Below are 57,027 nucleotides of genomic sequence, written 5' to 3' on the forward strand. Positions count from 1 at the left end.
CGTCGCGATCTTCACCGCGAACGCCTGGGCCGCCCGGCGAGCCCGCGCGCTCGTCGTCAGCATCGTCGTGACGGCCGTCATGTTCGTGTGGCTCGGCGTGTGGCTTCGCTCGGTCTCGGCGTCGGACGCCGCGGCGCCCGACCCCGTGACCCTGGCAACGATCGCCTACACCCTGGTCTCCAACGGCATCGTCCTCGTCACCGCCATCGCCTTCGGACGTGCGGCTCGCGTCTCCGCCATCAGGCTGCACGCCCTGGAGCGCACCGGTGTGGAGCTCCGTGCCGCACACGAGCTCGTCGCCGACCGGGCGATCAACGAAGAACGGACCCGCCTCGCCCGCGAACTGCACGACGTGGTCGCCCATCACGTCGCCGTCATCGGTATCCAGGCAGGGGCCGCCCGGCGAACGCTCGATCGGCCCGACATCGCGCGGGGTGCCCTCTCGGCCGTCGAGGGCACGGCTCGCACCACGATCGACGAACTCGACCGCCTGCTCTCCGTGTTGCGGTCGCGCGACGGCGAGACAGGTTCCGGCCCCTCGGGCCTCGACGCGCTCCCCGAGTTGATGACCGACACGCGCGCCCTCGGTCTCGAGGTCCGGTTCTCGGTGCACGGCGACATCCGGGACGTCCCCGAGAGCATCGGGGTGACTCTCTACCGCATCACCCAAGAGGCCCTGACCAACACCCTCAAACACGGCAACGCGTCGATCGCCGAGGTGCACCTCCGCTACGGCGACCGCACCGTCGAGGTCGAGGTCGTCGACGACGGCCGCGCCGGCCCGACGCCCTATCCCGGGGCGGTCGTCCCCTCGCCGACGGCCGGCCCGGGCGGTGGACTGGGTCAGCGGGGCATGCGCGAGCGGGTCGACCTGCACGGGGGCGAGCTGCACCTCGGCCCGCGACCGCGCGGGGGCTACCGCGTGCGCGCCGTGTTGCCGGTGGGCGCCTGCCGCGACGCCCACCCCCGCGACCACGTCACCACCGACCCCTCCGAGAGCGCATGACCGACACGACCGACCCCGTCACCGTCCTCCTCGTCGACGATCAAGACCTCGTCCGCACGGGCTTCCGCATCATCCTCGACACGGCACCCGAGGTCAGGGTGGTCGGCGAGGCCCGTGACGGGCTCGAGGCGGTGGACCTCGTCCGGCGGCTGCGCCCCGACGTCGTCGTCATGGACATCGAGATGCCCGTCCTCGACGGGCTCGAGGCCACGCGTCGCATCCTCGAGGAGTCTCCCGGGGGCTGCCCCGCGGTCCTCGTCCTGACCACCTTCGGCCGAGACGACTACGTCTTCCGGGCGCTGCAGGCCGGCGCGAGCGGATTCCTGCTCAAGACCGCCACGCCCGAAGAGCTCATCGAGGCGATCGCCGTGGTGCACCGGGGCGACGCCCTGCTCTCGCCCCAGCTCACCCGCACCGTCGTCGAGCGCGCCGTCGGCGATCCCACGGCGGCGAGGGTCGTCGTCCCGAGTCCGGCCCTCTCGACCCTGACCGAACGAGAACGCGAGGTGCTCGACCGACTCGCCTCCGGGGCATCGAACGCCGAGATCGCCCGACAGCTCTTCCTCGGCGAGGCCACGGTCAAGACGCACGTCTCGAACGTTCTCGGCAAGCTCGGCCTCCGAGACCGGACGGCGGCCGTCGTGTTCGCCTACGAGAACGGCGTCGCCGTCCCTGGCGAACTCCCGACCTGACCATCGCCGTCGATCCGGCCTGCGCGACCGGCCGCATCCGTCCCGCGTGACGACTGGGGTCAGGGGACCGGGGGGTACCGAGGGTCGTCCGGTCGGCCGTCCCCGCCCTTGCCGTCTCGTCGTCTGAGGTACCGCTCGAACTCCTGCGCGATGGCTTCGCCGCTCGCCTCGGGGCTGTCCACCGTGTCGCGGGCCTGCTCGAGCTGTTCGATGTAGCCCGCCATGTCCTCGTCGTCGGCCGCGAGGGCATCGATGCCGGACTCCCAGGCCGTCGACTCGGCGGCGAGCTCACCCCGGGGTATCGTCACGCCCGACAACTCGTCGAGCTTCTCGATGAGGGCGAGCGTCGCCTTGGGCGACGGGGCGTTGTGGACGTAGTGCGGCACGGAGGCCCAGATCGACAGGGTCGGCACGCCGGCGGCCTCGACCGCGTCGGCGAGGACCGACAGGATGCCCACCGGTCCCTCGTAGGTGCTCCGCTCGAGGGTGTACTCGTCGCGGACGGCTTCGTTCTCGCTGCTCACGAAGACCGAGATGGGACGAGTGTGCGGGACGTCCGCCAGCATCGCCCCGAGGAACACCACCCCCGTGACGTCGTGCACGTCGATCAGGTCGACGATCTCGGCGGCGAAACCCCGCCAGCTGCGGGAGGGCTCGGCACCCAAGAGAACGAGCACCTCGGTAGCGGCCGATGCCGGGTCGCGGGGGAGGCCGGTCGCGGCGTCGGCTGCCGCGTGCAGCTGGATGCGGGGCCACACCAGCGTCCGTTCGCCGTCGTCGTCCAGCCCGACCTGCGGTCGGTTGAACTGGTAGTCGATGTACCGTTCGCCGTCGAGCTCGGCCACCGGTTCGAGCGAGAGCGTCTCGACCAGGCTCCGCGCGACACCGCTGGCGGCCTCGCCGGCGTCGTTCCAGCCCTCGAAGGCCACCACCAGAAGGCGTCCCGCAGCGAAATCCGACGTGTTCGTCAACCTGAGTCCTCACCGTGCCGGAAGGGCGTCCAGCGCTTGACCCACCACGATAGTCCGTGACCTCGACCAGGAGGCGCGGGCCGGGAGGTCACGGGGGTCACGCCCGGTAGACTCGACCGCCGTGACCGAAACCCTGCCTGCCGCCGTCCTGTGGGACATGGACGGAACCCTCGTCGACACCGAGCCCTACTGGTTCCTCTGCCAGGTCGAACTGGTCGAGTCGTTCGGCGGCACCTGGAGCCGAGAAGACGGCGACGCCATGATCGGGAGCGGCCTGTGGCAGTCCGCACGGGTCCTGCAGTCCCACGGCGTCGACCTGTCCGAGGACGAGATCATCGATCGTCTGACCACCGGGGTCCTCGCGCGCGCCGCGCTCGAGATCCCCTGGCGTCCCGGCGCGAGAGAACTGTTGGCGGAGCTGAGACGTGAGGGCGTCCCGACGGCCCTCGTCACCATGTCGATCCGCCGCATGGCCCAGTTCATGGTCGACGCGATCGAGTTCGAGGCGTTCGACGTGATCGTCGCGGGCGACGACGTGGAGCACGCCAAGCCCCATCCCGAGGCCTACCTCCGTGGCGCCGATCTGTTGGGCGTCGACCCCGCGGACTGCATCGCCATCGAGGACAGCACGCCCGGCCTCGCCTCCGCTGTCGCGGCCGGCACCGTCGCGATCGGCGTCGAACACCACGCGCCGCTCGCCGACGACGGCCCCTTCATCCGTCGCGAGACCCTCGTCGGCACCACCGTCGACGACCTGCGAGAGCTGCACCGGACCGGTCGCGCCGTCCGCGACCGGGCGACCTCCGATTCCTGACCCCGGCGCGCACGACGCGCCTCCGGCACCCCTCGGGGTGCGATCCGATCGAAAGCAGCACCCCCGCATGACCGCGTTCCGCCGCCAGTCCGGTCCCTTCGTCGAAGGCGACAAGGTCCAGCTCACGGGCCCCAAAGGCAAGATGAACACCATCGTGCTGACGCCGGGCGCCGTGTTCCACACGCACCGCGGCATGATCGCGCACGACGACGTCGTCGGCCTCCCCGACGGGTCGGTCATCGCGAGCACGACGGGCGACGAGTACCTCGCGCTCCGTCCGCTCCTGAGCGACTTCGTCATGTCCATGCCCCGGGGGGCGGCCATCGTCTATCCGAAGGACGCCGCGCAGATCGTCGCCTTCGCCGACATCTTCCCCGGCGCAACCGTCGTCGAGGCGGGCGTGGGCTCGGGCGCGTTGTCCCTCTGGCTGCTCCGCGCCGTCGGGCCTGAGGGACGCCTGGCGTCTTTCGAGCGCCGTCAGGAGTTCGCGGACGTCGCCGAGGGCAACGTGGCGAGCTTCTTCGGTGCCGAGCCCGAGAACTGGACGGTCACGGTCGGCGACCTGGTCGACGAGCTCCCCTCGGTGATGCCCGACGGGACCGTCGACCGTGTCGTTCTCGACATGCTGGCCCCCTGGGAGAACGTCGACGTCACCGCCGATGCACTCACACCGGGCGGCCTCGTGATCTGCTACGTCGCCACGGCCACCCAGCTCTCCCGGACGGCCGAGGCCCTGCGCGCCTCCGGTGCCTTCACCGAGCCGGACGCATCCGAGACACTCGTCCGCGGTTGGCACGTCGAGGGTCTCGCGATCCGCCCCGACCACCGCATGATCGGCCACACCGGCTTCCTGATCACCGCCCGCCGACTCGCTCCCGGGTCGGTGATGCCGCAGGTGAAGAGGCGCCCCTCGAAATCGGATTACAGCGACGCCGACGTCGAGGCCTGGACCCCCGGGGCCCTCGGTGAGCGGTCCGCCAGCGACAAGAAACTCCGCAAGACCGCCCGACAGGCCCGAACGGCCGCCGACGCCGCCATCGCCGCGACCGAGGCCGTCGAGGGTGACTCGTCCACCGGCGAGTCGACCGGCACCGCCCCCGCCTGAGCACCGCGAGGGTGCCGATCGCCCCCGCTAAGCTGTCCCCGCATCCGCGCGACCCGACGGGTCGCCTCCACGAAATGAGTCCCCGTGCGCAAGATCCCCGCCCTCGTCGTGACGGTCGGCCTGCTCGCTTCGATGACCGCCTGCTCGACCACGGCCGGCCCTGGCTCGACCGGGTGCCCGCCCACGGGTGACGCTGCCTCGGTCGTCACGGCGACCGGTGACTTCGGTGCGAAGCCCGACGTCGACGTGCCGACACCGATCGTGACGAAGAAGACCGAGGTGTCGACGCTGATCGAGGGCGACGGCCAGCGTCTCGTCGACGGGACCCCGGTCGTCATCGACTACACGCTCTTCGACGGCACGACAGGGCAAGAACTCGAGGACAGCGGCTACGACGGTTCGACGAACGTCCCGTTGACCGTCGGTGGTCAGACCCTCGCCCCCCTCGTCGACGCGCTCGAGTGCTCTACCGTCGGATCGCGGGTCGCCGTCGCCGTCAAGGCGACCGATCTCTCCGCGTCGATCAACGGTGCCGCGTCGACGCCGAACGACGACCCCGACGCCGCGTACGTCGCGGTGGTGGACGTCAAACGAGCCTTCCTCGCGAAGGCCGACGGTGCCCTGCAGCTCGGGGCGGACGGCCTCCCGGCCGTGGTCACCGCCCCGAACGGTGCACCCGGCATCACGATCCCGGCGGGGGACGCGCCCACCGACGAGGTGGTGCACCTCGTCCGCAAGGGTCACGGCACGACCTTGACGGCCGACGACACGGCCGTGGTCCAGTTCACGGCGGTCACCTGGAGTCAGCCGTCCACGGTCGCGGGCTCCACCTGGACGAACGGCGGATCCGCGACGCCGGTCGATCTGGGTGACGCTCAGATCCCCGACGACATCCGCTCGGCCCTCGTCGGCCAGCAGGTCGGATCACAGGTCATGGTCGTGCTCCCTGCATCCGCCGAGAGCGGCGGCTCGGCCTACGTCTACGTCTTCGACGTGCTCGGGGCGACCCGATGACCCATCCCTGCTGAGACCGCCGCCGTGCCCTCTGCCCGTACCCCGCGTGTCCCCGTCGAAGAACGCCTCTTCAGCCTGGTCCTGGCCCTGCTCGCGACCGACACCGGGTTGAGCAAGACCGAGATCCTGTCGACCGTGCAGGGCTACCGGCAGAAGTACTCCCGTTCCGGTGACAACGCCGCGCTCGAGCGACAGTTCGAGCGCGACAAGGACGACATCCGCGAACTCGGCGTCCCTCTCGAGACGATCGACGACCCCTCGGCAGTCGGCAACAACCAGGCCCTGCGATACCGCATCCCCCGGGGCGCTTACGAATTGCCGGACGACATCGCCTTCTCCTCCGAAGAGACCGCGTTGCTCACGTTGGCCGCGATGGTCTGGCGCGAGGGTTCGTTGTCCCACGAGTCCCGGCGGGCGCTCCTGAAATTGAGGTCGCTCGGGGGCTCCGCCAGCGTCCCGGAACTCGAGTACGCCCCTCGACTCCGCTCGCGCGACGCGGCGTTCGAGCCGCTGCGGACGGCCCTCGACCGGGGTGTCGTCGTGCGGTTCGACTACCTGAAACCCGGTGACGAGTCAGCCCGACGGCGCGAGGTCGCACCGGCAGCCCTGGTCCAGCACCACGGTCGCTGGTTGGTGTCGGCGGTCGAGGTCGCCACCGGGGCCGTGAAGACGTTCCTCCTGTCGCGGGTGGTCGGTCCCGTCCAACTGACCTCGACCCCGTTCACGCGGCCGGACGACGCCACGGCCGAGCGTGCCCTGGCCGATCTCGAGCAGGTCTGGCACGACCGAACGGCGACCATCCGCGTCGAGCCGACGTCGGACGCCGAGACCCGTCTCGTCAAACGTCGCGGCACGACCCGCGTCGGCCCCGACGCCCTGACCGTCCACTGGACCGATGAACACCTGCTGGCCGACGAACTCGCCTCCTTCGGTCCCGAGGTGACCGTCCTCGAACCCGAGAGCCTCCGCGCCTTGGTTCGGACCCGGCTCGTGACCGTGCTCGACGCACACGCGCACACCGACCCACTCGTCGGAGGCGACCGTGGCTGATACCCGGGGCGGCCTGCACGCCGCCGACAAACTCGCCTTCCTGCTCTCGCTCGTCCCCTGGCTCATGGATCACGAGCGTGTCAGCGTCGCCGAGGCTGCCGCCCATTTCGGAGTGAGCGTGTCCGAGATCCGCCGCGCCGTCGAACTGATCGCGGTCTCGGGCGTTCCCGGTGAGACGACGCAGTACCAGCACGGCGACCTCTTCGACATCGCGTGGGACGACTTCGAGCAGAACGACGTCATCGTGCTCACCAACCTCGTCGCCATCGACGACTCGCCCCGATTCTCCGCCCGCGAGGCCGCCGCGCTGATCGCGGGTCTGCAGTATCTCTCGTCGCTGCCCGAGAACGCCGATCGCGCAGCCATCGCGACCCTGATGAGCAAGTTGTCTCGCGGGGCCTCCAGCGAGCCGAGCCAGGTGGCCGTGGACCAGTCCGACACGAACGAGGTGCTCGGGCTCGTGGGTAGGGCCGTCGAATCCGGTGTCCAGCTCGAGTTCGACTATCGAGGCACCCGCGGGGTGGCCGAGCGACGCCGCGTCGATCCGCTGCGGGTCGAGTCGGTGGACGCCGACTGGTACCTCCGTGCCTGGGACCACCTTCGCGAAGCCCCCCGCACGTTCCGGCTCGACCGGATCGCCGCCCCGGCGTTGACCACGACGCCGATCGCGCACCGGGCCGACGACGTCTCCCTGCCCGAGACCCTCTTCGAGGGATCTCCGGACGACCTCGTCGTGGTGCTCGACCTCGACGCGGCCGCAGCACCGCTCCTCGCGGACTACCAGCCCGACGAACCCGAGCTCCTCGACGACGCACGCGTGCGGCTGCGGCTCCGAGTCAACCGGCTCGGCACCCTCTGCCGGCTCGTGGCCGGGCTGCCGGGGCGCCCGGAGGTCGTCGCACCCGAGTCGGCCCGCTCCGCCGTCGCGGACTGGGCCCGCCGAGCGATCGAGCGATACGACCTCGACCCGAACCCCGCCTCCTAGGGATTCCGCCCCCGTCCGCCCTGTGCATCGCCTGCGCCGTGCTCGTCCGAGTGGCCCGGACGGTAGACTCGATCTCACCCTGCCCCGCAAGGAGACCCCATCATGTTCGGAAACGCGTTCACAGGCTGGCACCTGATCATCATCCTGGCGATCGTCCTGCTGCTCTTCGGTGCGCCGAAGCTCCCCGCCCTCGCGAAGAGCATCGCCCAGTCGATGCGCATCTTCAAGAACGAGGTCAACAGCGACAAGAAAGACGTCGTCGACGACGACCACGACGGGCGTACCGCCCGCCGCTCCGACGACTCGGGCGTCCGGTACACGGACGATTCGTCCGCTCGCCGTGGTGACGACTCCTACCCGTCGACGACTCGCGACGTCCCGCCGAAGTCCTGACGCGTGGCCACGACGACGACTCGTGGCGACAGCACCCGGGGGAGCGGCGCGGGTCGCAGCCGAGGGCGAGACGGCAAGATGTCGCTCGGGCAGCACCTGCTCGAGTTGCGCAAACGCCTCTTCATCTCCGCCCTGGCCCTCATCCTGGCCGCTGTCGCCGGTTGGTTCCTCGCGCCCTTCGTCCTCGACGCCCTGAGGTCGCCGGTCGAGGCCATCGCTGCGGCGCGGACCGGTGAGACGACCCTCAACTACTCGAACATCACGGGTGCGTTCGACCTCAAGCTGCAGATCGCGATCACCGTGGGTGTCGTCATCTCGAGTCCCGTGTGGCTCTACCAGGTCTGGGCGTTCATCGTCCCGGCCCTGGTTCGCAAAGAGAAGCTCTACGCCGTAGGTTTCATCGGCACCGCCATACCGCTGTTCCTCGGCGGCTGCCTGGCGGGGTGGTACGTCCTGCCCCACATCGTCGAGGTCATGACCAGCTTCGTCGACACCCAGGACGCCACGATCATCGAGTCGAAGGTGTACTACGACTTCGTCCTCAAGCTCGTCCTCGCGGTCGGCATCGCCTTCGTCATGCCGGTGTTCCTCGTGTTGCTGAACTTCGTCGGCGTCATCTCCGCGGCAGCCATCGTCAAGGGGTGGCGGGTGGCCATTCTGGTCATCGTGCTCTTCACCGCCATCGCGACTCCGTCCGCGGACATCTTCTCGATGTTCCTCCTGGCGATCCCCATGATCGTGCTGTTCTTCCTCGCGGCCGGCGTGGCCTGGTTGCACGATCGTCGGGTCGCGAAGCGTGCCGCCGCGCTCGACGCCGAACTGGCGTCGGAGTGACCCGATGAGCCGCGACCTCAGCCCGGCCGAACGCTTCGCGGCCGCCAAGACCCGCGTCCGGACGCCCAAGCTCGAGGCCTTCCGGTCCCGCCTGGGGTTCGCTCTCGACCCTTTCCAGGTGGCGGCGTGCGCTGCGCTCGAAGATGGTGACAGCGTCCTCGTCGCGGCGCCGACGGGTGCCGGCAAGACGCTCGTGGCCGAATACGCCATCCATCTCGCCATGCAAGACCCTCGGGCCAAGGTGTTCTACACCGCGCCCATGAAGGCCTTGAGCAACCAGAAGTTCCAAGAACTCGTGGCCGAGTACGGTGCGTCAGAGGTCGGGCTGCTCACCGGTGACACGAACGTGAACTCCCGGGCGCGCATCGTCGTGATGACGACCGAGGTCCTGCGCAACATGATCTACGCGGGGTCGGACATGCTGACCGACCTCCGCTACGTCGTCCTGGACGAGGTCCACTTCCTCGCGGACCGTTTCCGGGGCGCCGTCTGGGAAGAGGTGATCATCCACCTGCCCCTCGACGTCCGGCTCATCTCGCTCAGTGCCACGGTGTCGAACGCCGAGGAGTTCGGCGACTGGCTGCAGACCGTGCGGGGCAGCACCGAGGTCATCGTCTCCGAGGACCGCCCCGTGCCCCTCGACCAGCACGTCCTGGTCGGGGGCAAGTTCCTCGACCTGTTCGATTCGTCGGGACAGGCGGCGACCAACCGGGTGAATCCCGAGCTGCTCAGGGCTACCTCGCTCGGGCGGCGTGGCGGCCGCAGCGGCGGTCGACGCGACTCCTACGCCGCCGGCCGAACCGGCCCTCGAGGTCATGTGGTGCCCCCGACACAGGGCGGCCCCGGACGCCTCGACCGCTGGAAGATCGTCGAGATGCTCGACGACCAGAACCTCCTTCCCGCCATCTTCTTCGTCTTCAGCCGTGTCGGCTGCGACCAGGCGGTGTCCCAGGTGCTGCGGTCCGGCATCCGTCTGACGACCGCCGAACAGCGTCAAGAGATCCGCGAGATCGTCGAGGCCCGCTGCCGCACCCTTCGCGACGAAGACCTGGCCGTGCTCGGCTACTGGCGGTGGCTGGACGGGCTCGAACGGGGCGTGGCGGCCCACCACGCCGGCCTGCTGCCCGCGTTCAAAGAAGTCGTCGAAGAACTGTTCCAGAAGAAGCTCGTCAAGGTCGTGTTCGCGACCGAGACCCTGGCTCTCGGCATCAACATGCCTGCCCGCACCGTCGTGCTCGAGAAGCTCGAGAAGTTCAACGGCGAGGCCCGCGTGCCCATCACGCCCGGTGAATACACCCAGCTGACCGGCCGTGCCGGTCGTCGCGGCATCGACGTCGAGGGTCACTCGCTCATCCAGTGGCAACAGGGTCTCGATCCCCAGGCCGTCGCCTCGCTCGCCTCTCGGCGCACCTACCCGATGAACAGCAGCTTCCGACCGACGTACAACATGGCCGTGAACCTCATCGAGCAGTTCGGTCGATCGCGCACTCGCGAGGTGCTCGAGACGTCGTTCGCCCAGTTCCAGGCGGACCGCTCGGTCGTCGATCTCGCCAGGAAGGTCCGGTCCCAGCAGCAGTCGCTCGACGGCTACGCCGCGTCGATGGCCTGCCATCTGGGCGACTTCGGTGAGTACACGATGCTTCGTCGCGAGGTGGGCGACCTCGAGAAGCAAGGCGCGACCCGGGCCGACTCCCAGTCGCGGGCCGAGCGCGACAAACGTCAGCGCCGCATCGGCGAGCTCCGGCGGCAGGTCCGTCAGCACCCGTGCCACGCCTGCCCCGAGCGAGAGCAACACGCCCGCTGGTCCGAGCGGTGGTTCAAGCTCAAGAAACAGACCGATCAACTGTCGGCGCAGATCCGAAGTCGTACCGGTGCCGTCGCGAAGGTCTTCGACCGCGTCACCGACGTCCTGCTCGACCGTGGCTACCTCGTTCCGGCCGCGACGAGCACCGGAGGCGCGGGTCGCGTCCCGCGGGACGCCGAGGTCACCGTCGCCTCCGCCGGACGCACGTTGCGCCGCATCTACGGCGATCGCGACCTCCTGGTGGCCGAGAGCCTCCGCCTCGGCCTGTGGGACGAGCTCGACGTCCCGTCGATGGCCGCCATGGCCGCGACCCTGGTCTACGAGCCGCGCCGGGACGAAGGCCAACTCTCCGAACGGTTCCTGCCCCGGGGTGAGTTCCGTGCGGCCCTCGACGCGACCCAGCTGCTCTGGGCCGAGCTCGACGACCTCGAGCTCGAGCACCGTCTGCCCGGCAGCCAGCCACCGGCACCGGGCCTCGCCCTGGCGATGCACCGCTGGGCCCGAGGTGCCGCACTGGACTCGGTGCTCGACGACGCCGACCTCGCTGCCGGTGACTTCGTCCGCTGGACGAAGCAGACGATCGACCTGCTCGACCAGCTGTCGGTCGTGGCCGATCTGCCGGTCGGTCCGACGGCCCGGCAGGCGCTCGACGCCGTTCGTCGCGGCATCGTGGCCTACACCGCGGTCGGACCCTGAACCCTCTGCCAGCCGAGTCCCGACGGCTGCCGACGACGACCGGCTTCTCAGACGTCGCCACCTAGAATCACGGGGTGTCTTCCCGAGCATCCGACGTCCGACTGCCCCTCTGGCTAGCCTTGATCGTCGCACTCGGTGCCGGCGCGGTCCTCGACGGGGGATTCCCCGACGGTGACGTCTGGCCGTTGACGTTCGTCGGCATCGGGTTCGTCCTGCTGGCGCTCAGGGGTCGATCCGTCGGGGGTTCCTTCCTGGTCGGACTCGTGGCGGGTCTCTCGTTCTACTTGATCCACATCTCGTGGGCGACGCTCTTCCTCGGGGTCGTGCCCTGGGCTGCTCTGTCGACGCTCGAGGCACTCTTTTTCGCCGCTGGAGCCGTTCTCATCACCCTGGCGTACCGCTGGGTACCCCGCATCTGGCCCGGGGTTCTGGGTCGCACGGTCCTGCTTCCGGTCGTCGTCGGAGGACTCTGGACGCTCCGCGAGTTCATCGCCGGCACCTGGCCCTACGGCGGTTTCGCCTGGGGGAGGGTGGCGCTCAGCCAGTCCGAGAGCCCGTTCGCCGGTCTCGTCGCCTGGCTCGGTATCTCGGGCCTGTCGTTCTTGATGGTGGCGATCGTCGCCGCGCTGATACAGCTGGCCCTCCAGACGACCGTCCGGGGTTCGACCCGCGTGCTCGCGGGCGCCACCGTCGTGGTCGCTGCCCTCGCCGTCCCCTCCTGGCCGACGCACACCTCGGGCACGGCCACCATCGCCGCCGTCCAAGGTGACGGTGACGCGGGTTACTTCGCCGATCGACAGTACGGCGACCTGACCAACGCGCAGGTGCTCGCGATGAGCGACCTGCAGGCCCAGCTCGCGCAGCTGCCCGAAGACCAGCGATCCCTCGACATGATCGTCTGGCCCGAGGGGGGCAGCGATCGTGATCCCACTCGCGACGCCACGGGCCAGTACGTCTTCGACGCGATCTCCCGCGGCTACGACGCACCCCTCGTGTCGGGTGTCATCACCGAGAGCGACGACGGCGAGACCGTCTACAACTCGTCCCTCCTGTGGGCCGACGGCGGCGTGCGAGACCAGTACGACAAGAAGCACCCGGTCCCGTTCGGCGAGTACGTCCCCGACCGGGACTTCTGGCGACCGTTCGCCCCCGACCTGATCGACCTCATCGGGCGCGACTACACGCCGGGCACGCGGGACGAGGTCTTCGACCTCGGCGGCTTCCGAGCCGGCATCTCGATCTGCTTCGACATCGTCGACGACCAGCTCATCACGAACATGATGGACGAAGGCGCGCAGGTCATCATCGGCCAGACCAACAACGCGGACTTCGGCACCCGGCCCGGCCAGACCGATGAGAACGATCAGCAGCTCGCCATCGCCCGGCTCCGTGCGATCGAGACGGCACGACCGCTCGTCAACGTCTCGACCGTCGCCTCGACGCGCGCCATCGACGCCTCGGGCAGGACGACCGCCTCCATCCCCGACTACGAGCCCGGCACCATGGTCGCTGTCGTCGATCTGGGGACGGGCACGACACCCGCCGTCGTCGCCAGTCGCGCCATCGAGTTGCTCGTGTCGTTCTTCGGTCTCGCGATGCTGATCCTGTCCCGCCTGTTCGTCGGCACCCGCGGGTCGGCTCGTCGTCGACGACTCGACGAGGCGCCCGATCCGATCCTGCCCCGGTGGCGCGTCGTCGAGCGACGCCTTCCGGCCGAGTGAGACGACAGAAGGCCCGATCACCTCGCGGTGGTCGGGCCTTCTGATCCGATGTGGTGCCGAGCGGCCGTCAAGCGCCGATCTTGTGTTGACCCTTACGGGCCCGCAAGAAATCGAGTCGTTCTTGGAGAAGCTCCTCGAGCTCGTCACGGCTGCGTCGTTCGAGCAACATGTCCCAGTGGCTGCGGGGGACCTTGACGTCACCTGCGTCGATCTCGACCGGCTTGCCGTCGGCCGAGAGCAGGCGACCTTCCTGGCCGCTCTTGGGGGATTGCCAGATGTCCGGGATCTCGGCGTCCTCGGCGAACACCATGTCGAACGTCTGACCGTCGGTCGTCTGGTAAACGGCCTTCTTGCGGGGCGAGAACTCCACGCCCTCTTCGCTTTGCAGGCTCTGGCTGCCGAGCCTCATTCCGCGCAAACTGCGATCTGCCATTGTGTGGTCTCCTCTCGCGTTGCAATCACCCGTTGTAACCCGTTCTGGACCTCAGCCGTTCCGAGCCGCCCGATTTCACAGTCGCTTCACAGTGCCCGCGCAGCCCGTCGAGACATTCACCCGATGTGCCGACGCACCTCCTCGAGGGCCAGGTCGGCACGGTCCGTGACGATGCCGTGGACGCCCACGGCGAGCAGTCGCGCCATGTCCGTCGGGTCGTTGACCGTCCAGACATGGGTCTCGACCCCCAGGGCCGCCCACTCGGCGACACGTGCCGACGTGACGATGCGGACCGGACCCTTGCGCTCGGGTACCTGGACCGCGCCACAGCCCACCAGGGCACGCCGGACCAACGACCGTCTCAGCCTCGGGAAGGGGACGAGGCCCGCGGCCATCGCCGCGGCGATGCCCCGGGACGACGCCGACGTGGCGACTCCCGGTAGCGCCCGGACCGCCCGCCGGCGTCTCCGGTGGTCGAACGAGGTGATGAGGACGCGATCGGTCGCCCGGACGCGAGCGATGGCACGGACTGCGGGCGCCACGGCCTCGTCGGACTTGAGGTCGATGTTGAACCGGGTTTCGGGGAAGGCGTCGAGCGCCTCGTCGAGCGTGGGGATCTCGTGCTCACCGTCGAGACGGACCGCCCTGACGTCCGACAGGTCGAGGTCGAGGAGGCGCTGGTCCCGTCCCGTGAGACGCGTCAAGTCGGGATCGTGGCTGATGACCGCGATGCCGTCGCGTGTGGCGTGCACGTCCGTCTCGACGTACGTCGCCCCGGCCGACACGGCCAGCGCGAAGGCCGACATGGTGTTCTCCGGGGCCTCCACGGCCAGGCCCCGATGAGCGAGGACCCGGGGGCCGGCCGGGGCGAACCAGCCGGCCCGGACCGGGGGAGCTGACGGCACTACGAGGTCGCCGGGGGAGTGGTCGGCCCGGTGCCCTCGGCGCCCGTCTCGGGCGCCGAGCCGGCGGGGTCGACGGTGCCCGCGCCTCCGGCCCGGCCGCCGGGAGAAGTGGTTCCGGGTGTGGTGACCGTCGGGAACCCCAGGTCGGGTTCGGCCTCGAGGTCGACGGTCGACGCGAGGTCGGGTGTGACGTCCATCTCGGAGACCTTGGGCGCCTCGGTCGGGGTCCACCCGGGGGCGTTCGGGTCACGAGGTGCGAAGAAGCCCTGGCCGATGCCCTTGAGGGCCTCGGTGAGCTCGCTCGGGATGATCCACATGGTGTTGGCGGAACCGTCCGCGATCTTCGGAAGGGTCTGGAGGTACTGGTACGCCAGCAGCTTCGGGTCGGGGTCACCGGCGTGGATCGCGTTGAAGACCGTCGCGATGGCCTCGGCCTCGCCCTGGGCCCGCAGCACCTGGGCCTTGGCGTCGCCCTCGGCCTTGAGGATCGACGACTGACGCGAGCCCTCGGCCTCGAGGATCTGCGACTGCTTGGTGCCCTCCGCGGTGAGGATGGCCGCGCGACGACTCCGTTCGGCACGCATCTGCTGCTCCATGGAGTCCTGGATCGACAGGGGAGGGTCGATGGCCTTCAGTTCGACGCGGCCGACCCTGATGCCCCACTTGCCGGTCGCCTCGTCGAGCACGATGCGCAGCTGGCCGTTGATGTTGTCACGGCTGGTGAGTGCCTGTTCGAGGTTCAGCCCACCCACCACGTTGCGCAGTGTGGTGGTGGTGAGTTGCTCGACGGCCCCGAGGTAGTTGGCGATCTCGTAGGTCGCCGCCCGGGCGTCGGTCACCTGGAAGTAGACGACCGTGTCGATCGACACGACCAGGTTGTCCTCGGTGATCACGGGCTGAGGCGGGAACGAGACGACCTGCTCGCGCATGTCGATCAGCGGCCGCACTCTGTCGATGAACGGCACGAGCAGGTTCAGGCCGGGGGAGAGGGTCTTGTGATATCGCCCCAGGCGCTCGACCACTCCGGCGCTCGCCTGCGGGATGATGCGGACCGAGCGGAAGAGGATGACGAGGACGAGCACGACGACGATCGCGACGACCACGATGGTGACGACGGTGCCGGCACTGATGGTGTCCATGGCTTCAGGACCTCTCTGCGGAGGCGACGAAGGCCGTCGACCCCTCGATGGCTGTCACGACCACCGGGGACCCGGTGTCGAGTGCGATGTCGGCGCCCGCCGACGCCACGGGGGAGGACAGCACCCTCGCCGTCCAGGTCTCGCCGTTCGACAGCTTGACCTGGCCCGACCCGGCCCCGATCGGCACGACGACCGTCCCGCGCAGACCCAGGAGTGCCTCGACGTTGCTGGGGGTCGGATCGCCCCCGCGGCGCAGAGCCCGGAGCAGCGGTGGCCGCACGGTGAAGAGCAGCAACACCGCGAGCACGGCCGCGACGATCGCCTGCAACCACCACGGAGCGCCGAAGAGACCGGCCAGCAGACCGCCGACGCTACCGATGGCGAGCATCAGGAAGGTGAACTCGAGCGTCGTCACCTCGACGATGACGAACACCAGGATGAGCGCGATCCACGCGACCCATGCGTAATCGTTCAGGACGTCCACGTCGACCCTCTTTCGTTCCCCTGTTATGGAAACTACCACCCGCCACCTGTGCTGACGAGGGGGATTGGTAGGGTCGAGTCCGGCCCCCGGGCCGATCGATCCCCCCGCACAGTCTGGAGCACGTCTTGTCCAACCCCCTCGCCGCAGAGTCCCTCGCCGGAGCCCGAGTCCTGGTCACCGGGTCGTCCCGGGGGATCGGTGCCGACACCGTGCGCTACTTCGCCGAGGCCGGGGCCAAGGTCGTCGTGAACTACCGCAACAAAGAGAAGCGTGCGCTGCAACTCGTCGCGAAGATCGAGGAGGCCGGTGGTGAAGCGATCGCCGTCGGCGCCGATCTGACCGACGAGGACAGCCTGGCGACCATGTTCGCCACCGTGCGCGACGCCTGGGGCGGCCTCGACGTCCTCGTCATGAACGCCTCGGGCGGCATGGAGACGGGCATGGCAGAGGACTACGCGCTGAAGCTCAACCGCGACGCGCAGGTGGCCCTGCTCACGGCGGCCCTGCCGCTGCTCGCCCCGGGCTCGCGCGTCGTCTTCGTCACGAGCCACCAGGCACACTTCATCCGCACGACCGAGACGATGCCCGAGTACCTTCCCGTCGCCTTGAGCAAGCGTGCCGGCGAGGACGCCCTGCGCGAGATGCTGCCTCGACTCGAGGCGGCAGGCGTCGAGTTCGTCGTGGTCTCGGGCGACATGATCGAGGGCACCATCACGGCCACGCTTCTCGAACGGTCGAACCCTGGCGCCATCTCGTCGCGCAAAGAGAGCGCCGGCAAGCTCTACAACGTGGCCGAGTTCGCCGCCGAGGTCGCGTCCGCCGCCGTCGACCCCGTCCCGGCCGACCACACCCGGCTCGTGGGCGACGTCAGCGACTTCGCACCCATCGTCTGAGGCCACCCCTCGTGTCCGATCAGATCGTCCGTCCGACCTCCCGCCTCCTCGTCCTCGACGAGGACGACCGGTTGCTCCTGATGAAGACGGTCGCACCCGACTCGACCCGAGCCGCACGCTGGATCACGCCGGGGGGCGGAGTCGACCCGGGTGAGACGCACGTCGAAGCCGCCATCCGTGAACTCCGCGAGGAGACCGGCCAAGTCGTCACCGATGTCGGCGAGGTCGTGCGGGTGGACGACTTCGAGGTGACCTGGGACGACGCCGACCACACGCACGGGCACGCGGAGTTCTACGTCGTCCGTCTGCCGCATTTCGAGGTCTCCGACGACGGCTGGACCGACGAGGAGCGCACCGACATCCTCGAGTCGCGATGGTTCGGCCTGGACGACCTGACGACGACCGACGAGCCGGTCGAACCGGAAGACCTCGCCGATCTCGTGCGCCTGATCCTGTCCGACGCTTCCGCGTCCTGATCGTCGCTCAGAGGGGCACGATCCCGCCGAACGCTGGGCCACTTCTCGCCAGCAGCTGGGTCGCTGATAATGCACATTATGTCAAGAGACGAACGGAAGGGCCCGGGAAGCCCCCTTCGGTGATGCGCCCCCCGCCTCGGCGGAGTTTCCTGGGCGCATGACGACCGACACCCCGTCCCACACGCCACGCGACGACGCACACCGACGTCCTGACGGACTCGACGACGACACCGTCGCCGCGCTCGGTCAACTCTCGGCTGCACTCGAGATCGTCGAGCAGGCCCGGGGGTTCCTCTACGGCTTCCACCGGCTGACCGGCAAGGCCGACCTGGCCCTCGGTGACGCCGTCGACGCACTGCGGGACGCCGGCCACGCCGAGGTCGCCGACCTGGTCGAGCGCGACCTCGTCGGTCGCAACGTCATCGAGGGCCGGTGGACGTACCAAGTGGTCGAGGACTACGACGACGGGTACTACGCCACGTTCCGCCAACATGAACATAACATACGTCATTCTCTTGCCGGCGGCAAGAAGCACCTCTTCGAAGCCGAGATGAAGGAGGCGCGGCGCACGCACGGACGACGGCATCACGAGGCACTTCCCGGTGAGCCCCTGCCGGAGTCCGGTCCTGAGAGGAACGAGCCGGGAACCCCCGCGGCCTGAGAAGATGGCGTGATGACTCCCCCGCCGATCGACCGGGCCCGCATCGAGGCCGCCGTGCTCGAACTGCTCGCAGCCATCGGCGAGGACGTCGGGCGACCTGGGCTCGAGTCCACACCCCGACGGGTCGCGGACGCCTACTCCGAGTTCTTCTCGGGGCTGGGCGTCGACGCTGCAGATCTCGTCCGCCAGGCGACCGTCGCGGCAGAACCCCACCAACTCGGCGAGGTCGTGATCGTCCGCGACATCTCGTTCCGGTCGATGTGCGAACACCACCTGCTGCCCTTCGTCGGGGTCGCGCACGTGGCCTACGTGCCCGGCGAGACGATCGTCGGGTTGGGCGCACTCCCCCGGGTGGTCGACGCCTTGGCCTCGCGCCCACAATTGCAGGAGCGGCTGGGCGAGGAGATCGCGGACGCCGTCCAGGTGGGCGCCCGCCCCGACGGCGTGCTGGTGGTCCTCGACGCCGCGCACGGCTGCGTCACGACACGAGGCCCCCGTCAGACCGGCAGCACCACGGTGACGCTCGCGAGCCGCGGTGCCCTGTCCGAGCCGGCGGCCCGGGCAGAGGCCGTCGCCCTGATGGGCACCCTCCGTGTCTGAGTCGACGACCGAGCCCGGCAGGGTCGAGTCGACCGGGTTCGTCCTGCCGCCGTTGATCGCACCCCGACGGCGGATCGGGTCGCGGACCTTCGACTTCTCGCGCCAGGTCGCCGTGATGGCGATCGTCAACCGCACGCCCGACTCGTTCTTCGACCGGGGCGCGACCTTCGCGCTCGACCGCGCCGTGCAGGCCGCCGTCGACGCGGCCGAGGCGGGAGCCGACTGGGTCGACATCGGCGGCGTCCCCTTCGCCCCGGGGCCCGAGCTGTCCGCGGCCGACGAGCTCGATCGGGTCCTGCCTGTCGTGCAGGCCCTGGCGAGCCGGTCCGACGTCGTGATCTCGGTCGACACCTTCAGACCAGAGGTCGCCGAGCGCGCGATCGCCGCCGGGGCCCATGTCGTGAACGACACCACGGGCCTCCACGACCCGCGCCTGGCCGACGTGGTGGCCGACGGTGACGCCACGCTGGTCGTTACGCACAGCCTCGCGGCACCTCGACGGGCTCTTCCCCGCCCGCACTACGACGACGTCGTGACCGAGGTGGTGGAGTTTCTGGCCCGCCGGGTCGACGTCGCTCGCGCCCACGGTGTGCCCGACGATCGGCTCGTGGTCGACCCTGGGCACGATCTCAACAAGTCGACCCGGCATTCGCTCGAGCTCACCAGACGACTGTCCGAGGTGGCCGCCCTGGGGCACCCGACGCTCGCCGCGGTGTCCAACAAGGACTTCGTCGGCGAATCCCTCGGTCGCGACAAGCCCGACCGACTGGCCGGTTCACTGGCCGCGGCCACGGTCAGCGTGGTGCAGGGTGCCCGCATCGTCCGAATGCACGACGTCCGGGCCAGCGTCGACGCCGTCCGCATGGTCGAGGCGATCCTCGGTTGGCGCGACCCCGTGGTCGAACGGCACAACCTGACCGAAGGCCCGTCGTGAACGGCCCCGTGATCACCCGGCTGCACCCCGCCCCTCCGGTCGCCGGCACTCCGCTGACGATCGACGACCTCATCGAGCTGCACCGTCCCCGTGATCGGGCGACACCTCGCGTGCGGGCCAACTTCGTGGCGAGCGTGGACGGCTCGGCCACGGCTGCCGGGAGAACACGCGACCTGGGCGGACCGGCCGACCTCCTCGTCTTCGATCTGCTGCGCCGGCTCTGCGACGTCGTCGTCGTGGGAGCGGGCACGGTCCGCGACGAGGGGTACGGCTCGATGAGACTCGGCGACGACGCGGTCGCCTGGCGGCGCACGGCCGGCCTGCCCGACCATCCCGTCTTCGCCATCGTCTCGAGCGGCCTCGACCTCGACCCCTCGAGCGCGGTGTTCGCCGAGGCACCGGCCAGGCCTCTGGTCCTCACCCACGATTCAGCTCCGCGGGCGAGCCGCACCCGCCTCGACGAGGTCGCCGACGTCGTGTCGTGCGGTGGCGACCGGGTCGACCCGCGCCTCCTCGTCCGCGCTCTCGTCGAGCGGGGGCTCACGCAGATCCACACCGAAGGTGGACCGACCCTGTTCGGCGACCTGGTCGCTGCCGACGTCGTCGACGAGCTGTGTCTCACCGTCTCGCCGAACGTCGAGGGCGGGGCCGGTCCGCGCATCGTCGCGGCCCGTGAGGCCATGGCGCTTCGCGGCCTCGCCCTCGACCACGTCCTGCTGTCGGCGGACATGCTGCTGACGAAGTGGTCGCGACGGCGCTGACCTCGGCGGCTACCGACCCCGAGCTCAGGAGGCGCGGTGCAGGCGGGTGATCAGCTCGCCTTCTCGCCGAAACCGCCCTCGATCAGCGTGATGAGGTCGTCCACGGCGGCTGCGGCATCCGGGCCGGTCGCCATGACGGCCACCGTCGAGCCCTTGCCCACGTTCAATCCCATGATGCGCAGCAGGCTCTTGGCGTCCACCCCGTTGACCGTGACGTCGGCCTGGAACCGCGAGGCATGGGTGACGAGGTCGGCGGCCGGACGGGCGTGCAACCCCGAGGCGTTCACGAGGACGGCCGAACGTTCCACGGCGTCCCCGCCGCGCAGGTCGCGCTCGTCGGCGTGGGCGTCGGCGACGCCCGTGGCCGTGCGGGCCGAGGCGGCGACGGACTCGAGGTCTCCCCCGGTCTCGGCGGTGACGGCCGCGGCGACCGTGCCCTCCACCAATGGGGCGTCAGCGATCACGATGCGTTCCTTCTCGGCGTCGTCGAGGAAGTCGACCGCCGTCTCGCTCGTCAGGATGGCCGAGCCGAGGTCGCAGAGCACGACGGCGCCGCCACCCTTCGCCGCTTCGGCCAGCGCGGCGGAGATCTTGTCGAAGCTGGTGCCGATGGAACCGTCGTCGGCCCCTCCGGCGGCCACGATGGTCGTCGTGGGAGCCATCTGGCGGGCGAGGTCGACCACGCCCTCGGCGATCTTGACGCTGTGGGAGACGACGACGATTCCGATGGTGGGCATTCTCAGGACTCCTTGCTCGTGCCGTCGGCGGCGTCGGCCGCGGCGGCGATGATGAGGGACGACGACTGCGCGCCGGGATCGCGGTGACCCACGGCACGCTCGCCGAGGTAGCTGGCTCGACCCTTGCGGGCGACGAGGGGTTCGGTCGACGCGGCTCCGGCCGCCGCGGCGTCGGCTGCCGCGCGGAGGACCGCCGCGGGCGACGCCCCGTCGGCGGCGGCGGCGGTCGCCGCGTCGACGGCCGGCGTCCACGCGTCGATCATGGTCTTGTCGCCGACTTCGGCCTTGCCCCTGAGCACGACTCCGTCACGAGCCGCCGTCAGGAAGGCGACCAGCGCCTCCGCGTCCAACTCGGTGGCGTCGCCCAACGCGGCCGAGCCCTTGAGGTAGGCCGTGCCGAGCAGAGGGCCCGAGGCTCCCCCGACCGTCGAGATCAGGGTCGTGGCCACGAGCTTGAGAGCGGCTCCCGGCGTGGCGTCGGCGGGCAGGTCGGCGAGTCTGGCCCGGACGGCCGTGAAGCCCCGTGACAAATTCTCACCGTGGTCGCCGTCGCCGATCTGCCGGTCGAGCTCGCTGAGCGCCGTGTGCTCGACGGCGACGACGTCGGCCGTCCGGTCGATCCAGGCCCGGGTCCAGGTGCCGTCGAGTGTCATGCGGTGGTCGTTCCCTTCGTGATGCGATGGTGCGTTCCGGTGAGCGTGGGGCGAGTTCATCGTCCGCGGCGCAACGCCGCCGTCTCGACGGGCGCGTCCCAGAGTTCGGTCAGCTCGTCGTCCAGCCGGGTGAGCGTGATCGACATGCCCTGCATCTCGAGCGACGTGACGTACGAGCCGACGAGGCTCCTCGTCACCTCGATCCCCCGGCCCTCGAGGGCCTCGGCCGCTCGGCGATAGGCGATGTAGAGCTCGACGAGCGGCGTCCCTCCCATGCCGTTCACGAAGAGGAGCACCCGCTCACCGGAGGCAAGCCCGAGGTCGTCGGTGACGGCGTCGAGCAGGCGGTCCACGATGGCGTCGACCGGCTCGAGCGGGATGCGCTCGCGACCAGGCTCGCCGTGGATGCCGATGCCGATCTCGACCTCGTCGTCAGCCAGCGTGAAGCTCGGTTCTCCGACGTGGGGGACGGTCCCGGCGCTCAGTGCGACACCCATGGACCGGGTGGCCGCGTTCGTCCGTCGGGCGACCTCGGCCACGGCGTCGAGCGAGTCGCCCCGTTCGGCGGCGGCTCCTGCGGTCTTCTCGACGACGACCGTGCCGGCGACGCCTCGGCGGCCGGCGGTGTAGAGCGAGTCCTTGACCGCGACGTCGTCGTCGACGAGAACCGACCGCACCGTGATGCCCTCGGCTTCGGAGAGATCGGCAGCGGTCTCGAAATTCAACACGTCGCCCGTGTAGTTCTTGACGATGTAGAGGACGCCGGCACCCGCGTCCACCGCCTGGGTCGCGGCGACGATCGGATCCGGGGTGGGCGACGTGAAGACCGGGCCGGGCACGGCGGCGGACAACATGCCGAATCCGACGAACCCCGCGTGCAGTGGCTCGTGCCCGCTGCCGCCGCCGCTGACGATCGCGACCTTGCCCGGGACGGGGGCCCCGGCACGGCGAACGAAGGTCGGGTCGTGCGACACGACCACGAGGTCGGCGTGAGCCGCACCGAAGCCGGCGACGGACTCGTCGACGACGGCGGACGGATCGTTGATGAGCTTCTTCATCGAAGTACCTTTCTCGGCGCGGGAGACGGTGCTCGCGGGCACCAGGCTGCCGCTCAACCTACTCCCGGCGCGGACCGATGCACATATGTGCAAACACCTGATCTTTGCTTCTCATCTCGTGTGATCACAGCACTAAGGTGTTGACACACGCTCACCGCGGGTGCACTGTCGCCCCGCCGTACGACAAGGAAGGTCGACGTGAACCTGGGATTGATTTTTCTTTCAGAGACGGTGGGCACCGCATTGCTGCTCACCCTCGGTGGCGGCGTCGTCGCCAACGTCGCGCTGACGAAGACGAAGGGCTTCAACGGCGGGACGCTCATGGTCAACTTCGGCTGGGGCCTCGCGGTCTTCGTCGGAATCCTGGCCTCGTACTCGTCAGGGGCTCACCTGAACCCGGCCGTCAGCATCGCGCAGCTCATCCTCGGCAACATCACCTTCGCGGCGTTCCTCGTCTACGTGGCGGCGCAGATGGTCGGTGCGATCATCGGTGCCGTGGTCGTGTGGCTGGCCTACAAGCAGCACTTCGACGAAGAACCCGACCCGGCGACCAAGCTCGGCGTGTTCTCGACCGGTCCTGCGATCCGCAACTACGGCTGGAACCTCGTGACCGAGATCATCGGCACCTTCGTGCTGGTCTTCACGATCATCGCGATCACCAACGGCGCCTCCCCCAACGCCGCCAACCTCGGCCCGCTCGGCGGCCTGGCCGTCGCACTGCTCGTGGTCGGCATCGGCGCCTCGCTCGGTGGCCCCACCGGCTACGCCATCAACCCCGCCCGTGACCTCGGACCCCGCATCGCGCACGCGTTCCTGCCCATCAAGGGCAAGGGTGGCAGCGACTGGTCCTACGCCTGGGTGCCGGTCGTCGGCCCCCTCGTCGGTGGTGCCCTCGCGGCGCTGCTGTCCTTCCCCCTCCTCCCCCTCGCCGCCTGACTCGGCGACCCACTGATCGGTCGAGGACGGCTCCCCCGGGCCGCCCGACGCCGGTCGATCCACCCGCTCCCAGCAGAGGCTCGGGCCCGTCCGCTCGAATGGACCGACCCGAGCCTCCGTGCGAGCCGCATCCATCAACGACGAAGGAGTTCCACCCGTGAGCGACAACGACTACGTCCTGGCCATCGACCAGGGCACCACCAGCACCCGCGCCATCATCTTCGACCACTCGGGCTCGATCGTGGCCACCGGCCAGAAAGAGCACGAGCAGATCTTCCCCCGCGCCGGCTGGGTCGAGCACGACCCCGCCGAGATCTGGGAGAACACCCGTGAGGTCATCGGTCAGGCCCTCTCGCGTGCCGACATCACGCGCCACAACATCAAGGCCGTCGGAATCACCAACCAGCGTGAGACCGCCGTCGTCTGGGACAAGACCACCGGCAAGGCCGTCTACAACGCCATCGTCTGGCAGGACACCCGCACGCAGCCCATCGTCGACCGCCTGGCCGCCGACGGCGGCGTCGAGCGGTTCAAGCCCATCGTCGGCCTGCCGCTCGCGACCTACTTCTCGGGCACGAAGGTCGTCTGGATCCTCGAGAACGTCGAGGGCGCCCGCGAGAAGGCCGAGGCGGGCGACCTGCTGTTCGGCACGACGGACACCTGGGTCCTCTGGAACCTCACCGGCGGAACCGACGGCGGCGTCCACGTCACCGACGTCACGAACGCTTCGCGCACCCTCTTCATGGACCTCGAGACGCTGCAGTGGCGCGACGACATCCTCGAAGCATTCGACGTGCCCAAGTCGATGCTCCCCGAGATCAAGAGCTCGTCCGAGGTCTACGGCACGGTCGAGGCCTCGAGCCTGCTGCGCGAGGTGCCCATCGCGGGCATCCTCGGCGACCAGCAGGCCGCCACCTTCGGCCAGGCCGCGTTCGACCAGGGCGAGTCGAAGAACACGTACGGCACCGGTAACTTCCTGATCTTCAACACGGGTGAAGAGATCGTCCACTCGAAGAACGGGCTGCTCACGACGCTCGGCTACAAGCTCGGGGACGCCGCACCGCACTACGCCCTCGAGGGATCGATCGCCGTCACGGGCTCGCTGATCCAGTGGCTGCGCGACAACCTGGGCATGATCGGCTCGGCCCCCGAGGTCGAAGAGCTGGCCAAGACCGTCGAGGACAACGGCGGGGTCTACTTCGTCCCCGCGTTCTCGGGCCTGTTCGCGCCCTACTGGCGTTCGGACGCGCGAGGTGCCCTCGTGGGGCTCACCCGCTACGTCAACAAGGGCCACATCGCCCGTGCCGCCCTCGAGGCGACCGCGTTCCAGACCCGCGAGGTGCTCGACGCGGTCAACGCCGACTCCGGCGTCGACCTGACCGAGCTGAAGGTCGACGGCGGCATGACCGCCAACGACGCGCTCATGCAGTTCCAGGCCGACATCCTCGACGTCCCGGTGGTCCGCCCCGTGGTCGCCGAGACCACCGCGCTCGGGGCGGCCTACGCGGCCGGTCTCGCGGTCGGCTTCTGGGAGACCCTCGACGACCTTCGCGCCAACTGGCAGGAAGACAAGCGCTGGACCCCGAACATCGACGCCGACGAGCGTGACCGCACGCTGCGCCTCTGGAAGAAGGCCGTCACGAAGACCTTCGACTGGGTCGACGACGACGTCAACTGATCACCCGTGCGAAGGGCCCGTCCGACCGGACGGGCCCTTCGTCGTCCGCCCCCTCGGGACGAGGAGGCGCGGCGCGGCTCAGGAGGCGCGGGTGGCCGCCACCCACTGGTCCAGTTTCGCGATGGCCGCGCCCGTGTCGACGGCCCGGGCCGCGACGTCCAGCTGCTCGCGGAAACGGGTGAGAAGGGGCCGTTCGCGCTGGCCCGGGTCGGCCGCCAGCCCGTAGGACACCAGTCCGGCCGCGGCGTTGAGCAGAACGATGTCGCGGACGGGACCGCGCTCCCCCGCCAGGACCTCACGGGCGATGCCCGCGTTGTGCTCCGCGTCCCCGCCGACGAGGTCCGAGATGCGTGCGCGGGGGATGCCCAACTCGAGCGGATCGAGGTCGTGCTCGGTCACCGACCCCCCGGTGACCTCCCAGATGTGGCTGTGACCCGTCGTGGTCAATTCGTCGAGACCGTCGTCGCCACGGAAAACGAGGGCGGTCGCACCGCGCGTCTGGAACACACCGACGATCAGCGGCACCTTGTCGAGCGACGCGACGCCGACCGCGCTCGCCTCGGGTCGTGCCGGGTTCACGAGGGGACCCAGGAAGTTGAAGACCGTGGGCACCCCGATCTCGCGACGGACGGCGGCCGCGTTGCCGAAGCCCGGGTGGAAGGCAGCGGCGAAAGCGAAGGTCAGCCCCGCCTCTCTCAGGACCTCCGCGACGCGCTCCGCCCCGATGCTCAGGTCGATCCCCAGGGCCGCGAGGACGTCCGACGAACCCGACGACGAACTCGCTGCTCGGTTGCCGTGCTTGATCACCGGGACACCGGTCGCGGCCACGACGACCGAAGCCATGGTGGAGACGTTGACGGTACCGAAACGGTCACCGCCCGTCCCGACGATGTCGACCGCCATCGTGTCGACGGGAAGGGCGACGGCATGGGCGAGCACGGCGTCGCGGAAGCCCACGATCTCGTCGACGGTCTCCCCCTTCGCCCGCAGGGCGACGAGGAAGGCCGCGAGCTGCGCCGGGGTGACGTCACCCGTCATCACCTGTTCCATCGACCACGTGGCCTCACTGATCGAGAGGTCGCGACCGGCGAGGAGCGCGTCGATGATCAAGGGCCAGGTGAGCTCGGAGGTCATGGGCTCAGGCTACCGGCGGCACGGGTGCGCTCCGATGTCTCGGCGTCAAGGGAAATTCCCGACCCGGGGTTTTGAGCGCAAACCCAGGGCGACTTACCAGGCATAATGGACCTCGTGACAAGTACCTCTCTCTCGAGACCTTCTGGCGGCCCCGTCGTCAATCGACCCAGCACGGTTGCCGTGGGCACCATCGTGTGGCTCGGCAGCGAGGTCATGTTCTTCGCCGGCCTCTTCGCGATCTACTTCACGCTCCGCTCGACGTCTCCCGGCCTGTGGGCCGACCAGACGGCCCTGCACAACGTGCCGTTCGCTCTCACCAACACGATCACCCTGGTGCTCTCGTCGGTCGCCTGCCAGTTCGGCGTCTTCGCCGCCGAGCGCATGCAGCCGCACCGCACCGGTCGCCTCTTCCAGGTCGGCCGCTGGGGCATGGTCGAGTGGTTCTTCCTCACCTACGCGATGGGCGCGGTCTTCGTCTGCGGTCAGGTGTACGAGTACGCGACCCTCATCTCCGAGCACGTCACCCTCAGCTCGAGCGCCTACGGCTCTGCGTTCTACATGACGACCGGCTTCCACGGAGCCCACGTCATCGGCGGTCTCATCGCCTTCCTCCTCACCATCGGCCGTGCCTACGCCGTGAAGAACTTCGGGCACAAAGAGGCCACCACGGCCATCGTGGTGTCGTACTACTGGCACTTCGTCGACGTGGTCTGGATCGGCCTCTTCATCGTCATCTACCTCCTCAAATAGGCATTGGATCGTCTGCACAGCATGTTCTCCAGAACCTCGTCAACCCGACGCACCAAGAAGGCCGGCCGTCGCGGCCCCGTCGCCACAGCTTCCCTTCTCCTCGTCGGTCTGCTCACCACGGGTGGTGCCTACGCACTCTTCTCCTCGACGGCCTCGGCGGACGAGAGCAGCGCGACCGCGACCTCGCAGCAGAGCATCGACGAAGGCCAGAAGCTCTTCGCCTCGAACTGCGCGACCTGCCACGGGCTGAGCGCGGCGGGCACCGACAGCGGGCCCAGCCTGATCGGCGTCGGCGCCGCCTCCGTGGACTTCCAGGTCGGCACCGGTCGCATGCCCATGGCCGTCAACGGCCCGCAGGCCGAGCAGAAACCCACGCAGTTCTCCGACGAGCAGGTCGCTGCCATGGCTGCCTACGTCGCATCGCTGGCCCCCGGTCCCGCGATCCCCGACGAGTCACTGCTCCAGGCCGACGGAGACACGACCAACGGTGCCGAACTGTTCCGCATCAACTGCGCCATGTGCCACAACGTGGCTGGTGCAGGTGGCGCCTTGACGCAGGGCAAGTTCGCCCCTGCACTCGACGGCGTCACCGCCCACCACATCTACGAGGCGATGCAGACCGGCCCGCAGAACATGCCGGTCTTCAACGACCTCAACCTGTCGCCCCAAGACAAGGCCGACATCATCACGTACCTCAAGTACGTCGAGAACAACCCGTCGCCGGGTGGATTCGAGCTCGGGAGCCTCGGCCCCGTCGCCGAAGGTCTCTTCATCTGGATCTTCGGGCTCGGTGCGATCGTCGCGATCACCATCTGGCTGACCGCCCGGTCGAACTGACCCGCGTTCTCTCCGTACTTCACGAAAGGCAGAATCAATGGCAGAGCACGACGACGAGGCCCCCACGGCGGGCTCGGCTGTCGAGAAGCGCGAGCCTCGACAGGTCTCGGCCGGCACGGCGGTCGTGACTTCCGACGTGTTCCAGAACCCGGGCGAGCCGCCGCACCGCGATCGGGTCACCGACATCGACCCCAAGGTCGAGAAACGTGCCGAACGTCAGGTCAGCCTGTTCTTCTTCCTGTCAATCGTGGGCAGCATCGCCGCCATCGGCGCATACGTCGCCTTCCCGATCACCTCCGGCGATTCGGGATCCGTCCGTCTGAACAACCTGTTCCTCGGTCTCGGTATCGCCCTCGGCCTCCTGTCCGTCGGCATCGGTGCCGTGCATTGGTCCAAGACCCTCATGCCGGCTCGCGAGATCACCGAGATGCGCCACGACACGCGTGGCTCCGAGCCGACGCGAGAGAAGGCCGTCGAGGTCTTCGCACTGGGCAACCACGAGAGCGGCTTCGGTCGTCGATCGCTGATCCGCAACAGCTTGATCGGGGCCCTCGTCGCGACGCCGTTGCCGGCTGTCGTCCTCTTCCGCGACCTCGCACCGGCCGAAGACCCCAACGCGGTCCTCCGCCACACGCTGTGGGAAGAAGGCATGCACCTCGCCGCCGACCCCTCCGGCACCCGGATCAAGGCATCGGACGTCACCCTCGGCTCGGTGTTCCACGTCATCCCCGAGAACCTCAACGAATCAGAACACCTCCTCGAAGAGAAAGCCAAAGCGGCCGTCCTTCTCATGCGCCTCAAGCCGGAAGATCTGAACCCGGCCGAGGGACGCGAAGACTGGCAGTACGACGGAATCGTCGCCTACTCCAAGATCTGCACGCACGTCGGGTGCCCCGTGGCCCTGTACGAGCAGCAGACACACCACCTGCTCTGCCCCTGCCACCAGTCCACGTTCGACGTGACGAACAACTGCGAAGTCATCTTCGGGCCCGCCAAGCGCCCCCTGCCGCAGCTGCCCATCACCGTTGACGCCGACGGGTACCTCGTCGCGCAGAGCGACTTCCACGAACCTGTGGGCCCGAGCTTCTGGGAGCGCGAAAAGTGATCACCACCACCCCGGCACAGGGTGCCGAACCGACCACGTCCGACAACATCGGCAAGGCCCCCGCCTTCGCCCCGACGAAGACCAACAAGTTCCTCGGCGCCACGGCGAACTACATCGACGAGCGCACGAGCATGTCCGGTCTGGTCAAAGAGGTGGGTCGCAAGATCTTCCCCGATCACTGGTCGTTCATGTTGGGCGAGGTCGCGCTGTACTCGTTCGTCGTCATCCTGCTCTCGGGTACGTTCCTCACCTTCTTCTTCCAGCCGTCCATGGCCGAGGTCAACTACAACGGTTCTTACGTTCCTCTCAAGGGCCTCAACATGTCGGCCGCCATGGCGTCGACGCTCGACATCTCGTTCGACATCCGCGGTGGTCTGCTGTTCCGCCAGATCCACCACTGGGCCGCCCTGCTGTTCGTCGCGGCCATCATGCTGCACATGCTGCGTGTCTACTTCACCGGCGCATTCCGCAAGCCCCGAGAGATCAACTGGGTCGTCGGCTTCACGCTGTGGATCCTCGCCATGGCCGAAGGCTTCACCGGTTACTCGCTTCCCGACGACCTGCTCTCGGGTAACGGAGCTCGAATCATCGACGGCATGATCAAGGGCATCCCCGTCATCGGCGTCTGGATCTCGTACCTGGTGTTCGGTGGGGAGTTCCCCGGCACCGACATGGTCGGGCGTTTCTACTCCCTGCACATCATGTTGCTGCCGGCTCTGCTGATCGCCCTGCTGGGTGTTCACCTGCTGCTGTTGATCATCAACAAGCACACGCAGTTCGCGGGTCCGGGCAAGACCAACCAGAACGTGGTCGGTGTTCCCGTGATGCCGGTGTTCGCTGCCAAGGCCGGTGGCTTCTTCTTCATCGTCTTCGGTGTGATCGTGCTGATCGCGTCCTTGTTCACGATCAACCCCATCTGGAACTACGGACCGTACGACCCCTCCCCCGTGTCCGCGGGTACGCAGCCCGACTGGTACATCGGCTTCGCCGACGGCGCCCTGCGACTCGTCCCGCCGGGCTGGGAGTTCGTGGCCTTCGGCTACACGGTCTCGATGAACATCCTGGTGCCCATCACCGTCCTCGGTCTCTTCATCGTCGTGGTCCTGCTGTATCCGTTCTTCGAAGCCTGGGTGACCGGTGACAAGCGAGAGCACCACATCCTCGACCGACCCCGGAACGCCCCGACGCGCACCGCGATCGGTGCCGCGGGCATCGTGTTCTACGCCAGCCTCTGGGCGGCGGCGAGCTCGGACATCATGGCGACACACTTCCACCTGTCGTTGAACTACGTGATCCACGCTTGCCAGGCAGCGTTGATCCTCGGCCCGTTCATCGCCTTCTGGGTGACCAAGCGTGTCTGTCTCGCCCTGCAGAAGAAGGATCGCGAGATCGCCCTGCACGGGTACGAGTCCGGTCGCATCGTTCGCCTGCCGGGTGGCGAGTACATCGAGGTGCACGAGCAGCTCGACGAGTACGAGCGTTGGCGCCTGCTGGACTTCAATGAGTACGAGCCCCTGATGGTCCGTCCGAATGCCAACGGCAAGATCACGGTCCTGCAGCGCGCCCGTGCATCTGCATCGTCGTTCTTCTTCGAGGACCGCATCGCTCCCGTCAAGCGTTCCGAGATCGAGTCGTCGCATCACGACGAAGGTCACTGACCTTCACGACTCCCTGGGCCCGGTCGCACACCATGTGCGGCCGGGCCTTCGGCGTGTGGGCGGAGCCACTCCCAGAGCCTCGCTCAGGGACGCGATCGGTGCCGACTCGGCGACTCGACCGTCGGCCACAGCAGGGCCAAGGGCCGGACCCGTCGTGGTTCAGCGCTTCACCTGCGAACCCGTTCTCACCTGCCCCGGTCAGCGATCCCCGTGACGACGCTCGTGTCCGTATCGACACGGACATGGCCTGGGTGCGGCTGCAGGAGGCTCACGGGGAAGATGGCGCAGGCACGACCTCCGCCACTCAGGTGCCTGAGGCGAGGCGATGAGGACCCCAGCGCGCATGTCCGCTGGGCGCTTTTCATCAGCGATGCGTACGGCCCCTACGAGCATTGTGGGTTGAGGAGCACAGGGGCCAACGGCCGACGTTCGCCCAGCGACAGGACTCCCCGTCCACGCCACGCAGGCGCCCATGGCGCAACAGTCATCCCGTCTTCGCTCACACCACGCTCGCATCACGCCCCCAGGGCAACTCACCTCGGCCGCCCGGGCGATTGTGTGCCCGGGTTTGCGACGAGCGTGGGCGAAGCGATGAGAGCGGCTGCCCGTGTCGATGACGGTACCGCTGGACGTTCTCTTCCCTCTGGTCGAGGACCTGGACAACCAGATCAGAGCCTCGAGGGTCGATCTTCCTGTAGCCGAGCTCACGGCTGGCCAGGAGGCCGTCGCGGCCATACCCCCGACGAGCACAGGAGTGGTGCCGGCCCCGGGGTGCCCGCGTAGGCTGAAGTGTCGCCCTTCCCGCAACCACCGCGCACTCGCTCCCATGTTGATGGCGCGGATCATCGACAGTTCGTCGGAGCCTCCGGCTGGCGAGCTTGATGACCGCGTGCACGGGTGGTGGCCTGTGCCAACCGACGGCGAGGACCAGCGAGATCCCACGGGGTGGCTCACGAAGGGCAAGCCCGGCTCGCCCCCAGCCGAGACACCACAGGGCGCCGGTCCGAAGACCGACGCCCTGTCCGCTCGAGAGAGCAGTGGCTCTAGTGCGCGAAGTTACCGCGGTAGTACTCGTAGACCCAACCGACCAGTGCCACGGCCGTCAGGGCGGCACCGATGTAGATGATCCACATGCCGACGGCCAGCGCCAGGAAGATCAGGCTGCAGCCGGCGGCCAGGATGATGGGCCACCACGACCACGGGCTGAAGAAGCCCATCTCGGGGTCGCCGTCGTCGATGTTGGCGTCGAGGCGGTCCTCGGGGAGTTCGCCGCCTTGCGTAGCGTGGGAGCGGCCCATGTAGAAGGCCAAGAAGGCCCCCAACATGCCCGCCAAGCCGATGCCGAGTGTGCCGGCCCATTCGACGCGACCGGTGTCGAGCAGGCTCCACAGCACGTACACGGCGCACATCAGGAAGAAGAAGATCGCGAGGATCCAGAACAACGTCGCGTTGGTCTTCATCGGGACTACTTCACTTTCTCGCTGGACGCGTCGTACGTCGGGGCATCCGGGGCATCCTTCACCGGACCGATCCCGACGGGCAGACCCGCCTCGGGGTGGTTCAGGTCGAAGGCCGGCGACTCGGAACGGATTCGCGGGATCGACGTGAAGTTGTGTCGCGGCGGCGGGCAGGACGTGGCCCACTCGAGCGATCGTGAGTAACCCCACGGGTCGTTGACCTCGACCTTGGGAGCACGACGAGCCGTGATGTAGACGTTGTAGAGGAACGGCAGGATCGAGACGCCCAGGAGCATCGCCCCGATGGTCGACAGCTGGTTCATCCACGTGAAGTGGTCTTCGGGCTGGTACGTGGCGTAGCGGCGGGGCATGCCCATGACACCGAGCCAGTGCTGCACGAGGAAGGTCGTGTGGAAGCCGATGAAGAGCATCCAGAAGTGGATCTTGCCGAGACGCTCGTTGAGCATCTTGCCCGTCCACTTCGGCCACCAGAAGTAGAAGCCGGAGAACATGGCGAACACGACCGTGCCGAAGACGACGTAGTGGAAGTGCGCCACCACGAAGTAGGTGTCCGAGACGTGGAAGTCGAGAGGAGGGGACGCCAGGATGACGCCCGTCAGGCCACCGAACGTGAAGGTGATCAAGAAGCCGATGGCCCACAGCATGGGCGTCTCGAACGTGACCGATCCACGCCACATGGTGCCGATCCAGTTGAAGATCTTTACCCCGGTGGGGACGGCGATCAGCATGGTCATCAGCGAGAAGAACGGCAGCAGGACGGAACCGGTGACGTACATGTGGTGCGCCCACACCGTGACCGAGAGTGCCGCGATCGAGATGGTCGCGTAGACCAGCGTCTTGTAGCCGAAGATCGGCTTGCGGCTGAACACCGGGAACACTTCGGACACGATGCCGAAGAACGGCAGGGCGATGATGTACACCTCGGGGTGACCGAAGAACCAGAAGAGGTGCTGCCAGAGGATGGCACCTCCGTTGGCCGGGTTGAAGACCTGGGCGTCGAAGACGCGGTCGAAACCGAGACCGAACAGGGCAGCTGCGAGCACCGGGAACGCCATGATCACGAGGATCGAGGTGATCAAGGTGTTCCAGGTGAAGATCGGCATCCGCCACATGGTCATGCCCGGGGCGCGCATCGAGACGATCGTGGTGATGAAGTTCACGGAACCCAGGATCGTGCTGAATCCGGTGAGCCCCAGACCGAAGACCCACAGGTTGCCGCCGAGCCCTGGTGAGAAGGTCGTGTCACTGAGCGGCGCGTAGGCGAACCACCCGAACGAGGCCGCGCCCTGCGGGGTCAAGAAGCCAGCGACGGCGATGATCGACCCGAACGAGTAGAGCCAGAACGCGAAGCCGTTGAGGCGGGGGAACGCGACGTCCGGCGCGCCGATCTGGAGCGGCATGAGCACGTTCGCGAAGCCCGAGAAGAGAGGGGTGGCGAACATGAGCAGCATGATCGTGCCGTGCATGGTGAAGAGCTGGTTGTACTGCTCTTTCGTCGCGACGATCTCGAGGCCCGGCGCGAAGAGCTGGGCGCGGATGATCAACGCCATGACGCCGCCGAGGCAGAAGAAGAGGAACGACGTGATCAGGTACATGTACCCGATCGTCTTGTGGTCGGTCGACGTGATCCAGTTGACGACGACGTTGCCCTTGCGGCCGACCTTCGAGGCGCCGAAGTCCTGGCCGGACGAGGTCCCACCGGTGGTGGGACGGGTGGCGGTGGCTGAGCTCATCGAACCGTGCCTTACTTCTCGGAGTCTTCGGTGCCGGCGGCGTTGGCGGGTGCCTCGGTGCCGGGCTGGTTGGTGTTGGTGTTGTACTGGTCGCCCAGCAGGCCCGTGTTGCCTTCGGCGTCGAGCGTCTGAAGGTAACGGTCGTACTCGGACTGCGAGACGACCTTGACGTTGAAGAGCATCAGCGAGTGGTACTCACCGCACAGCTCGGCGCACTTTCCGCTGAACGTTCCCTCTTTCTCAGGGGTGAAGTACATCGAGTTCGTCTTGCCGGGGATCGTGTCCTTCTTGTACAGGAAGTCGATGATCCAGAAGGAGTGCGCCACGTCACGCGACTTGAGGTCGATCTGCACCGTCTTGCCCACCGGCAGGTAGAGCTCGGGGAGCTGGCTCTCGTCGATCGTGCCGTCACCCAGCTCTTGGGCCTGGATGCCCTGGTAGTAGACGCTCTCGTCTTCATTCTGCTGGTCGATGTAGTTGAAGTCCCAGGCCCAACGCTTGGCGTAGACGTCGATCTTCACGTCAGGGCTCGCGGTGGGCGCCTCGATGGCGGCTTGGTCGCGCGCCGTGAAGGCGAAGAACCCCAGGACGAGAATGAGCGGAACGACCGTGTAGAAGATCTCGATCGGCATGTTGTAGCGCAGCTGGACGGGCAGTCCGGTCTGGCCCTTGCGGCGACGGTAGGCCACGCAGACCCAGATGATCAGGCCCCACACGATGACACCGACGATCAGGAGCACGATCCACGAGGTGACCCAGAGGCCGATGACGCGGTCCACGTGGTTGGTCGTGCCTGCGGTGGTGGGCAACCACCCCTGGAGCTGGTCGGTGGTGCACCCCGCTAGCACGAGAGCCAGGACGACTGCCATGGGGGCGGCAGCCCAACGAAGACGGCGGTTAGAGCGCACTGTTACCTCTCGGATGACACGACAGTGGGGGTGTTCCCAGTGTTCACGGGGACCTGCCTAGCTTACTCGCAGGTTTGACCACCCAACGCACGTCACGCGCCGAAACCTTCTCGACGTCGAGTGAGAACGGCCTTGGAGACACGAGAAGGGGCCACCCGACGGGGTGGCCCCTTCTCGACGGCGAGCCGTCGCCTGCGTGTCGGCCCGGCGCCTGCCGGTCAGTGGAAGCTGTCGCCGCAGGCGCAGCTTCCCTGCGCGTTGGGGTTGTCGATCGTGAAGCCCTGCTTCTGGATGGTGTCCTCGAAGTCGATCGCCGCACCGTCGAGATACGGGACGCTCATCTTGTCGACGATGACTTCGACACCGTCGAAGTCGACCGTCGCGTCTCCGTCCAGCATGCGCTCGTCGAAGTAGAGCTGGTAGATGAGCCCCGAGCAGCCACCGGGCTGGACGGCCACGCGCAGGCGCAGGTCGTCTCGACCCTCTTGCGTGAGCAGGCTCTTCACCTTGTCCGCAGCGGTGGACGTGATCGTCACGCCGTGTGCCTTCGCGTCGACGGGAGCGGTTGCGATGTCGGTCATGGTGCCTCCTTCGGGCCGGGTCGAGTGCGGGGCACTCGTCGTCGACCAGTGTAAGCAGCCGAGCGCCGGTTTTGTTCCGGAACCGCGCCTCCTCGGAGCGTGGACGCGGCCGAGGAGGTGCGACCCACGCGGGTCAGCCCCTCGCGTCGAGGCGCGCGATCAGGATGGCCTCGCTGAGGATCGCCCGGTGCAACACCCCCAGGTGCTGGGACTCGTTGGGGCTGTGGGCTCGCGTGTCGGGGTCCTCGACGCCGGTCACGAGGATCTGGGCCTCGGGGAAGGTCCTGACGAGGTCCGCGATGAATGGGATCGACCCGCCGATGCCCGTCTGCACGGGGGCCTCACCCCAGCCCTCCGTCATGGCGACGGTGGCATCCGCGATCGCGGTCCCCGTCGTGTCGACCAGGAAGGGGTCGCCCCGGTCGACGTCGTCGATCCGCACGTGCGCTCCGAAGGGTGCGTGCTCGTGCAGGTGCGCGTCGAGGGCGGCATACGCGGCCTCTGCGGTCTGCCCGGGAGCGATGCGCGCACTGATGCGGACGGACACCTCGGGGCTCAGCGTGTTGGAGGCGTTGGCGACCGACGGGGCGTCGATGCCGGTCACGGTGATCGACGGCTGCGACCACACCCGGCTGAGGATCGGCCCCCGTCCGATGGGTGTCACACCCTCGAGCAGACCGCTGTCGTCACGCAACTGCTGCTCGCTCTGCTCGGGGTGGTCGGCCTCGCGGCTCGTCAACCCGACCACGGCCACGCTGCCGTCGTCGTCGTGCAGCGTCGCCAGCAGCTTGACCATGGCCATCATCGCGTCGGGGACGGCGCCGCCGAGCATGCCGGAATGGGAAGCGTGGGCCAACGTCCGGACGGTCAGGCGGAAGGTCACGTTGCCCCGCAGGCCGACGGTGATCGCGGGAACGGTCGTGCTCCAGTTGTCCGAGTCGGCCACGACGATCACGTCCGCACGCAGCTCGTCCTCATGCTGCACCAAGAAGTCGGCGAAGGACCGCGAACCGAACTCCTCTTCTCCCTCGATGAACAACGAGACGCCCACGCCGAGGTCGTCACCGAGGACCTCGTGCACTGCACGCAGGGCCGCCACGTGGGTCATCACTCCCGCCTTGTCGTCGGACGCGCCACGTCCGTACAGCCGATCGCCCTTGACCGTCGGCTCGAACGGAGGGGTGTCCCAGTCGGCGTCGTCGCCCTGAGGCTGCACGTCGTGGTGGGCGTACAGGAGGATGGTCGGCTTGCCGTCCCGGGCCGCGCGCCGCGCGAGCACGGCGGGCTGGCCGAGGATGCCGCTGTCACCGATGGGTGCACGGCTCACGGTCACCCGATCGAAGAGTCCCGTGCCGTCGACCAGTGACGCGACCGCCTCGGCGCTCCGGCGTACGTGCTCGGGGTCGAAGGCCTCCCACGAGACGGAGGGGATGCGCACGAGAGCCCCCAGATCGGCGATCGTCGCGGGTAGACCCGCGTGCACGGCCTCCGCGAGTTCGCTGACAGTACGGGGGTCGGTCGGTCGGACAGGATGCTGCGAGTCGCTCATGCAGGTAATCTTAGGAACTCGGACAACCCTGAGGATCTCCCGTGGCCAAGCCAGACAGCAAAACGACCGAGACGACCGCCGTCGCCGAACCCGAGTCGACCGCGGTCGGCAAGGGTCGCCCGACGCCCACGCGACGCGAGCGCGAGGCCGCCAACCAGCGCCCGCTCGTCGCCTCCGGCAAAGAAGCGCAGAAGGCGCAGCGGGCTCGTCTCGCCGAACAGCGTGATCGCGCCCGCGTCGGCCTGGCGAACGGTGAGGAGCGATTCCTGCCCGATCGCGACAAGGGGCCTCAGCGTCGGTTCATCCGTGACCACGTCGATGCACGGTTCAGCGTCGGTGAGGCCATGATCCCGATCATGGTCGTCGTCATCGCGATGACGCTCGTCCAGTCAGCGGCCATCCAGTCGATCACACTCCTCGTGCTCTGGGGTTTCTTCGCCCTGGCCGTGGTGGACTGCCTGATCGTCGGCCGCAGCGTGAACCGCAAGCTCGCCGCCAAGTACGGCGCCGAGAACGTGCGCAAGGGCAACCGCTGGTACGCGGCTATGCGTGCGATGCAACTCAAGCCCATGCGTCTCCCGAAACCCCAGGTCAAGCGCGGGGAGTACCCCACGGCCTAGTCGAGAGGCAGCGCCCGACGGCGAACGGCGTCATCCTTCACGGGTGACGCCGTTCGTCGTTCTCGATCGGGACGACCGAGGACGACGTCACGCAGCCATTCGTCGGCGCCGGAGGACGACGAGCCCACGGTTGACCTGGCGCGCCCACAGCGGCCCGCGGTAGAGGAACGCCGTGTAGCCCTGGACCAAGGTGGCTCCGGCCCGGAGTCGTTCGTCGACGTCCGCGGCGCTCGAGACCCCGCCGACCGAGATGACACACGTCTCGGCCGGGACGGACTCGCGAACGAGCTTGAGCACCTCGATCGATCGCGCGGCGAGCGGCGCGCCCGACAGGCCGCCGGCGCCGGCGGCATCGACGACGGATGCCTCGCTGGCGAGACCCTCTCTCGACAGCGTCGTGTTGGTCGCGATCACGCCGGCCAGGCCGAGCTCGGTCACGAGGGCACCGATCCGTCGCACGCCCTCGTCGTCGAGGTCGGGCGCGATCTTGACCAGGACGGGTGTGTGCCCTGCGGCATCACGGACGGCCTCGAGCAAAGGTGCGAGCTTGTCGAGCTCTTGCAGCCCACGCAGCCCCGGAGTGTTGGGGGAGCTGACGTTCACGGCCAGGTAGTCGGCGAGAGGAGCCAAGAGACGCGTACTGGCCAGGTAGTCGTCGATCGCGTCGTCGACGTCGACGGCGCGACTCTTGCCGATGTTCACGCCGATGACGGGCCGCGAGGGGGCCGAGCGGGCACGGCTGAGCTCGAGGGCAGCTGCGTGGGCACCAAAGTTGTTGAATCCCATGCGGTTGACCACGGCGAGGTCGGGCACGAGTCGGAAGAGCCGTGGGCGCTCGTTGCCGGGCTGCGACCGGGCCGTGATCGTCCCCACCTCGACGTGGCCGAAGCCGAGGGCGCCGAGGCCCGCGACGCCCTTGGCGTCTTTGTCGAAACCGGCTGCGACGCCGAAGGGCGAGCTGAAACGGAGCCCGAGGGCGTCGACGGCGAGGGACGGGGCCGGAGCCGTGAGTCGACCCACGATCCCGGCCAGTCGGAGCTTCGGGAGGGCCGTGATCACCCGGAAGGCGAGGTGGTGGGCGTCCTCGGGGTCCATCTTGGCGAAGACGGTGTCGAACAGGACGCGGTACGGAGCCCTCATTCGTCGACCGACCGGGTGGGACGAGGACGCGACGTGTGTTCCTCGCGCAACTGGCCGATGGAGGCTTCGAAGTCCTCGAGGGAGTCGAAGGCCTGGTAGACGCTGGCGAAGCGCAGGTAGGCCACCTCGTCGAGGTCGCGGAGTGGAGGCAGGATGGCGAGGCCGATGTCGTTCGCCTCGATCTGCGAGGCTCCGCTCGCGCGGACGGCCTCCTCGACCTTCTGGGCCAACACCGCGAGGTCACCGTCGGTCACCGGGCGGCCCTGGCAGGCCTTGCGAACCCCCGAGATGATCTTGTCGCGACTGAACGGCTCGAGGACTCCGTTTCGCTTCACCACGTTGAGGCTGGCGGTCTCGGTCGTGCTGAACCGACGACCGCAGTTCGGGCACTGCCGACGACGGCGGATCGAGGTGCCGTCGTCACTGGTACGGGAGTCGACGACTCGGGAGTCGGGGTGGCGGCAGAAGGGGCAGAACATGGTGCAGCCAGATTATCGGACCCGGGGCTCGACGACGCACGCTCGGCGGGCGACGGACCGCAGCCCTGTCCGCCGGAGCGGGTCAGGGGCGCGAGAGCCGCGCTGCGACGGCCTCGCCGTGGGCGGGCAACAGCTCGGCATTCGACAGCGCGACGAGCCGCTCGGCGACGGCTTCCAAGGCCTCGGCGTCGTACCGGACGATCTGCTGCGGCCGGAGGAACGTGAACGCCCCGAGCCCCGACGAGAACCGCGACTGCCCACTCGTGGGCAGGACGTGGTTCGAACCAGCGAGGTAGTCGCCCAAGCTGACAGGTGTGTCGGGGCCGACGAAGATCGCACCCGCGTCCGTGATGTCGGCCAACACCGCGTCGTCGTCACGCGTCTGCACCTCGAGGTGCTCGGGCCCGTAGGCATTGCTGAACGCCGCGGCCTGGCGCAGGTCGTCGACCAGGACCACCGCGGACTGACGCCCCGAGAGGGCCGTCCGGACCCGGGCGGCGCTGAGGGTGCGCGGTACGAGGCGGGTCAGTTCGGCGACGACCGCCTCACCGAACGGGGCCGAGTCCGTCACGAGCACGGCCGAGGCCTCCTCGTCGTGCTCGGCCTGGCTGATCAGGTCGACGGCGACCAGCGTGGCGTCGGCCGAGTCGTCGGCGATCACCAGGATCTCGGTCGCCCCGGCCACGGAGTCGATGCCCACACGACCGCGCACGAGCTGTTTGGCAGCCGCGACGAAGTTGTTGCCGGGACCGGTGATGACCTGGACCGGCTCGAGCTCGAGCTCGGGTACGCCGTACGCGAGTGCTCCGATCGCCCCGGCACCGCCTATCGCGTAGACCTCGTCGATGCCGAGCAACCCGGCGGCGCCCAGGATCACGGGGTGGACTCCCCCACCGTGGTCTCGCTGCGCCGGCGACACGAGGGCGATCGAGGACACGCCCGCCACCTGAGCCGGGACGACGTTCATCACCACGCTCGAGGGGTACACGGCCTTGCCTCCCGGCACGTACACGCCGGCGCGTGTCACAGGCTGCCAGCGCTGCTCGATGATGGCGCCCGGAGCGGGACGGGTGACCGTGGGGGCCGGCACCTGCGCTCGACTGGCCTCGGTGACCCGCGCGATCGACTCCACCAGCGCCTCCTTGACCAGGGGGTCGAGGGCCGCGACGGCATCGTCGATGGTCTGCGTCGCGACGCGCAGTGCGTCGGGACGCACGCCGTCGAATCGAGCCGCCTGGTCACGCAGGGCGGCGGCACCCCGTTCGCGGACGTCGTCGACGAGGCGTCGAGCCGCGTCCGTCGCGGCTCCCACGTCGGCGTGGGACCTGGGGACGAGGTCGAGTAGCTGGGCGTGCGTGGGCGCGAGACCGCGCAGATCTGTGGTCTGGATCATGGCCTGCTCAGCCTAGTCAGTAGGGTCGAGAGCATGACGGACGACAACGCGACGACCTCGCGGCCCGACCACTCTCTCGAGGTGTTCAAGGAAGCGTTCCGCCGGCACGCCGCCGGTGTCGCCATCGTGACGGCCCGTGACGCCCAGGGCGACCCGGTCGGTTTCACCGCGACGTCACTGGCGTCGCTGGCCGCCGTTCCGCCACTCGCGACCTTCAACATGGCGCGGACCGCGAGCTCGTGGGCCGCCCTCTCGGAGACCGACCAGGTCATCGTGCACCTGCTCGGCCTGCGCAACCGGGATCTCGCCCGTCGCATGGCGGGCCCCGCCGCCGAGCGCTTCACGGGCGACCACTGGAGCGACGGACCGAACGGGGTGCCGCTGCTGTCCGGGGTGACCGCATGGATGACGGGGACCGTCGTCGAGCGGGTACCCGTCCACGGCAACGCCGTGGTCGTCGTACGCATCGGAACGGGCGGTGTCGGCGAGGACGACGACGCCTTGCTCTACCACGACCGTCGTTACCTCAGGCCCGTCCACCTCGAGGACTGAGGTCGGTCGGCCGCACCGCTCGGGTCGCACCAAGCGGATCGCACCGGGGCACGGCCCCGGGCTCCGGCCACCTCAGACGAGGCAGCCGGGGCCCAGCAGGCTCTTGAGTTCGCCGAAGAGATCAGCCGTGACATCGACCGGCATGGGGATCTCGAACACCCGGGCCGCCTCGCCCTTGACGAGACGGAGACGGACCTCGGTGCCACCGGCATGTCGGCCGAGGACCGCAGCGAGCTCGGTGACCGTGTCGTGGGTCGCCCGGTGCTCGGGCATCTGCAGCAGCAGGGGCCCGTGATTGACGCCGACGCCGAGATCGGGCATGAACATGCTCGCGGCGTGCATGTTCATGCCGTCGTCGCGGACGCTGACCCGCCCCTTCAGGACGATGATCGAGTCGCCGACCAGCGACGGACCGAACTCTTGGTACGTCTTGCCCAGGAACATCGCCGAGATCTCTCCCCCGAAGTCCTCGACGGTGATGATGCCGTAGGGGTTGCCGGAGTTGCGTGCGACACGGTGCTGCACACTGGTGATCAGGCCGGCGATCGTGACCGTCTCGCCGTCGATCGTGGCCGGGTCGCTCGCCAGGATGTCGGTGACCGTCGTCTGGGCGTGCTTGGCCAGGGGCAGCTCGAGGCCGGCGAGCGGATGATCGGAGACGTAGAGGCCCAGCATGTCGCGTTCGAAGGCCAGCTTGTCGCGCTTGGACCACTCCGGTCGCTCGGGCACGTGCTGAACGTCCTGGGGCTCGTCCCACAGAGAGTCGAAGTCGAAGCCGACCTGGCCGTTCGCCTCGGCACGTTTCTCGCTGACCGCGGCCTCGACGGCCGACTCGTGGATCTCGACCAGCGCTCGCCTGGTCGACCCGAGCGAGTCGAACGCCCCCGCCTTGACGAGGGACTCGACGGTGCGCTTGTTCGCCACCGGAAGCGGCACCTTGCGCAGGAAATCGTGGAACGACGTGAAGGCGCCCTCTTTCTTGCGCGCGGCGATGACATGGTCGACCACGTTGAAGCCCACGTTGCGGACGGCGCCCATGCCGAAGCGGATGTCGTCGCCGACGGCCGCGAAGAACCCGATGGACTCGTTGACGTCCGGCGGCAGCACCTTGATGCCCATGCGACGGCACTCGTTGAGATAGAGGCCCAGCTTGTCGCGGGAGTCGCCCGTGCTGGTCAGCAGGGCGGCCATGTACTCGGCCGGGTAGTGCGCCTTGAGGTAGGCCGTCCAGTACGAGACCACGCCGTACGCCGCGGAGTGAGCCTTGTTGAACGCGTAGTCGGAGAAGGGAAGCAGGATGTCCCAGAGCATCTTGACGGCGTCGGGCGAGAAGCCGTTGTCGAACATGCCCTGCTCGAACCCGGCGTACTGCTTGTCGAGCTCGGATTTCTTCTTCTTGCCCATGGCACGTCGGAGGATGTCGGCCTGACCGAGTGAGAAGCCCGCGACCTTCTGAGCGATCGCCATGACCTGCTCTTGGTAGATGATCAGACCGTAGCTGGTCGACAGGATCTCTTTCAGCGGCTCTTCGAGCTCGGGGTGGATGGGGGTGATCTCTTGCGCACCGTTCTTGCGCAGGGCGTAGTTCGTGTGCGAATTGGCGCCCATGGGCCCCGGCCGGTAGAGCGCGATGACGGCGGAGATGTCCTCGAAGTTGTCGGGCTTCATCAGGCGCAGGAGCCCCCGCATGGGCCCGCCGTCGAGTTGGAACACCCCGAGGGTGTCGCCGCGACCCAGCAACTCGTAGGCCCCACGGTCGTCCAGCTCGAGATCTTCGAGAACCAGGTCGAAGCCACGGTTCGTCTTGATGTTGTCGAGGGCGTCGTTGATGATCGTGAGGTTGCGCAGCCCCAGGAAGTCCATCTTGATCAGGCCGAGCGACTCGCACGCCGGGTAGTCGAATTGCGTGACGATCTGACCGTCTTGCTCTCGCTTCATGATCGGGATGATGTCGATGAGCGGGTCGCTCGACATGATGACGCCTGCCGCATGCACGCCCCATTGCCGCTTCAGGCCCTCGAGTCCGAGCGCCGTGTCGAAGACGGTCTTGGCCTCGGGGTCGGACTCGACCACGGTGCGGATGTCACCGGCCTCTTTGTACCGGTCGTGCTGCTTGTCGAAGATGCCGGTGAGTGGGATGTCCTTGCCCATCACGGCGGGGGGCATGGCCTTGGTCAGCTTCTCCCCCATGCCGAAGGGGAACCCGAGCACGCGTGAGCTGTCTTTCAGGGCTTGTTTCGCCTTGATCGTGCCGTACGTGACGATCTGGGCGACGCGTTCGTCACCGTACTTCTCGGTGACGTACTGGATCACCTCACCACGGCGGCGGTCGTCGAAGTCGACGTCGAAGTCGGGCATCGAGACGCGGTCGGGGTTGAGGAACCGCTCGAAGATCAGACCGTGACGCAGCGGATCGAGATCGGTGATGCGCATGGCGTAGGCAGCCATCGAACCGGCCCCCGAGCCACGGCCGGGACCGACCCGGATGCCGTTCTCCTTGGACCAGTTGATGAAGTCGGCGACCACGAGGAAGTACCCGGGGAACCCCATGCCCGTGATGACACCGATCTCGTACTCGGCCTGTTTCCGCACGTCGTCGGGGATTCCCGCCGGGTAGCGGTACACGAGCCCCTTCTCGACCTCTTTGATGAACCAGGTCTCTTCGGTCTCGCCCTCGGGCACCGGGTATCGCGGCATGTAGTTGGCCGAGGTGTTGAACTGGACGTCACACCGCTCGGCGATGAGCAGTGTGTTGTCGCAGGCCTCGGGGTGGTCACGGAAGAGGTGCCGCATCTGCTGGGCGGACTTGAGGTAGAACTCGTCCGCGTCGAACTTGAAGCGGTTCGGATCGTTCAGCGTCGAGCCCGACTGCACGCAGAGGAGGGCCGCGTGACTCGTCGCGTCGTGCTCGTGCGTGTAGTGCAGGTCGTTCGTCGCGACGAGCGGCAGATCGAGGTCTTTGGCCAGGCGCAGGAGATCGCCCATGATCTGGCGTTCGATGCCGAGCCCGTGGTCCATGATCTCGGCAAAGTAGTTCTCTCGGCCGAAGATGTCACGGAAGTCGGACGCCGCCTTGAGCGCCTCGTCGTACTGGCCGAGCCGAAGACGTGTCTGCACCTCGCCGCTCGGGCACCCGGTCGTCGCGATCAGCCCCTCGGAGTACTGCGAGAGCAGCTCGCGGTCCATGCGCGGCTTGAAGTAGTACCCCTCGAGCGAAGCACGCGATGACAGCCGGAACAGGTTGTGCATTCCTGTGGTGCTCTCGGACAGGAGGGTCATGTGCGTGTAGGCACCGGAGCCGGACACGTCGTCCCGCCCGCCGTCGCCCCACCGCACACGCGTCTTGTCACCCCGGTGCGTGCCCGGGGTGATGTAGGCCTCGGTACCGATGATGGGCTTGACGCCTGCCTCGGTCGCGGTCTTCCAGAAGTCGTAGGCGCCGAACACGTTGCCGTGGTCGGTGACCGCGACCGCGGGCATCCCCTGCGCCGCGGCCTCGGCGACCAGCGGTGTGACCCGGGCCGCCCCGTCGAGCATCGAGTACTCGCTGTGCACGTGCAGATGGACGAATGAGTCTTTGCTCGAGGCCACGGGGCTCCTCGTCTGGTGGTGGATCTGGCGGCTAGGGGAACAGCCTAACTCCGCCGGAGGACATCGAGAGCGTGCTGCAGATCGGCGGGGTAGGTCGACCGGTACACGACCGGTTCGCCCGTGCCGGGGTGTCGGAATCCGAGCTGCACGGCGTGGAGCCACTGGCGTGTCAGGCCGAGGGTCGCCGACAACGTGGGATCGGCGCCGTAGGTCGCGTCGCCGACGCACGGGTGTCGCTGCGCCGCCATGTGGACCCGGATCTGGTGCGTCCGCCCCGTCTCGAGATGAATCTCGAGCAACGACGCCGACGGGAACGCCTCGACCGTCTCGTAGTGGGTGACCGAGGGCTTGCCGTCCACGACGACCGCGAACTTCCAGTCGGACGAGGGGTGTCGCCCGATGGGCGCGTCGATCGTTCCCGTCAGCGGGTCGGGGTGACCCTGGACGACGGCGTTGTAGATCTTCTCGACCGTCCGCTCACGGAACGCCTGCTTGAGCAGTGTGTAGGCGCGCTCCGTCTTGGCGACGACCATCAGGCCGCTGGTGCCCACGTCGAGTCGGTGCACGATGCCGGCACGCTCGGACGCGCCCGACGTCGAGACGGTGAACCCCGCCGCAGCGAGCCCACCGAGCACCGTCGGGCCCGTCCAACCCACGGACGGGTGGGCGGCGACGCCGACCGGCTTGTCGACGACGACGATCTCGTCGTCGTCGTGGACGACGGCCATGCCGGGAACCTCGACAGGGACGACCGCGGGCGCCTCGCGCGGCGACCACGTGACGTCGAGCCACGCGCCGGGCTCGAGCCGGTCCGACTTGCCGACGGTACGGCCGTCGACCGTGACCCCACCCGATGCCGCGACCTCGGCCGCGAAGGTGCGGCTGAAGCCGAGAAGCTTGGCCAGGGCGGCGTCGACCCGCTCGCCGGCAAGCCCGTCGGGCACCGGAAGGGCACGCGACTCGCTCACGAGGCGCCCTGGTGGTCCGCAGGAGGCGCGGTGTCCGCAGTCGGGGCCGGGCGACCGTCGTCCGCTCGGGAGTCCGCCCGGGGAGGAGGCATGGGATCGTCCTCTTCTGTGGTCCGGGTCTTCTTCGCACTCGGTGTGCGGGTGCCGTCGAGACCGATGCCCAGGAGCGTCAAGAGCAGGAGCAGCCCCATGCTCGACACGATGAACACGTCCGCCACGTTGAAGATGGCCGGCAGCAGGGACGGGAAGTAGATGAAATCGACGACGTGTCCTTGCCCGAAAGAGGGCTCGCGGAGCAGGCGGTCGGTCAGGTTGCCGAGGGTGCCACCGAGCAGCATGCCCAGCATGATCGCCCAGGCGCGTGACCTGATGCGTCGAGACACGACCACGATCGCGACGGCGACTCCCGTTGCGGCGATCGAGAAGATCCATGTCGCCCCACTCGCGAACGAGAAGGCGGCCCCGGGGTTCTTGACGAAGTGCAGCTGGAAGAACTCGCCGAGGACGTCCACGGAGTCGCCTTCGACGAGCGTCCGGGTGACCAGCAGTTTGGTGCCCTGGTCGAGGCAGTAGGCCACGACCGCGACGAAGGCCAGCGTCGCGAGAACGCGGACGCTGGCCTTCGAGGTGGGCTTGTCGCTCGACAAGACCTTAGTTCGAGCCGAAGCCCTGGGCGCTGGCGGGGGTGGGCCGGGCGGCCTCACCCGTGCCTTCGCCGTCGAGCTCGTGCAGCTGACCCTCGATGTAGCTCTTGAGCTTGGAACGGTAGTCACGCTCGAACGAGCGCAGGTCGTCGATGCGACGCTCGACGCCCGACCGCTCGGTGTTGAGGCGGTCCAGGATTTCACGCTGCTGGGTCTCGGCGGCGCCGACGATGTCACGCGACTTCGTCTCGGCCTCGGCGACGACCTCGCGCTGGCGCGCCTCGGCCTCGGACACGAGACGGGCGGCGGTCGTGTGACCCTCGGCGATGAGTGCGTCGCGCTTCTCGACACCCTCTCGGACGTGCTCCTCGTGGAGGCGGCGCGCGAGCTGCAGCAGGCTGTTGGTGCTGCTGGTCTCGTCGTCCTCGGACACTGCCGGAGCGGCGTAGGCGGGAGCGGACGCGACCGCTGCGGGGGCCGCGACGGGCTCGGGCTCGACGACCGGCTCGGATTCGACGGCCTCGGGAGCCGACGCGGGCGCCGGCGCAGACGCAGGAGCCGGAGCACTGGCCACCGGGGCCGATGCGGGGGCGACCTGTGCCGCGGGGGCGGAATCACCGGACGAGAGGCGCTGACGCAGCTCGTCGTTCTCTTGGTTGAGACGTCTCAGCTCGGCGACGACCTCGTCGAGGAAGTCATCGACCTCGTCCTGGTCGTATCCCTCGCGGAACTTCGTCGGCTGGAACCGTTTGTTGACTACGTCTTCCGGCGTCAAAGCCATTGCCGTCACCTCGTGCATCTGTTGGATCGTGTGATCGTGGTCTGGGTCGTTCTTCTACACCGTAGAGGAGCGAGGCCCGGTCGGGCCGGGATCGTGCCGTTCGGGCGCTGCAGTGAGCCTACCCTGTCGCTCGCGGGAGGCGTGGTCAGCCGAAGGTGCGCAGCCCGGAGGCCACGCTCATCAGGATGATGACGGCCAGCATGATGATGCTCCAGCCGAAGTCGAGTGCCACCGACCCGAGCCGCACGGGCGGAAGGATCTTCCGCACACGCCGGATGGGCGGATCGGTCACGGTGTACGCCACCTCGGCCAGCACGAGCACGGGCCCCTTGGGCCGCCAGCCGCGACTGAACGATTGAGCGAGGTCGAGCACGAACCGCGCCCACATCAAGAGGAAGAAGATCAGCAGCACGTAGTACGCGATCGTGGCGATCAGGTAAGTGATCATCGGGGTCTCATCAGCTCACACGAGTCGGCGCGAGGGGGCTCGCGGTCGGGCAGGTCGTCACGCCGACGCGGCAACGCCACGACGGCGCACGCGTCACGACTGGGCGAAGAACGACGCTTCGATGTCGGACTCCACCTCGGCCTGCTCGCCGCTCACCGCGATGTGCGCCGGCGACAGCAAGAAGACCTTGTTGGTGACACGCTCGATCTTGCCGTACAGCCCCTGGGAGAGCCCGCTGGCGAAGTCGACCAGACGGCGGGCGTCCGCCTCGGTCATCTGCGACAGGTTGATGATGACCGGGATGCCGTCTCGGAAGCTCTCGGCGATCGCCTGGGCGTCCTTGTACTCGCGGGGGTGGACCGTCAGGATCTCGTTCATGTCGTGGGGCACCGTATTCTTCGAGGGCGAGGAGCGACGCAGAGGCGTCACGGGGGCGCGCGTGGGCGCGGGAGCCGCGGCGGGCGCCGCGTGGACCGGAGCGACGGGCGCGGGGGCCTGGGCGGCCGCCTGCGGCCGCGACGACTGCTGGGGCTGCGCTCGCTCGTGGGGCTGCTCGTCGTACTCGAGCTCTTCGTCGGCGAGGCCCAGGTAGACCATCGTCTTGCGCAGCGGGTTGGCCATGGTGTTCCTCCGAGTCAGTGGATCGTCAGGACCGACATTAACGAGCATCGGGGCGAGAACCCGTGATTGCCGTGCCGATCCGTAGGTGTGTCGCGCCCTCGGCGATCGCGTCGGCGAAGTCGTACGACATGCCGGCCGACACGGCGTCGGCCGTCGGCGAGAGGGACCGCACCCGGTCGGAGACCGCCAGGAGGCGCGCGAAAGCAGGTCGCGCCTCCTCGTCAAGGGGCGCGACCGCCATGACACCCCGCAGCCGGAGGCCCGGGGTCGAGAGCACCCTCTCGGCGAGCCGTTCGACGTCGCCCTCGGGGACTCCCCCACGGCCGGGGTCGTCGGTCAGGTTGACCTGGACGAAGCCGTCGAGCACGGATCCGGAGTCGTCGGCCAAGGCGTCGACGACGGAGTCACGGTCGAGCGAGTGGACCGCGTGCGCGTACCGTCGTGCCTGCCGAGCCTTCTTCGACTGCAGTTGCCCGACGAAGTGCCATCGAAGCCCCTCGAGATTACCGAGCTCGGCGGTCTTGGCCTGTGCCTCTTGGTGCCGGTTCTCTCCGACGTCCCGGACGCCCAGGGCGTACAACGCCCTGATCAGCCCGACCGGATGGAACTTCGTCACGACGATCGTCGTGATCTCGGCCGGGGAGCGACCGGCCGCGGCACATGCGGCGTCCACGGCCGCGGCGACCCGGGCGAGACGCTCGCCCGGATCGCCGTCGACGGTCGTCGGATCGGTCACGCGTCGTTACTTGAGGAAGTCCGGGACGTCGAGGTCGTCGTCACCGTCGTCGAAGGCGGGGTCGACGGCCTGCGTCGCAGGCTCTTCGGGACGCTTCCAGGCGGCGGGCTCGTGCGTCGCACCGCTGTCGGCGATGGCCGAGACACCGGCGACCGAGGTCGCCGTGGGCCCCTCGGAGTCGACGAAGCTCGACCGGCGGTCCTTCACCTTGGTCGACGGCTCGCCGCCGTCGAAACCGGCCGCGATGACGGTGACGCGCACCTCGTCGCCGAGGGTGTCGTCGATCACGGCGCCGAAGATGATGTTGGCCTCGGCGTGGACGGCCTCTTGCACGAGACGTGCTGCGTCGTTGATCTCGAAGATGCCGAGGTTCGAACCACCCTGGATCGACAGCAGCACCCCGTGCGCACCGTCGATGCTCGCCTCGAGCAGCGGCGAGGCGACGGCCAGTTCGGCCGCCTTGATCGCACGATCGGCGCCCCGCGACGAACCGATGCCCATGAGGGCCGAACCAGCGCCCTGCATGACCGACTTGACGTCGGCGAAGTCGAGGTTGATCAGACCGGGCGTCGTGATGAGGTCGGTGATGCCCTGGACACCGGCGAGGAGCACCTGGTCGGCCGTTCCGAACGCCTCGACCATGCTGATGCCGCGCTCGCTGATCTCGAGCAGACGGTCGTTGGGGACCACGATGAGGGTGTCGACCTCGTCTTTCAGGGCGGCGACGCCCGCCTCGGCCTGGGCCTGGCGGCGCTTGCCCTCGAAACCGAAGGGCTTCGTGACGACACCGATGGTCAGGGCGCCGATCGACTTGGCGATGCGGGCGACGACCGGGGCTCCGCCGGTGCCGGTGCCGCCCCCCTCGCCCGCCGTGACGAAGACCATGTCGGCACCCGCGAGGGCTTCTTCGATCTCTTCGGCGTGGTCTTCCGCTGCGCGGCGTCCGACCTCGGGGTCGGCGCCCGCGCCGAGGCCGCGGGTCAACTCGCGACCGACGTCGAGCTTGACGTCGGCGTCGCTCAGCAGCAGCGCCTGGGCGTCGGTGTTGATGGCGATGAACTCCACCCCGCGGAGCCCGAGTTCGATCATGCGGTTGACGGCATTGACGCCACCGCCGCCGACACCGACGACCTTGATCACGGCTAGGTAGTTATGGTTCGTTGTCACGTCCGGGCCTCCGCTTGAACCTTAACTCTGCAGTTGAAGGTTAAAGTTGTACATGGTATGCAAGTTCTGCAGTCACAAGGTATGGGTGCGCTGCACACGCTGTCGCCAGGGTGGCCAGCGTGTCGCGAACACACCCTCTCATCTCGTCCTGATGATCCCGTTGTCGGGCGCGGACACGTCGTACTCGACACTCGCCCCGGGGTCGCGCCGTGCCTGGTCCGCGATCAGCCCCGCGAGCACCTGCGCCTTCTTCGCCGATTCGTCGGCGCTGCCCCAGACGACCCGCTCACCCGAGGTGAGCTGCAGGGTGACGTCGTCGGCCGTCGACGCCGTCACGGTGTCGACGGTGGAGCGCAGGGTCACCGGCAGCGCCAGCAACACCTCGGCGACCGAGCGGTAAGCGGGTCCGTCCAGGGCGGCTCCCCCGACGTCGACGAGGGGCACCCCCTCTTGCCGCGCGTCGAGCGACTGCACGACGACCCCGGCCGGATCGACGAGCTCGAAGCCGTCCCCTGCAGCGACCGTGGCGACGGGCTGCCGCTCCTGGACGCGGACGACCAGCGTGTGCGGTGGCGCCGTCTCGGTGACGTAGCTGGCGATCAGCGGGAAGGCCGCGAGCTCGCGAGTGACCTCGTCGAAGTCGATCAGGGCGAGGGGGGTGCCGAGCTGTCCGTCGAGTGCCGTCTGCACGGCCGAGGCGTCGACCCGCTGCGTGCCTTCGACGCGGATGGTCTGCAACGACAGCAACGGCGAGAACACGGCGACCGCGACGGACGCGACGAGGAGGAGGACGACGGCCCCGAGCGAGACCAGGGTCGCCCGACGGTGACGGCTCCGACGCGTGAAGCGACGGACCTCGACGCGTTCGACGCGCCTCCGTTCGCTCGACGCCCGGCGGGCCTGTCGGCGGGCCGCGACGGCCCGCTCCTTGGCCTCGGCCGCCGTGCCGTCCGGTGCGTCGATGCGCGGCGGCACGGAGCCGGAGGCCTTGGCCGCGGTCGAGCCGGCGGGGTCGGTGGGCACGGCCTTCGCCGATCGGTCGCGCCAGGGCGAGCGGCCCCCGGCGACCGTCGCGAGACGGTCCTTGAGCGAGAAGGCGGAGGTCGACGCACCCGAGGGGTCGTCACCACGAGCTGCCCGCGTCGCACCGTTTCTTTCGCCGGAGGATCGTGGACCGCCGACGACGGGGACGGGCCCTGTCGTGTCGGCGTCCCGGCCACGGCGACGCCTGGGCTGAGCCGCCGGAGCGTCCTCGGCGGCGCTCGGCTCGTCGAATCCGTCGGGCCGCTTCATCGGAGGGCCCCCGACACCACGGACCTGCTGAGACGAGTCACTCCGCGGAGTCCTCCGCGACCGCGACGACGGGCTCGTGAGCCGCGTCGAGCGAGCCGAGCAGCTGCGGCACGATGCGGTAGACGTCGCCGCACCCCAGGGTGATGACGAAGTCCCCCTCGCGGGCGACCTCGGCCGTGCGGTCCGCGGCGGCCTGCCAGTCGGACACGAAGTCGACGCGGTCGGGATCGGCGAAGCGGTCCGACACGAGCGCGCCGGTGACGCCGGGCTCGGGGTCCTCACGCGCACCGTAGACATCGAGCACGATGGTGTGATCCGCGAGGCGCTCGTAGGTCTCGGCGAACTCGCCGGCCATCATGCGCGTCCGGCTGTAGAGGTGGGGCTGGTGCACCGCGATGAGGCGCCCGTCGCCCACGACGGAGCGCGCCGCTTGCAGGGCGGCGGCGACCTCGGTGGGGTGGTGGGCGTAGTCGTCGTACACGCTGACACCCCGGACGACACCGTGGAGCTCGAACCGTCGCTCGGTGCCGCCGAAGGTCTCGAGGCCCGCGATGGCGACCTCGGGGTCGATCCCCAGACCGACGAGCACGGCGAAGGCCCCGGCGGCGTTGACGGCGTTGTGCCGCCCGGGGACGCGCAACTGCACGGGCCACGACCGGCCTTCGGCATGCAGGGTGAACGAGACGGGGCCGGTCGATGCGACGTCGCTCAGGCGCACGTCGGCATCGGTCGCCTCGCCGAAGCTCACGACCCGCGGGTGGTCGAGACGCGCGGTGACACGCACCGCCCCGGCATCGTCGCTCGAGACGACGACGAATTCGCGCGCGGCCGAGGCGAACCGGACGAACGCGTCGTCGAACGCCTCGTGCGAGCCGTAGTGGTCGAGGTGATCGGCGTCGACGTTCGTGATCAGCGCGACCGAGGTGTCGTAGAGCAGGAACGACCCGTCGGACTCGTCGGCCTCGACGACGAAGAGGTCGTCGTCACCACCGCGGGCGCTGACACCCAGCGACTGGATGACCCCGCCGTTCACGAAGCTCGGGTCCTGCCCGGCGGCGAGGAGGGCGGTGACGATCATCCCGGTCGACGTGGTCTTGCCGTGCGCACCGGCCACCGAGACGAGCCGTTGCTTGCCGATGAGCCATGCGAGCGCCTGCGAGCGGTGCAGGACGGGCAATCCCTTCGCCAGAGCGAGCTGGTACTCGGGGTTGTCCTGCCAGAGAGCCCCCGTGACCACGAGCGTGTCGGCCTCGCCCACGTTGGCTGCGTCGTGGCCGATCGCGATCTCGGCCCCCAGTGCCCGGAGGGACTCCACGGCCGCGCTGTCGCGGGCGTCGGATCCGGTGACCCGGTGCCCGGCGGCGAGGAAGACCCGCGCGATGCCGCTCATGCCGGACCCGCCGATGCCGACGAAGTGGACGGCGCCGAGTTCGGCGGGGATCGGCTGGTCGAGGTCGGGCTTGATCATGATGTCTCGCTGAGGTCGGGGTTCTTGGAGGACGAGGAGGCGCGGCCGACGGCGTCGAGGACGAGGTCGACCGTGCGGTCGGTTCCGTCTCGCACCCCGACCGACGCGGCACGGACCGCCATGTCGGCCACGACGGCACGGTCGAGCAGCAGCGGGACGAGCGTGCGCTCGACCCACGCGGGTGTGAAGTCTGCGTCCGCGACCAGCAACGCTCCCCCGGCACCGACGACGTCGGTGGCGTTGTGTCGTTGCTCGCCGTTGCCCACCGGGTAGGGCACGAGCACCGAGGGCAGACCGAGCGCGGTGAGCTCGCTCACCGTGGCCGAACCGGCCCGTGAGACGACGAAGTCCGCGGCCGAGAGGGCGAGGTCCATGCGATCGCAGTACCGCAGCAGATGATGGCCGTCGAGGTCGGTCGCAGTCAGGTCGGACTTCTCACCCGTGATGTGCAGGATCTGCCAGCCGGCGCCGAGCACGCTGACGGCCGCCCTCGACATGGTCTCGTTGAGCCGCCGGGCACCGGTCGAGCCACCCGTCACGAGCAAGGTCGGTCGAGCGGGGTCGAGGTCGAAGGCCGCCACGGCCTCGTCACGGTGTGCCCGTCGGTCGAGGGACTCGATCTCGTCGCGAAGCGGCATGCCGACCTGCCGGCTGCCCCGGAGACGCGTCGAGCGGAAGACGACGCCCACGTGCGACGACAGGAAGGAGCCGAGCACGTTCGCCATGCCGGGTTTCGCGTTCGCCTCGTGGACGACCACGGGCACCTTCGACCGCCACGCGGCCACGTAGGCGGGAGCGGCCGCGTAGCCGCCGAACCCCACGACGACGTCCACGTCGTGCTGGGCGAGCAACGACCGGATGCCGTCGATCGCGCCCGCGAGCCTGCCCGGGAAGCGCAGGGCCGCCACCGAGGGCTTCCGGGGGAAGGGCAGCCGGGGCACGGTGAGCAGCTCGTACCCGCGCTGCGGGACGAGACGCGCCTCGAGCCCCTCGGCCGTGCCGAGCACGAGGACGGTCGAGTCGGGTTCGCGTCGGCGGAGTCGGTCGGCCACGGCGAGGAGGGGGTTCACGTGCCCGGCGGTGCCACCGCCGGCGAGGAGATACGTCGTCACCGCAGAGACCCTACCCGCTGTCGCGGGAGCCGCCGCGGGTCATCGGCCGCTTCGGGGACTCGGGCGAACGAGAGCACCACGCCGATGGCCACGAGAGTGACGATGAGCGCGGAACCGCCGGCCGAGATGAGGGGCAAGGGGACACCGAGCACGGGCAGCAGACCGAGCACGACCGCGATGTTGACGAGCGCCTGGCCGATGATCCACGCCGTGATGGCCCCGGTCGTCACGCGGACGAAGGGGTCGTTCGTCCGACGGATGATCTTGACGAAGCCGACGGCGAGGACGATGAACAGCGCGAGCACGACGATCGCCCCGATCAGCCCGAGCTCCTCGCCGATGATGGCGAAGATGAAGTCGTTGTCGGCCTCGGGCAGCCAGGACCACTTCGACTTCGAGTTGCCTAGGCCGACGCCGAACAGTCCCCCGGACGCCAGCGCCCAGGTGCCGTGGAGGGTCTGCCAGCACTCGGCCTGGTACTGGCTGGAGTCGGTGCAGCCGGACAGCCAGGCGGCGATGCGAGAGTTACGGGAGCTCGAGCCCTGGGCGATCAACGGGACGACCACCGCGAGGAACGCGAGCGGAGCCAGCAGGTAGCGAAGGCGCACCCCGGCGAACCAGACGGCTGCGAAGACCAGCAACAGCATGATCATGGTCGTACCGAGGTCGCCACCGAGCACGACGAGGCCGATCGCCACGCCCGCCACGGGCACGAGTGGGATGGCCAGGTGCTTCCAGTCGTCGAGCAGATCCCGTTTGACCGAGAGGATCATGCCGAGCCAGATCGCTAGGGCGAGTTTGACGGCCTCGGACGGTTGCGCCGTGAACGACCCGAGGTCGATCCAGTTGCGGTTGCCGCCGATCTCGTAGCCCAGGGGCGAGAAGACCAGCAGCTGCAGCACGACCGTGGCGCCCAGGATGTGCCAGGCCCACCGCTTGAGGAACGACACGGGCAGCCGGGACACGATGAGCATCAGCGGGATGCCGACCGCGGCGTAGGTGCCCTGTCGGATGAAGGCTCCGAAGAACGATGTGTGGCGGGACGAGATGTACTGCTCGACCGACGACGACGAGAGCACCATGACCAGGCCGAGCACGACCATGAACAACGTCGTACCGAGGATCACGAAGTACGACCCCGTCTCGGCCGCGAAGAGCTTTTTGACTCGGACCACGGCACCGGCGGTGCGCCCGGAGGACCCAGGTCCGCTCGACGCGTCGTCGGTCGGCTCGAGCGGCCCGCGGCGTGTCCGACTCGAGTCAGTCGGTCGGCGGCGCGGGAGGCTGGACGGCGGGTTGGCCATCGACGTCACCCCTCAAGTGTTCGTGTACGGCCTGGGCGAAGGATCGCCCGCGGGCCGTGTAGTCGGTGAACTGGTCCATGGACGCCGCCGCCGGGGCGAGGAGCACGGTGTCTCCGGGTCGGGCCACGCTCGCAGCGAGACGGACGGCCGTCGGCATCACCTGCCCAGTGTCGGTGGCGTCGACCTCGAAGACCGGGATGCCGGGCGCGTGTCGGGAGAAGGCCTGCCGGAGGGGCTCGCGGTCGACCCCGACGAACACGGCGGCCCGGACCGTGCCCGTCGACTCGAGCACGAGCGGCTCGACGTCGACGCCCTTGAAGAGGCCGCCGACGATCCACACCACCGAGGGGAAGGCCGTCAAGGAGGCGCGCGCGGCATGGGGGTTGGTCGCCTTGGAGTCGTCCACCCACGTCACGCCGCCGGACTCGGCCACGATCTCGGTGCGGTGGTGGTCCACGGCGAAACCCTCGAGAGCGTCTCGGATCGAGACGGGCGCGACGCCGACTGCACGCACGAGCGCGGCGGCGGCGAGCACGTCCTCGACGAGGTGGTCGGCCCCGAGGCCGACACCCCGGAGCGCCTCCCGGGTGGTCAGCTCGAGAGCCTGGGTGTGCCGCGCGGCGAGGAAGGCACGATCGGCCAGGACGGAGACGCCATCGCCCGTCACGATGCCGACCTCACTCGGCCCGGGAGCGTCGAGCCCGAATCCCACGGCACGGCAGCCCTCTTCGACGTCGGCCTCCTCGACCATGCGGAGCGTGGCCGCATCGGCTTTGTTGTAGACGCAGGCCACGACCGTGTTCTCGTAGACCTTGGCCTTGGCGGCCCGGTAGGCGTCCGCGCCGCCGTGCCACTCGAGGTGGTCCGCCTCGAGATTGAGACAGACGGAGGCGCGCGGACGAAGGGCGCCGGGCCCTGCGACGGGCAGGTAGTGCAGCTGGTGGCTCGACAGCTCGACGACGAACAGGTCGAAGCCGTCGGGATCGCGCACCGCGTCGAGGACGGGGACGCCGATGTTGCCGCAGGCCGCGACCCGACGCCCGTCGGCGGCCGCCATCGCCTCCGCGAGCTGGGTGGTCGTGGTCTTGCCGTTCGTCCCCGTCACGAGAACCCAGTCGGCCACCCGGTCGACCTTGTCGCGGACCCGCCAGGCGAGCTCGACGTCGCCCCAGACGGCCCGACCCGACCCGACGGCCCACCGGACCAGGGGGTGGTGCGGGGCGAACCCCGGGCTGACCACCACGAGCTGCGGATCGAAGGCCGTGAGCCTCGGCGAGGGTTCGTCCGTCGATGCGACCTCGTCGAGGCGTGCCCCGATGAGCTCGAGCAGCTCTGCCCGGTCGGGGTCGACCCCGGGGGCCACGACGAGGACGTCGGCGCCCAGCTCGGCGAGGGTGTCCGCGACCGAGAAACCGGTCGAACCGAGTCCGAGGACGGCTACGCGCAGGCCCGCCCAGTCGGCACGCCAGCTGTCGAGCCCGGCCAGACGTTCGACGAGGGGGGCGGTGCTGCCGTCGCTCATGAGGTGCGGAGTATCCATTCGA

General features: G+C 68.8%; 57 protein-coding genes (2 of these 57 only partly in view). 26 read left to right on the plus strand and 31 right to left on the minus strand.

The genetic code is table 11. The annotated features are described in order from the left end of the window. Both HRF36_RS05590 and HRF36_RS05595 read left to right on the plus strand, forming a co-directional pair. Positions 1–1,006: the 3' portion of a histidine kinase gene (locus HRF36_RS05590; protein ID WP_173207339.1), read on the plus strand. 338 nt of this gene lie to the left of the window's left edge; only the last 1,006 of its 1,344 coding nucleotides appear in the window; its start codon lies beyond the left edge, outside the window; its stop codon occupies positions 1,004–1,006. Then, the gene (locus HRF36_RS05595) at positions 1,003–1,698 is read left to right on the plus strand and encodes a response regulator transcription factor (protein ID WP_173207341.1); all 696 of its coding nucleotides are present in this window, start codon (positions 1,003–1,005) and stop codon (positions 1,696–1,698) included. The genes HRF36_RS05590 and HRF36_RS05595 overlap by 4 nt, the downstream gene beginning before the upstream one ends. Before the next feature lie 59 nt (positions 1,699–1,757). Here HRF36_RS05595 and HRF36_RS05600 read toward each other — a convergent pair whose 3' ends face one another. After that, complete coding sequence (locus HRF36_RS05600) at positions 1,758–2,669, minus strand: proteasome assembly chaperone family protein (protein ID WP_173207343.1); 912 nt, start codon at positions 2,667–2,669, stop codon at positions 1,758–1,760. Positions 2,670–2,790: 121 nt separating this feature from the next. Here HRF36_RS05600 and HRF36_RS05605 point away from each other — a divergent pair, with 121 nt between their 5' ends. The 9 genes from HRF36_RS05605 (at position 2,791) to lnt (ending at position 13,085) form a co-directional block, all read left to right on the plus strand. Beyond that, positions 2,791–3,483, plus strand: coding sequence for an HAD family hydrolase (locus tag HRF36_RS05605; protein ID WP_371740030.1), 693 nt, complete (start codon positions 2,791–2,793; stop codon positions 3,481–3,483). A 67-nt stretch (positions 3,484–3,550) separates the two neighbouring features. Further along, the gene (locus tag HRF36_RS05610) at positions 3,551–4,588 is read left to right on the plus strand and encodes a tRNA (adenine-N1)-methyltransferase (RefSeq protein WP_173207346.1); all 1,038 of its coding nucleotides are present in this window, start codon (positions 3,551–3,553) and stop codon (positions 4,586–4,588) included. Between the two features lie 84 nt (positions 4,589–4,672). Further along, positions 4,673–5,602: a hypothetical protein gene (locus HRF36_RS05615; RefSeq protein WP_173207349.1), complete on the plus strand. Its 930-nt coding sequence runs from the start codon at positions 4,673–4,675 to the stop codon at positions 5,600–5,602. Between the two features lie 24 nt (positions 5,603–5,626). Then, the gene (locus tag HRF36_RS05620; protein ID WP_173207352.1) at positions 5,627–6,652 is read left to right on the plus strand and encodes a WYL domain-containing protein; all 1,026 of its coding nucleotides are present in this window, start codon (positions 5,627–5,629) and stop codon (positions 6,650–6,652) included. Next, positions 6,645–7,637 carry a helix-turn-helix transcriptional regulator gene (locus tag HRF36_RS05625; protein ID WP_371740031.1) on the plus strand — a complete coding sequence of 331 codons (993 nt, stop codon included), beginning with the start codon at positions 6,645–6,647 and terminating at the stop codon, positions 7,635–7,637. The genes HRF36_RS05620 and HRF36_RS05625 overlap by 8 nt, the downstream gene beginning before the upstream one ends. A 102-nt stretch (positions 7,638–7,739) precedes the next feature. Then, positions 7,740–8,030, plus strand: coding sequence for a twin-arginine translocase TatA/TatE family subunit (gene tatA / locus HRF36_RS05630; RefSeq protein ID WP_173207355.1), 291 nt, complete (start codon positions 7,740–7,742; stop codon positions 8,028–8,030). A 78-nt stretch (positions 8,031–8,108) separates the two neighbouring features. Beyond that, complete coding sequence (gene tatC, locus HRF36_RS05635; protein WP_173207995.1) at positions 8,109–8,864, plus strand: twin-arginine translocase subunit TatC; 756 nt, start codon at positions 8,109–8,111, stop codon at positions 8,862–8,864. 4 nt (positions 8,865–8,868) lie between these two features. Continuing rightward, a complete protein-coding gene (locus HRF36_RS05640) occupies positions 8,869–11,364 on the plus strand; it encodes an RNA helicase (RefSeq protein ID WP_173207358.1) in 2,496 nt (831 codons plus the stop codon). 74 nt (positions 11,365–11,438) lie between these two features. Next, complete coding sequence (lnt, locus tag HRF36_RS05645; protein WP_173207361.1) at positions 11,439–13,085, plus strand: apolipoprotein N-acyltransferase; 1,647 nt, start codon at positions 11,439–11,441, stop codon at positions 13,083–13,085. 67 nt (positions 13,086–13,152) lie between these two features. On the opposite strand, the gene HRF36_RS05650 is transcribed toward lnt, so the two are convergent. The 4 genes from HRF36_RS05650 to HRF36_RS05665 all read right to left on the minus strand — a co-directional run bounded on the left by HRF36_RS05650 (position 13,153) and on the right by HRF36_RS05665 (position 16,046). Beyond that, the gene (locus HRF36_RS05650; protein ID WP_173207379.1) at positions 13,153–13,518 is read right to left on the minus strand and encodes an RNA polymerase-binding protein RbpA; all 366 of its coding nucleotides are present in this window, start codon (positions 13,516–13,518) and stop codon (positions 13,153–13,155) included. Between the two features lie 116 nt (positions 13,519–13,634). Then, positions 13,635–14,324: a glycerophosphodiester phosphodiesterase family protein gene (locus HRF36_RS05655; RefSeq protein WP_173208019.1), complete on the minus strand. Its 690-nt coding sequence runs from the start codon at positions 14,322–14,324 to the stop codon at positions 13,635–13,637. A 98-nt stretch (positions 14,325–14,422) separates the two neighbouring features. Next, the gene (locus tag HRF36_RS05660) at positions 14,423–15,562 is read right to left on the minus strand and encodes an SPFH domain-containing protein (RefSeq protein WP_173207382.1); all 1,140 of its coding nucleotides are present in this window, start codon (positions 15,560–15,562) and stop codon (positions 14,423–14,425) included. A 4-nt stretch (positions 15,563–15,566) separates the two neighbouring features. Beyond that, positions 15,567–16,046, minus strand: a complete 480-nt coding sequence (locus HRF36_RS05665) for an NfeD family protein (RefSeq protein ID WP_173207385.1) — start codon at positions 16,044–16,046, stop codon at positions 15,567–15,569. Between the two features lie 125 nt (positions 16,047–16,171). Between HRF36_RS05665 and HRF36_RS05670 the strand changes: the two genes are divergently transcribed. From HRF36_RS05670 to HRF36_RS05695, 6 genes are all read left to right on the plus strand, one after another. Next, entirely contained in the window at positions 16,172–16,939 is a 768-nt protein-coding gene (locus HRF36_RS05670; RefSeq protein ID WP_173207388.1) for an SDR family oxidoreductase, read from the plus strand. 11 nt (positions 16,940–16,950) lie between these two features. Next, a complete protein-coding gene (locus HRF36_RS05675) occupies positions 16,951–17,415 on the plus strand; it encodes an NUDIX hydrolase (protein ID WP_371740033.1) in 465 nt (154 codons plus the stop codon). Positions 17,416–17,572: 157 nt separating this feature from the next. After that, a complete protein-coding gene (locus HRF36_RS05680; RefSeq protein ID WP_173207391.1) occupies positions 17,573–18,076 on the plus strand; it encodes a hypothetical protein in 504 nt (167 codons plus the stop codon). 12 nt (positions 18,077–18,088) lie between these two features. After that, positions 18,089–18,676: a GTP cyclohydrolase I gene (gene folE, locus HRF36_RS05685; protein ID WP_173207394.1), complete on the plus strand. Its 588-nt coding sequence runs from the start codon at positions 18,089–18,091 to the stop codon at positions 18,674–18,676. Next, the gene (gene folP / locus HRF36_RS05690; RefSeq protein ID WP_371740034.1) at positions 18,669–19,610 is read left to right on the plus strand and encodes a dihydropteroate synthase; all 942 of its coding nucleotides are present in this window, start codon (positions 18,669–18,671) and stop codon (positions 19,608–19,610) included. The genes folE and folP overlap by 8 nt, the downstream gene beginning before the upstream one ends. Further along, positions 19,607–20,371: a pyrimidine reductase family protein gene (locus tag HRF36_RS05695; RefSeq protein WP_173207397.1), complete on the plus strand. Its 765-nt coding sequence runs from the start codon at positions 19,607–19,609 to the stop codon at positions 20,369–20,371. Before folP ends, HRF36_RS05695 begins: the two co-directional genes overlap by 4 nt. Positions 20,372–20,421: 50 nt before the next feature. Here the strand turns inward: HRF36_RS05695 and dhaM are convergent, their stop codons facing one another. The 3 genes from dhaM to dhaK are packed head-to-tail and all read right to left on the minus strand — an operon-like array spanning position 20,422 to position 22,819. Next, positions 20,422–21,108 carry a dihydroxyacetone kinase phosphoryl donor subunit DhaM gene (gene dhaM, locus HRF36_RS05700; RefSeq protein WP_173207400.1) on the minus strand — a complete coding sequence of 229 codons (687 nt, stop codon included), beginning with the start codon at positions 21,106–21,108 and terminating at the stop codon, positions 20,422–20,424. A 2-nt stretch (positions 21,109–21,110) separates the two neighbouring features. Continuing rightward, entirely contained in the window at positions 21,111–21,761 is a 651-nt protein-coding gene (gene dhaL / locus HRF36_RS05705; RefSeq protein ID WP_173207403.1) for a dihydroxyacetone kinase subunit DhaL, read from the minus strand. A 56-nt stretch (positions 21,762–21,817) separates the two neighbouring features. After that, a complete protein-coding gene (gene dhaK, locus HRF36_RS05710) occupies positions 21,818–22,819 on the minus strand; it encodes a dihydroxyacetone kinase subunit DhaK (protein WP_173207406.1) in 1,002 nt (333 codons plus the stop codon). Here dhaK and HRF36_RS05715 point away from each other — a divergent pair. The 3 genes from HRF36_RS05715 (at position 22,806) to glpK (ending at position 25,433) form a co-directional block, all read left to right on the plus strand. Next, positions 22,806–22,943 carry a hypothetical protein gene (locus HRF36_RS05715; RefSeq protein WP_173207408.1) on the plus strand — a complete coding sequence of 46 codons (138 nt, stop codon included), beginning with the start codon at positions 22,806–22,808 and terminating at the stop codon, positions 22,941–22,943. The genes dhaK and HRF36_RS05715 overlap by 14 nt on opposite strands. Positions 22,944–23,017: 74 nt before the next feature. Further along, entirely contained in the window at positions 23,018–23,755 is a 738-nt protein-coding gene (locus HRF36_RS05720) for an MIP/aquaporin family protein (protein ID WP_123517649.1), read from the plus strand. 157 nt (positions 23,756–23,912) lie between these two features. Continuing rightward, the gene (gene glpK / locus HRF36_RS05725; protein ID WP_173207411.1) at positions 23,913–25,433 is read left to right on the plus strand and encodes a glycerol kinase GlpK; all 1,521 of its coding nucleotides are present in this window, start codon (positions 23,913–23,915) and stop codon (positions 25,431–25,433) included. Between the two features lie 78 nt (positions 25,434–25,511). Here the strand turns inward: glpK and trpD are convergent, their stop codons facing one another. Beyond that, entirely contained in the window at positions 25,512–26,567 is a 1,056-nt protein-coding gene (gene trpD, locus HRF36_RS05730; protein WP_173207414.1) for an anthranilate phosphoribosyltransferase, read from the minus strand. A gap of 105 nt (positions 26,568–26,672) precedes the next feature. Here trpD and HRF36_RS05735 point away from each other — a divergent pair, with 105 nt between their 5' ends. The 4 genes from HRF36_RS05735 to HRF36_RS05750 are packed head-to-tail and all read left to right on the plus strand — an operon-like array spanning position 26,673 to position 30,917. Continuing rightward, positions 26,673–27,317, plus strand: coding sequence for a heme-copper oxidase subunit III (locus HRF36_RS05735; protein WP_173207416.1), 645 nt, complete (start codon positions 26,673–26,675; stop codon positions 27,315–27,317). A 21-nt stretch (positions 27,318–27,338) separates the two neighbouring features. Further along, positions 27,339–28,154 (plus strand): c-type cytochrome, encoded by an 816-nt coding sequence (locus tag HRF36_RS05740; RefSeq protein WP_173207419.1) that lies wholly within the window; start codon positions 27,339–27,341, stop codon positions 28,152–28,154. Positions 28,155–28,191: 37 nt separating this feature from the next. Continuing rightward, the gene (locus HRF36_RS05745) at positions 28,192–29,259 is read left to right on the plus strand and encodes a ubiquinol-cytochrome c reductase iron-sulfur subunit (RefSeq protein ID WP_043594939.1); all 1,068 of its coding nucleotides are present in this window, start codon (positions 28,192–28,194) and stop codon (positions 29,257–29,259) included. Next, complete coding sequence (locus HRF36_RS05750) at positions 29,259–30,917, plus strand: cytochrome bc complex cytochrome b subunit (protein WP_173208027.1); 1,659 nt, start codon at positions 29,259–29,261, stop codon at positions 30,915–30,917. Before HRF36_RS05745 ends, HRF36_RS05750 begins: the two co-directional genes overlap by 1 nt. A 1,043-nt stretch (positions 30,918–31,960) precedes the next feature. Here HRF36_RS05750 and HRF36_RS05755 read toward each other — a convergent pair. The 5 genes from HRF36_RS05755 to HRF36_RS05775 form a co-directional block, all read right to left on the minus strand. Then, positions 31,961–32,377, minus strand: a complete 417-nt coding sequence (locus tag HRF36_RS05755) for a cytochrome c oxidase subunit 4 (RefSeq protein WP_056256104.1) — start codon at positions 32,375–32,377, stop codon at positions 31,961–31,963. Between the two features lie 5 nt (positions 32,378–32,382). Further along, positions 32,383–34,128, minus strand: coding sequence for a cytochrome c oxidase subunit I (gene ctaD, locus HRF36_RS05760; RefSeq protein WP_173207422.1), 1,746 nt, complete (start codon positions 34,126–34,128; stop codon positions 32,383–32,385). A gap of 11 nt (positions 34,129–34,139) precedes the next feature. Continuing rightward, positions 34,140–34,997 (minus strand): cytochrome c oxidase subunit II, encoded by an 858-nt coding sequence (gene coxB, locus HRF36_RS05765; protein ID WP_173207425.1) that lies wholly within the window; start codon positions 34,995–34,997, stop codon positions 34,140–34,142. A gap of 257 nt (positions 34,998–35,254) precedes the next feature. Then, positions 35,255–35,617, minus strand: a complete 363-nt coding sequence (erpA, locus tag HRF36_RS05770) for an iron-sulfur cluster insertion protein ErpA (protein WP_043594936.1) — start codon at positions 35,615–35,617, stop codon at positions 35,255–35,257. Between the two features lie 133 nt (positions 35,618–35,750). Beyond that, positions 35,751–37,166 (minus strand): dipeptidase, encoded by a 1,416-nt coding sequence (locus HRF36_RS05775; RefSeq protein WP_173207428.1) that lies wholly within the window; start codon positions 37,164–37,166, stop codon positions 35,751–35,753. A 41-nt stretch (positions 37,167–37,207) separates the two neighbouring features. On the opposite strand from HRF36_RS05775, the gene HRF36_RS05780 reads away from it, so the two are divergent. Then, on the plus strand, positions 37,208–37,786 hold the full coding sequence (locus tag HRF36_RS05780; protein ID WP_173207431.1) for a DUF3043 domain-containing protein: 579 nt from the start codon (positions 37,208–37,210) through the stop codon (positions 37,784–37,786). An 87-nt stretch (positions 37,787–37,873) separates the two neighbouring features. On the opposite strand, the gene HRF36_RS05785 is transcribed toward HRF36_RS05780, so the two are convergent. The 3 genes from HRF36_RS05785 to hisD all read right to left on the minus strand — a co-directional run bounded on the left by HRF36_RS05785 (position 37,874) and on the right by hisD (position 40,798). Then, complete coding sequence (locus HRF36_RS05785; RefSeq protein ID WP_173207434.1) at positions 37,874–38,926, minus strand: quinone-dependent dihydroorotate dehydrogenase; 1,053 nt, start codon at positions 38,924–38,926, stop codon at positions 37,874–37,876. Next, positions 38,923–39,405, minus strand: coding sequence for a transcriptional regulator NrdR (gene nrdR / locus HRF36_RS05790; protein ID WP_173207437.1), 483 nt, complete (start codon positions 39,403–39,405; stop codon positions 38,923–38,925). Before nrdR ends, HRF36_RS05785 begins: the two co-directional genes overlap by 4 nt. An 82-nt stretch (positions 39,406–39,487) precedes the next feature. Continuing rightward, positions 39,488–40,798 (minus strand): histidinol dehydrogenase, encoded by a 1,311-nt coding sequence (gene hisD / locus HRF36_RS05795; protein WP_173207440.1) that lies wholly within the window; start codon positions 40,796–40,798, stop codon positions 39,488–39,490. Between the two features lie 33 nt (positions 40,799–40,831). Between hisD and HRF36_RS05800 the strand changes: the two genes are divergently transcribed. Then, complete coding sequence (locus HRF36_RS05800) at positions 40,832–41,350, plus strand: flavin reductase family protein (RefSeq protein ID WP_173207443.1); 519 nt, start codon at positions 40,832–40,834, stop codon at positions 41,348–41,350. 72 nt (positions 41,351–41,422) lie between these two features. Here HRF36_RS05800 and dnaE read toward each other — a convergent pair whose 3' ends face one another. The 14 genes from dnaE to mraY form a co-directional block, all read right to left on the minus strand. Then, positions 41,423–44,887, minus strand: a complete 3,465-nt coding sequence (gene dnaE / locus HRF36_RS05805) for a DNA polymerase III subunit alpha (protein ID WP_217271065.1) — start codon at positions 44,885–44,887, stop codon at positions 41,423–41,425. Positions 44,888–44,985: 98 nt separating this feature from the next. Then, complete coding sequence (locus HRF36_RS05810; protein ID WP_173207445.1) at positions 44,986–45,909, minus strand: RluA family pseudouridine synthase; 924 nt, start codon at positions 45,907–45,909, stop codon at positions 44,986–44,988. After that, positions 45,906–46,556, minus strand: a complete 651-nt coding sequence (gene lspA / locus HRF36_RS05815; protein ID WP_254281001.1) for a signal peptidase II — start codon at positions 46,554–46,556, stop codon at positions 45,906–45,908. Before lspA ends, HRF36_RS05810 begins: the two co-directional genes overlap by 4 nt. Positions 46,557–46,560: 4 nt before the next feature. Then, positions 46,561–47,334 (minus strand): DivIVA domain-containing protein, encoded by a 774-nt coding sequence (locus HRF36_RS05820; protein WP_173207448.1) that lies wholly within the window; start codon positions 47,332–47,334, stop codon positions 46,561–46,563. Between the two features lie 145 nt (positions 47,335–47,479). Next, positions 47,480–47,782 carry a YggT family protein gene (locus HRF36_RS05825; protein WP_043594929.1) on the minus strand — a complete coding sequence of 101 codons (303 nt, stop codon included), beginning with the start codon at positions 47,780–47,782 and terminating at the stop codon, positions 47,480–47,482. A 93-nt stretch (positions 47,783–47,875) separates the two neighbouring features. Next, the gene (locus HRF36_RS05830; protein WP_173207451.1) at positions 47,876–48,403 is read right to left on the minus strand and encodes a cell division protein SepF; all 528 of its coding nucleotides are present in this window, start codon (positions 48,401–48,403) and stop codon (positions 47,876–47,878) included. Between the two features lie 37 nt (positions 48,404–48,440). Next, complete coding sequence (locus HRF36_RS05835) at positions 48,441–49,139, minus strand: YggS family pyridoxal phosphate-dependent enzyme (protein WP_173207453.1); 699 nt, start codon at positions 49,137–49,139, stop codon at positions 48,441–48,443. Between the two features lie 6 nt (positions 49,140–49,145). Then, positions 49,146–50,306, minus strand: coding sequence for a cell division protein FtsZ (gene ftsZ / locus HRF36_RS05840; protein ID WP_054146791.1), 1,161 nt, complete (start codon positions 50,304–50,306; stop codon positions 49,146–49,148). A 138-nt stretch (positions 50,307–50,444) separates the two neighbouring features. Next, the gene (locus HRF36_RS05845; protein ID WP_173207456.1) at positions 50,445–51,599 is read right to left on the minus strand and encodes an FtsQ-type POTRA domain-containing protein; all 1,155 of its coding nucleotides are present in this window, start codon (positions 51,597–51,599) and stop codon (positions 50,445–50,447) included. Between the two features lie 37 nt (positions 51,600–51,636). Then, complete coding sequence (murC, locus tag HRF36_RS05850; RefSeq protein WP_173207459.1) at positions 51,637–53,067, minus strand: UDP-N-acetylmuramate--L-alanine ligase; 1,431 nt, start codon at positions 53,065–53,067, stop codon at positions 51,637–51,639. Further along, positions 53,064–54,179 (minus strand): UDP-N-acetylglucosamine--N-acetylmuramyl-(pentapeptide) pyrophosphoryl-undecaprenol N-acetylglucosamine transferase, encoded by a 1,116-nt coding sequence (locus HRF36_RS05855; protein WP_173207461.1) that lies wholly within the window; start codon positions 54,177–54,179, stop codon positions 53,064–53,066. Before HRF36_RS05855 ends, murC begins: the two co-directional genes overlap by 4 nt. After that, positions 54,176–55,354 carry a putative lipid II flippase FtsW gene (gene ftsW, locus HRF36_RS05860; protein ID WP_371740036.1) on the minus strand — a complete coding sequence of 393 codons (1,179 nt, stop codon included), beginning with the start codon at positions 55,352–55,354 and terminating at the stop codon, positions 54,176–54,178. Before ftsW ends, HRF36_RS05855 begins: the two co-directional genes overlap by 4 nt. 85 nt (positions 55,355–55,439) lie before the next feature. Beyond that, positions 55,440–57,005 (minus strand): UDP-N-acetylmuramoyl-L-alanine--D-glutamate ligase, encoded by a 1,566-nt coding sequence (gene murD, locus HRF36_RS05865; protein ID WP_173207464.1) that lies wholly within the window; start codon positions 57,003–57,005, stop codon positions 55,440–55,442. Beyond that, positions 57,002–57,027: the final stretch of a phospho-N-acetylmuramoyl-pentapeptide-transferase gene (gene mraY, locus HRF36_RS05870; RefSeq protein WP_173207467.1), read on the minus strand. The gene runs 1,078 nt beyond the window's last position; the window shows 26 of its 1,104 coding nt (coding positions 1,079–1,104); the start codon falls outside the window, past its right edge; its stop codon occupies positions 57,002–57,004. The genes murD and mraY overlap by 4 nt, the downstream gene beginning before the upstream one ends.

This window comes from Frigoribacterium sp. VKM Ac-2836 (assembly GCF_013248995.1).
Lineage (GTDB): Bacteria > Actinomycetota > Actinomycetes > Actinomycetales > Microbacteriaceae > Frigoribacterium.

What these genes read in the sequence shown, in the direction of transcription:
- HRF36_RS05595 (WP_173207341.1), top strand. Translation starts at nt 1,003, where the DNA reads ATGACCGACACGACCGACCCCGTCACCGTCCTCCTCGTCGACGATCAA.
- HRF36_RS05610 (WP_173207346.1), top strand. Translation starts at nt 3,551, where the DNA reads ATGACCGCGTTCCGCCGCCAGTCCGGTCCCTTCGTCGAAGGCGACAAG.
- tatA (WP_173207355.1), top strand. Translation starts at nt 7,740, where the DNA reads ATGTTCGGAAACGCGTTCACAGGCTGGCACCTGATCATCATCCTGGCG.
- tatC (WP_173207995.1), top strand. Translation starts at nt 8,109, where the DNA reads ATGTCGCTCGGGCAGCACCTGCTCGAGTTGCGCAAACGCCTCTTCATC.
- HRF36_RS05640 (WP_173207358.1), top strand. Translation starts at nt 8,869, where the DNA reads ATGAGCCGCGACCTCAGCCCGGCCGAACGCTTCGCGGCCGCCAAGACC.
- HRF36_RS05650 (WP_173207379.1), bottom strand. Translation starts at nt 13,518, where the DNA reads ATGGCAGATCGCAGTTTGCGCGGAATGAGGCTCGGCAGCCAGAGCCTG.
- HRF36_RS05655 (WP_173208019.1), bottom strand. Translation starts at nt 14,324, where the DNA reads ATGTCGGCCTTCGCGCTGGCCGTGTCGGCCGGGGCGACGTACGTCGAG.
- HRF36_RS05660 (WP_173207382.1), bottom strand. Translation starts at nt 15,562, where the DNA reads ATGGACACCATCAGTGCCGGCACCGTCGTCACCATCGTGGTCGTCGCG.
- HRF36_RS05680 (WP_173207391.1), top strand. Translation starts at nt 17,573, where the DNA reads ATGACGACCGACACCCCGTCCCACACGCCACGCGACGACGCACACCGA.
- folE (WP_173207394.1), top strand. Translation starts at nt 18,089, where the DNA reads ATGACTCCCCCGCCGATCGACCGGGCCCGCATCGAGGCCGCCGTGCTC.
- dhaM (WP_173207400.1), bottom strand. Translation starts at nt 21,108, where the DNA reads ATGCCCACCATCGGAATCGTCGTCGTCTCCCACAGCGTCAAGATCGCC.
- dhaL (WP_173207403.1), bottom strand. Translation starts at nt 21,761, where the DNA reads ATGACACTCGACGGCACCTGGACCCGGGCCTGGATCGACCGGACGGCC.
- HRF36_RS05715 (WP_173207408.1), top strand. Translation starts at nt 22,806, where the DNA reads ATGAGCTTCTTCATCGAAGTACCTTTCTCGGCGCGGGAGACGGTGCTC.
- dhaK (WP_173207406.1), bottom strand. Translation starts at nt 22,819, where the DNA reads ATGAAGAAGCTCATCAACGATCCGTCCGCCGTCGTCGACGAGTCCGTC.
- trpD (WP_173207414.1), bottom strand. Translation starts at nt 26,567, where the DNA reads ATGACCTCCGAGCTCACCTGGCCCTTGATCATCGACGCGCTCCTCGCC.
- HRF36_RS05735 (WP_173207416.1), top strand. Translation starts at nt 26,673, where the DNA reads ATGGACCTCGTGACAAGTACCTCTCTCTCGAGACCTTCTGGCGGCCCC.
- HRF36_RS05740 (WP_173207419.1), top strand. Translation starts at nt 27,339, where the DNA reads ATGTTCTCCAGAACCTCGTCAACCCGACGCACCAAGAAGGCCGGCCGT.
- HRF36_RS05745 (WP_043594939.1), top strand. Translation starts at nt 28,192, where the DNA reads ATGGCAGAGCACGACGACGAGGCCCCCACGGCGGGCTCGGCTGTCGAG.
- HRF36_RS05755 (WP_056256104.1), bottom strand. Translation starts at nt 32,377, where the DNA reads ATGAAGACCAACGCGACGTTGTTCTGGATCCTCGCGATCTTCTTCTTC.
- ctaD (WP_173207422.1), bottom strand. Translation starts at nt 34,128, where the DNA reads ATGAGCTCAGCCACCGCCACCCGTCCCACCACCGGTGGGACCTCGTCC.
- coxB (WP_173207425.1), bottom strand. Translation starts at nt 34,997, where the DNA reads ATGGCAGTCGTCCTGGCTCTCGTGCTAGCGGGGTGCACCACCGACCAG.
- erpA (WP_043594936.1), bottom strand. Translation starts at nt 35,617, where the DNA reads ATGACCGACATCGCAACCGCTCCCGTCGACGCGAAGGCACACGGCGTG.
- HRF36_RS05775 (WP_173207428.1), bottom strand. Translation starts at nt 37,166, where the DNA reads ATGAGCGACTCGCAGCATCCTGTCCGACCGACCGACCCCCGTACTGTC.
- HRF36_RS05785 (WP_173207434.1), bottom strand. Translation starts at nt 38,926, where the DNA reads ATGAGGGCTCCGTACCGCGTCCTGTTCGACACCGTCTTCGCCAAGATG.
- nrdR (WP_173207437.1), bottom strand. Translation starts at nt 39,405, where the DNA reads ATGTTCTGCCCCTTCTGCCGCCACCCCGACTCCCGAGTCGTCGACTCC.
- hisD (WP_173207440.1), bottom strand. Translation starts at nt 40,798, where the DNA reads ATGATCCAGACCACAGATCTGCGCGGTCTCGCGCCCACGCACGCCCAG.
- HRF36_RS05800 (WP_173207443.1), top strand. Translation starts at nt 40,832, where the DNA reads ATGACGGACGACAACGCGACGACCTCGCGGCCCGACCACTCTCTCGAG.
- dnaE (WP_217271065.1), bottom strand. Translation starts at nt 44,887, where the DNA reads ATGCTCGACGGGGCGGCCCGGGTCACACCGCTGGTCGCCGAGGCCGCG.
- HRF36_RS05820 (WP_173207448.1), bottom strand. Translation starts at nt 47,334, where the DNA reads ATGGCTTTGACGCCGGAAGACGTAGTCAACAAACGGTTCCAGCCGACG.
- HRF36_RS05825 (WP_043594929.1), bottom strand. Translation starts at nt 47,782, where the DNA reads ATGATCACTTACCTGATCGCCACGATCGCGTACTACGTGCTGCTGATC.
- HRF36_RS05830 (WP_173207451.1), bottom strand. Translation starts at nt 48,403, where the DNA reads ATGGCCAACCCGCTGCGCAAGACGATGGTCTACCTGGGCCTCGCCGAC.
- HRF36_RS05845 (WP_173207456.1), bottom strand. Translation starts at nt 51,599, where the DNA reads ATGAAGCGGCCCGACGGATTCGACGAGCCGAGCGCCGCCGAGGACGCT.
- murC (WP_173207459.1), bottom strand. Translation starts at nt 53,067, where the DNA reads ATGATCAAGCCCGACCTCGACCAGCCGATCCCCGCCGAACTCGGCGCC.
- murD (WP_173207464.1), bottom strand. Translation starts at nt 57,005, where the DNA reads ATGAGCGACGGCAGCACCGCCCCCCTCGTCGAACGTCTGGCCGGGCTC.